Raw genomic sequence first — 56199 nt, forward strand, 5'->3', positions numbered from 1 at the left:
GGAGGCCTTGACCAGAGTTTGCGAACCACGACTGGCCTGCTCGCGTGTCAACCTCGCCAGCTCAGTCGCCGTGTCGGTGCTTTCAGCGACATAAGCGATGGCGTTCATCAACGACTTGACTGATTCGCCCATCGCCAGAGTCTTGGCTTCGATGGCCTGCTCGACCTCCACCTGACGGGTAATGTCAGTGGCGAACTTGACGACTTTGAACGGCTTGCCGTCATGATCGAAAATCGGGTTGTAGGTCGCCTGAATCCAGATGTGCTGGCCGTATTTGCTCAGCCGCATGAAGCGCCCAGAGAAGAACTCGCCCTGCCCCAACCCATGCCAGAACTCGCGGTATTCGGTGCTGCGAACGTACTCTTCTTCGCAGAATATCCGGTGATGCTTACCTTTGAGCTCCTGCATGCCATAGCCCATGGCTTTCAGGAAATTGGGGTTGGCGGTCAGAATGTTACCGGCCATGTCAAATTCGATGACTGCCTGAGCACGGTCAATCGCCGTGACCTTGCCCTTGTCCTCGACACTGCTTTCTTTTGCGTTGGTTACGTCCAGCGCAAATTTGACGATTTTATAGGCCTTGCCTTGCGCATCGAAGATCGGGTTGTAAGTCGCCTGAATCCAGATTTCCTTGCCGTCCTTGCGCAGACGCTTGTATTCGTTGGCATCGTATTCGCCACGGCCGAGTTTTTCCCACAATTCGCGGTACTGAAGGCTGCTGACGAACTCTTCCGAGCAGAACATGCGGTGGTGCTCGCCGATGACTTCGTTGAGGTCATAGCCGAACACGGCGAGGAAATTACGGTTGGCGGCCAGTACTTTGCCAGTCAGGTCGAATTCGATGACCGCCTGGGAGCGTTCGATGGCAGTGACCTTGCCAGCTTGTTCCGCTTGCCGAGCGCGGCTCTCGGTCACGTCGTTGGCAAACTTCACAACCTTGTACGGGCGACCTTCAGGGTCGAGGATGGGGTTGTACGTAGCGCTGATCCACAGTTCACGGCCATTTTTGCCGACCCGCTTGTATTCACCAGAGTCGTATTCGCCACGCTCCAGTTTGGCCCAGAACGCTCGATAGTCAGGGCTGTTCAGGTACTCCTCATCGCAAAACATGCGGTGATGCTGGCCCTGTACTTCGTCCAGGCGATAACCGAGGATCTTGAGGAAATTTTCATTGGCGTTGAGCACCCGACCGTTCAGATCGAACTCGATGACACCCTGGGAACGGTCAATCGCCGCCACCTTGCCTTCGTACTCCGCGTTGGTCTTGCGCTGCTGAGTAACGTCCGTCGCGAACTTGACGACCTTGAAGGGGTTGCCCTGCTCGTCAAACACAGGGTTGTAAGTTGCCTGCAGCCAGATTTCCTTACCGTTCTTGCCTAACCGTTTGTACTGACCCTCGTCGTAGGCACCCTTGCCCAGCTTCTCCCAGAACGAGGCGTATTCGAGGCTGACCACGTGCTCCGGGGTACAGAAAATACGGTGGTGGCGGCCCTGGATTTCGTCGAGGCGATAGCCGACACAGTCCAGAAAATTGGTATTGGCCCGCAGTATGTTGCCTTCGAGGTCAAACTCGATCATCGCTTGAGACCGATCAATGGCCGTCATAAGCGAATGGAGGTCCAACTGCACCCCGGTCTGGTCCTTAGGGGTGATTTCAGTGGTGATCGACATGGAAAATGCTCTGGTGTGTGACATCAATAAAAGGGTGTGATGAAGCATCGACGGCTGCGGGCCTGGCTTGAATGACGCGTTGACGCATCTGAACATGAGGCCTGCGGCCGCAGCCGGGTAATCGTATTTCTCAATGCTGGCAATAGCGCTATGCCATCACTCGATGATTCGGGCATTCGCTGCAACATTGAGTAGGCTCGCAACGTTCGCATGACAGCTGTATCTGTACAGACTGCCTCGCTGGCCATTAGTTCGCCACTACCAGTGATCCGACGACCTCCGGTGAGCAGCAATTATCAGGAATACACCCACACAACGAGGATGACCGCACAGGTCCAGCCGAGTGTGAGCAAGAACGAAAGCCCTGCAAGACGCGGATCCATGACCCCCCCGATCCTCATGGCTTGAAAAAGCCAATCGCTACATACGCGGCACAGAAGTCGATGGATCATCAACCAGGCGCTTTTTTTCAGGAACTGATCGCAAAAGGTGTTCGCCTGGCGTTTCAACAACCGCTCAGCGACAGGCCACGCCCCTGTAAAAGCAGTGAATCGTCACGCTTCCCCCATGCAATCGAATCGAGCCCAGCGATTGGAAGAGATCGGCTGATTGACGGGCTGCGTCTTTGACGGCCCCTGTACAGAACGATGAATATGTTGAGCTTTCTGTACAAATCCTTGACAAGTTGTACCGCTGATCGGCCGTAACGAAAATAATAAAAGCATTCTGCGCTTTACACTTATCGGAGTAGATGTCCGTTACCAACAATGGACAGGCAACACTCTTTTACTTTGATACTGGAGAGCCATCATGACCACAAGTAACAAGAACCCTGGCAACTTCGCAAACGATCGAGAAAAAGCGTCTGAAGCCGGGAAAAAAGGCGGGCAAGCATCGGGCGGCAACTTTGCCAACGACCGCGAGAAAGCATCTGAAGCAGGCCGCAAGGGTGGACAAAACAGCCACGGCGGTGGCCGTCAGTCGTCCTGACTTCCAGAGCGGTTGAGCAACTAGTTGCAGGACACTGCAGGGTGGAAAGTTCGTTCATTTCATCAGACTGCTTATTGCCTGATCAGCAGCCGAACGTAAAGCGGTCAATGATGACATGAGTGCAATACAGCCCACCCCTGCAGTGCCTGCACATACAGGCCGCCTCTATCCGCAAACGGCAAGTATCCAGGACAGACAGCGCTATCATGGAGGACTGAATACGTATCCCGACAGCAGACAGTCGGCAATGAATATCTGCTGGAGACGCAACCACATACTTTCTATGAGGTATCAAACAATGGCTCAGGATAAAAACAGTGGCATGAGCGTAAACGAAGCGGGCAAAAAAGGCGGTGAAGCCACGTCGGCCAGCCACGACAAAGAGTTCTATCAGGAAATAGGCAGCAAAGGCGGTCAAAACAGCGGTGGTAATTTCAAGAACGATCCGGAGCGCGCTGCAGAGGCCGGTAGCAAAGGTGGCCAGAACAGCGGTGGCAACTTCAAGAATGATCCAGAACGCGCAGCCGAAGCGGGAAGCAAAGGCGGTCAGAACAGCGGCGGCAACTTTGCCAATGATCGCGAAAAGGCTTCCGAAGCCGGACGCAAAGGCGGTGAAAACAGCCACGGCGGCGGACGCAAACGCTGACAAAAGCGGGCGCAGGGGGGAAGACGTTCTCCCCTGTTCCCGACAATGGTCAACGCGACTTCAGACTTGCCGTACAGCGATCATTCCCGGCAAGCCTTCCAGATTACATGCGCTGCCCGGCCGTCAGACATGAATGATTCCGGCAAGTGCATGCCTATTCTTCCGGCATCGACAACCCGTCGGAGCGCATTCGGATTGCTGGCGATTGTCCTTTGGCAAGTGAATGCATATCCGGCGGCGATCGCCGATGTCGTTATGCAACCTTCGCTTCAAGGATGCTCCCATGACCGTGCACATCATCAACTTTACCGGCCCGATCACGGCGTCCACATGCGGCCAGTTGATCGAAAAAGGCTCACAGGCGGTTCAGCAGGACGCCTCGTCCCTGACACTCAATCTGGCCACAATGGGCGGTGAATGCAGCTACGGCTTCACCATGTACAACTTCCTTCTTTCGCTCGAGATTCCGGTGCATACCCATAACCTGGGCACTGTGGAATCCATGGGCAATATCGTTTTTCTGGCGGGTCAACGTCGCACCGCCTGCCAGCACAGCAAGTTCCTGTTTCATCCATTCCATTGGCATCTGCACGGGTCGGTCGATCACTCGCGCATGTCTGAATATGCCATGAGCCTGGATTATGACTTGCACCTGTACGCACGCATTGTTGCGGAACGCACCCAGGACGCGCGCGAGGTGCTTGAAACGGAAAAATACCTGACAGCCGCACCGCGTATCCTTGACCCGGCCCAGGGACTGGCCACAGGAATGATCCATGCAATTGAATCACCTACATTGAAAAGTGCATGCATCATTCACAGCATTCACAGCATTCACTCGTGAACGGCTGACGGCCATTGGTTCGCAAGGACTATTGGCCATCGTCATCGTCACTGTCAGCCCGGTCCGCGCAAGGGAGACGCCCGGACTCGCCCCCAGCGACCCGCTCTGCCCGATCAATGCCGCGTTTCAATGCATCGTGAACGGTCCATTGGTTGCCTGGCAGGGTGGTTGTGCGTTTCATGACAGTTTCCCCACCGTCCGAATACACGCAGACCAGCAAATCAATATCGCCGTTTTCTGACTCGCGCGCGCAGACATGCGCCTTGCAACCATTCTCGAGCGTGCGTTCAAACGTTTCTTCTTTGCCCGAATTCTCAGGTGGCGTGACAGTAGTGTTATCGCTGTTAGACATAATGCCTCCTTGACCATCATGAAAGTTACTGATGTGCACACACGTTGACCTTAAAGGATCCGTACACATTTCGATAAATATGTTCGCACCCGACAAAAGGCAGAATAGCGCTTCGCTAGTTAGACCGTTCGTCAGCAGCGTAAATTTTTTATACAACCAAATCCTTCGACTTTCTTCCAACACGTTGATGGCCAGATCAGGAGTCGGCTTTAACTAAACGTGACAGGCGAAGCCGCCCAGTGCTTCACCAGGAGAACCTGATGTCGAGCATCCCACCTTCCCGGAAGCAGGTATGTAATGAGTATGCCGAAACACCCACCGCCTCGCTTGTATATGAGCGCTATATAGAAAAGAGCGGAGCGCAGTCTGGCGCTGAGCGCTTCCCTGAAGGACAGCGGTATAGCCCGAATGGTAATAACCGCGGGCCAACTCAGGTCGTGACACGTAATGCATATGGCCGTTCATGACCAAAGGTATCGGCAGGCGTTTGAATTAACCCAATGCCTGCCTCTTTGTTCAAAACGCCAACAATAACGATGGAGCGTTTGCTTGCGTATTGCCACTACTTATTGCGTCAGCACAAGAGTCAGATGGCAAACGTGCGGCGGTAACCGATTCATTGCACCTGTTTTATCCGTACAAGAGGTAGAGCGCCAATGCGAACTATCAAGCATTGCCTGATGGCATTGTCCGTCGCGTTAATGGTGTCAGGTTGTAACCTGGTGGTGTTCAATCCCAAGGGCCAGATCGCGACGGACGAGCGCAACCTGATCATATTGGCCACGGGCCTGATGCTGCTGGTGGTCATCCCGGTGATCATCATGACGTTCGTGTTTGCCTACCGGTATCGGGCCACCAATAAAACGGCACGCTATTCGCCCCGCTGGGCCAGCTCGCACAAGATCGAAGCAGTGGTATGGGGCGTTCCGCTGTTGATCATCATCATTCTCGGCTGGGTGACCTGGGTGACCACGCACGCCTTGGACCCTTACAAACCCCTCGAATCAGAAATCCCGCCGGTGAACGTCCAAGTGATCGCCATGGACTGGAAATGGCTGTTTATCTATCCGGACCTGGGCATCGCTTCGGTCAATGAACTGGCCATGCCTGTGCACACGCCGGTCGCTTTCACCGTCACTTCCGATGCGGCCATGACCTCCTTCTTTATTCCCGCTCTGGGTGGGCAGATCTACGCGATGGCCGGGATGCAGACCAAATTGCATCTTATCGCCAACGAAGCCGGCGAATACCGCGGTATTGCTGCGAACTACAACGGTCCGGGTTTTTCGGACATGCACTTCAGCACGCTCGCCACCTCACAGGCCGACTTCGACAGCTGGGTCGCCAGGGTGAAGGCCACATCCCGTCCCCTCGACCATCCCGCGTACAGGGCTTTGGCCGAGCCGACGATCGGCCACGAAATCACCCATTACTCGGCCGTGGATCCAGCGCTGTTCAAAAATATCGTCGACAAATACGAAGGCATGAACAAGGCCAAACGGACGGTTCAAAACCCCGCACTGGCCCCGGCATCTGCCGATGAAGCCGCTAACCAGAGCTCGATGTCGCAGGAGCGTTGAAATGTTTGGAAAATTGTCCTGGGATGCGATCCCGCTTCATGAACCCATCGTCATGTACACCCTGGCAGTGGTTGGCCTCATCGGCGTGGGCATGGTTGGCTCCATAACCTGGAAGGGCAGCTGGGGCTACCTGTGGCGTGAATGGTTCACGTCGGTCGATCACAAGAAAATCGGCTGCATGTACATCATCGTGGCATTGGTCATGCTACTGCGCGGATTCTCCGATGCACTCATGATGCGCGGCCAACAGGCCATGGCCTCGGACGGCAGTCCAGGCTTTCTGCCGCCGGAGCATTACGATCAGATCTTCACCGCCCATGGCGTGATCATGATTTTCTTCATGGCCATGCCGTTTGTGGTAGGCCTGATGAATGTCATCGTGCCGCTGCAGATCGGTGCCCGTGATGTGGCCTTTCCGTTCCTGAATGCGCTGAGTTTCTGGCTGTTCGTGGTGGGCGCTGCGCTGGTCAACATATCACTGGGCGTTGGTGAGTTCGCGCGCACCGGCTGGGTCGCCTACCCGCCCCTGTCCGAACTGGGGTACAGCCCCGGGGTCGGAGTCGATTACTACATATGGTCATTACAGATATCCGGGATAGGGACGCTGCTCACCGGGGTCAACTTCTTCGTGACCATTCTGAAAATGCGCACCAAAGGCATGACACTGTTCAAGATGCCGGTGTTCACCTGGACATCGCTGTGTACGTCAGTGCTGATCCTCGCCGCGTTCCCGATCCTTACCGCCACCTTGCTGATGCTTACCCTGGATCGCTATCTGGGCATGCACTTCTTCACCAGTGAAGCGGGCGGCAACCCGATGATGTATGTGAACCTGATCTGGGCCTGGGGGCATCCAGAGGTTTACATCCTGATCCTTCCCGCGTTCGGTATCTTTTCGGAGATTGCCGCGACGTTCAGCAGCAAACGCCTGTTTGGCTACAAATCGCTGGTATGGGCCACCATCGCGATTACTGTTCTGTCGTTCATCGTCTGGCTGCACCACTTCTTCACCATGGGCGCAGGGGCCAACGTCAATGCCTTCTTTGGCATCATGACGATGATCATTGCCGTGCCGACGGGCGTGAAAATCTTCACCTGGCTGTTCACGATGTACGGAGGGCGGGTGCGTTTTGAAACACCGATGTTATGGACGCTCGGCTTCATCGTCACGTTCAGTATTGGCGGTATGACCGGCGTACTGTTGGCGGTTCCAGGTGCTGACTTCCTGCTGCACAACAGCCTGTTCCTGGTCGCCCACTTCCACAACGTAATCATCGGCGGCGCCGTGTTTGGCTATATGGCCGGGCTGACCTACTGGTTCCCCAAGGCGTTCGGTTTCACGCTCAACGACAAGCTCGGACGAATCGCCTTCTGGTGCTGGGTCACCGGGTTCTACTTTGCGTTCATGCCGTCCTATGTGCTGGGTTTCATGGGCATGACGCGCCGCCTCAATCACTTCAACAACCCCGAATGGCGGCCTTGGCTGCTGCTGGAGATGGTCGGTGCGTTGATCATTTTGTGTGGTGTTGCCAGCCAGGCCTTGCAGGTGTACGTCAGCATCCGCAACCGTCACAAAAACCGCGACATGACAGGCGACCCGTGGGACGGACGCACGCTTGAATGGGCCACCGCCTCCCCGCCTCCGGTCTACAACTTTGCCGAGCAACCCGATGTCGACGACCTGGACGCCTATTGGGGCATGAAGGAACGCGGTGTGAGCACGCTCAGCCACACCGACTACAGGGCGATCCACATGCCACGCAATACACCCGCGGGCCTGGTCATCAGCCTGTTCGCGCTGATCTGCAGCTTTGCGCTGGTGTGGCATATCTGGTGGATGGCCGCATTTGGATTCGTGGCGTCTGTGGTCACTCTGGTGATACGCAGCAATAACGACGATATCGACTACTTCATCCCCGCGCACGAAGTAGCGGAAATCGAACGGTTGCGTCTCAAACAGCTTGAGGAGGCCTGAACATGGCAAATACTGTGATGGACAAGGATATCGCCCACTCCCATGAGCAGGGCCATGAAGACGCCGGTTCGATGACGGTCTTCGGGTTCTGGATCTACCTGATGACCGATTGCATCCTGTTCGCGACGCTGTTTGCAGGCTATGCAGTGCTGCGCGACAGCGTGGCGGGCGGCCCGTCGACGGTGGACATCTTCGAGCTGCCCTACGTACTGACCGAAACCATGCTGCTGTTGTTGAGCAGCATCACCTACGGCTACGCCATGCTCGCCATGAACCGGGACGACCAGGCCAGGGTCATGCGCTGGCTGGGCGCAACCTTTGTGCTCGGACTGGGCTTCATTGGCATGGAAATCAATGAATTTCATCACTTGATTCAGGAGGGTTATGGGCCGGGGCGCAGCGCATTCCTGACTGCATTCTTTACCCTGGTCGGCACGCACGGTGCCCACGTTCTGACCGGCCTGATCTGGATGGCCGTGCTGATGCTGCAGATCAAGGCGCGCGGCCTGACTGCAGTTAACGCGACCCGGCTGAGCTGCCTGAGCCTGTTCTGGCACTTCCTGGATGTTGTCTGGATTTGCGTTTTCACCGTCGTCTACATTCTGGGAGTCGTCTGACATGTACACACAAAGCCCTGTCCGCAGCTCTGCGGGTTCCAGCCATGGCAGCAGCCGCAGCTACAACATCGGTTTCATTCTGTCGGTCGTACTGACCTTGATTCCGTTTGGTCTGGCGATCTTTCCTGTCCTGTCGCGAAGTACAACGCTTTGGCTGGTGGTCATCAGTGCCGCGATACAGGTGGTGGTGCATCTGAAGTTTTTCCTGCATCTGGACACCGCTGTCGAGCAGCGCTGGAATCTGGTCGCCCTGCTCTTCTCGGCCGTCATTATCCTGCTGCTGGTCGGGCTGTCGTTATGGATCATGAGCAGCATCCACCACAACATGCTTGCGCATTGAGGTCTCGCACTGATCCCTGTGACCGACCATGAGCTTTACCCCTGAAACAGGCGTGTCGGCTGCCGTTGAACATGCGGATAACCGTCAAGCCTGTTTTACTGCCGTCGTTGAAGGAGAGTAGAAAATGAACGAAAAGACCATCAGAGAAACCGCATACCGGATCTGGGAGGAGCAAGGTAAGCCTCATGGCCAGGACTTCGAACATTGGCTTGCGGCAGAACGGGAAACGGACAGCCAGGACGGGGACGGCCTGACGGGCTCGGTCTCCAGCGGCGTCGCACCACCCACGCCGCGGGCCACTGCTGCCGCAGAGGCCCGCGCAGAATCCAGTCCCGAATCCAGTGCCGGCAAGCCCCGGCAAAAGGGCTCATCGAGCAAACCCAAAGCCAAGGCCCGAACCGCCTGATACGGCTGAATACCGCAGTTCCCGACCGCTGTTGCTGTTATGGCAACAGCGGTTTTTTGTGCTTGGGCAACCATTCGTCAGTGGCGCCGTCTGGCAAGCGGCCGCTGGTCAGACTTGCGAAATCCTGCCGTTCAAAACCCGGTCGTTAATGTGAAAGCACGGGTTTATCACAACCCTGACGACTGGAGGAATACGCATGACATCACTGTCCAATCTGCTCGATAACAAAGGCACCCCGCTCGACAAGCAGCTGTTCACCTGGAAGGACATGGCAAGCAAACCCATCTCCAAACTGGATGACGATGCGTTCACCCGCGTGCGGGTCATTCTCATGAACGGCGTGGAGTCGGATGCGCTGCGGCTTAAGCATTTCGGCGCGCGGTTCCACAGGGAACTCCGAGGACCGCTGGCACAGGTACGGCGTGCCGAACAGCACCAGATGACCACGATCAATTGGTTGTTGTCAGCGGATCATTCGCCACTTGAAACGACCATCGCCTACGAACAGACTGCCATTGAGGTCACGGCAGCCGTTGCCCAGACCGAGCCGGACCCTTATCAGGCACAGACCTACCGTTTTGGCCTGCTGGAAGATTTCGACCATCTGTACCGCTATTCGGCGATGCTCGACCGCCTTGAGGGCAAAGACGCCAACAACATTCTGCAAGGCTACACCGACATCATCCCGGGGCGACCGACCAGCGAACATCACCGTGCGCCACAAGACGATCTGCGCGACAACTACCTCAAGGATCAAGCCGGGCTGATCACCAAGATCCATGCAGCGATGATCACCGCGGCCGAGTACCAGACCCACGATTACTACATGAACATCGGCCCCACCTTCGCCGACCCGGTCGCCCGAGCGCTGTACGCCGAAATCGCTTCGGTGGAAGAGCAGCACGTCACCCAGTACGGATCGCTGCAGGACCCCAGCGAAACCTTCATCGAGAAATGGCTGATACACGAAGCCATGGAAGTTTATGCCTACGCCAGCTGCGCAGAGCAGGAAGACAACCCGCGCCTCAAAGCCCTGTGGGAACGCTTTGTCGATTATGAGCTGGGGCACCTGAACCTGGCGTGTGAGCTGTTCAAAAAGCATGAGCGACGCGATCCGGCAGAAATCATCGGCGGACAACTGCCCACCATGATGGCCTTCAAGAGCCAACGGGATTTTGTGCGTCAGACACTGGCCAAGGAAGTGGACCTGCGGGCCCATGGCGTGCAGTACGTCGACAAGCAGGACGAGAGCCGCGCCTCGCTGGACTGTCGCGCGCAGTTGAACACAGAGGGTGTCCCGGCGATGGTCGTTTCCGCAGGCTACACCTGGCAACCCGGAACCGAACTCAACCACAAGGCATGACACTCAAGGAGACCCGTGATGACCAGTCCTGAACTGAAACTTGGCTTGAACCGAACCGCTACGCAACTTTCACCCGAAGACACAGAACGGCAGATCCGGGCCGTCGCGCTACATCCAGCAGACGTACCCGGCGGCGTTGAACAACTGACCGAGGCCCGGCAACGCGCCGTCGTTGAAGCTGACACGGTAGGTTCTGTCCCGATCCCCGGCTCGCTCAAGGGGATGGTGAAAAGCTCGCTCGATAAACTGCGTGGCAAAAACCCTGAAGTGCTCACTGACAAACTGGGCGAGCGGTTGGCCTTCGAGCGCACCGGCGTACGTCTGTACGAGGCGATGATCGCCAAAGCCGTTGCTGCCCCCGAGGCTGATAACGAGCTGATCGCGACCCTGCGCCGGATTCAGAATGAAGAGCACCAGCACATGGCGTTGTTGCGCCATGCGATTGAAACGCTGGGCGCCGACCCGACCGCAATGACGCCGTGCGCCGACGTGGTTGGCGTAAAATCGCTGGGCGTGATGCAGGTACTGACCGACCCGCGGACCACCACATCCCAATGCCTGAATGCCGTTTTGACGCTGGAACTGGAAGACAATGACGCATGGGGACTTTTGATTGAACTGACGCGCAAGGCGGGACATCCAATTCTTGCCAATGGTTTTGAACACGCATTGCGCGAGGAAGAAGAGCATCTGAGCACCCTACGCAAGGTGCTGAAGGCCAATCTCCTGGCGCAAGTTGATTAGCAAGGTTGCAGTGGCGTGGTCAGAGATCGCGCCGCTGCTCATGACAAGAGCAACAGCACCATGAACATACCTGCCCGTTTCGAATTTCACTACGTACAGAATGGCGTGAAAAAAAGCGTAACGCTTTTCACACAAAGCCTGTTCAAACGATCAAATGCAGGCCTGGCGCAGCAGACGGCCTTGCCGTTGCCCCACGCCAAAAAAGGCTGCGCAGTGCAGTAGTCATGCAGCGGTGAGGCGTGGGGGCATCAGGACCCGCCTAATAACAAGGTATGGCTTGAGCGTAACCCTGCTGTTGGTTGCTCGGCCACACGCATCCGTCCGCTGCGAGCAAAATCTCTTTAGGTGGCTGCCAAGGCATGCGGCGAATTCTGAACCACGCCCCGAAACCGGGCTGTTTCGATGGGCCACGTATATTGGGGATACTGCCGCCCTCTTTTTGAACGTGCAGCTTCGATGAATTACCGTTGAGCCCATTTCTCTGCAAATTGAACGAACTTGTATTTGTTCATGCGGTTCTACAATCAATACGTCAGCCTTTCAGGAAGGCTATCGGACGTATGCGGGACGACGCATGCAGTAACGACGACCCCGGACGTGCGACTCGTTCAGGTAGCGTAACGGCCAAGTATTAACCCTCGCACCGTCACGGAGGACGGTGCGGGCAAAGCGCCTCGGAGTCACCATGAGCAGTCAATGTCGAATCGTACCGGTTGCCCTCCTGGAGCGACTCATGAGCCACAACAAGCCCGAGGGCGCTGACCACTCGGCAGCCTTGCAGGAGCTTGAGGAGCTGATCGCCGGCCCCGCCTCACTGCCTCTGGACGAAGACCTGCGCTACATCCTTGGCAGAGCGAACTTCAGTTGCATGTCCACCGCCCAGGGGCTCCGCTCCCTTGGCTATGACATTCCCGAAAAGTCCGAGGACGAACAGGCCGTGACCATCCACTGGATGCTGTCTCATTACCTGCGCGACCCGGAGCAATGGCGCGAGAATGCCTCGGAAGAATTTCATGCCGCGCCTGAAACGCTGAAACGCTCCTGATTACTGCCACGGCACATCGAACAACCGCAGCAAGCGCTACCAGACGGCGATGTGCGAGTCGGACCGGGGCTCTGTTCCGCCACACAGCACACCGCTGAGCGGATCGCGCAGGATAATCTGGCCACGACCGTACTCGATGGAATCACAGGCGATCTGAACCTGATGTCCACGCCTGAGCAGTGCCATGGCCAGATCTTTCGACGCGCCTTGCTCGATGCCGACCTTCATGTCACCCAGCCACTGCCAGCGTGGCGCATCCAGTGCGGCCTGAGGGTTGAGACCGAAGTCCACCAGGTTCATTACCATCTGCACATGACCTTGGGGCTGCATGTAGCCACCCATTACGCCAAACGGCCCCAAGGGCACGCCGTCCTTGCTGATGAAGCCGGGGATGATGGTGTGAAAGGTTTTCTTGCCCGGTGCCAGGCAGTTGGCATGGGCTGGATCCAGACTGAATTCCTGACCACGGTTCTGCAGGGCAATACCGCTGTCCGGCAGCACGACGCCGGAACCGAAACCGTGATAGTTGCTCTGGATGAACGACACCATATTGCCCTCGGCATCAGCGGTGGCCAGGTACACCGTCCCGCTCGCATGCGGATCACCAGGGGTCGGCGGCAATGCCTGGTCGGTAATCTGTTCACGGCGGTGCTTGCTGTAGCGGTCGCTGAGCAGGTCTTCGACCGCAATGCGCATGTGCAAGGGGTCGGTGATGTAATGCAGCCCGTCACTGTAGGCCAGCTTCAGCGCCTCGAGCTGGCGATGCCAGGTCTGTTCGCTGTCGCGATGGTCGAACTCGAAGCCCTCAAGTATTTTCAACGTCATGAGTGCGACCAGCCCTTGTCCGCTGGGCGGAATCTCCCAAACGTCATACCCTCGGTAATTCGCGCTGATCGGCGCGACCCATTGCGCGCGGTAATCCTGCAGATCACTGGCCCGCAGATGGCCGCCCGTTGCGCGCGAATGTGCATCGATACGCTGTGCCAGTTTGCCGCGATAAAGGCTTTCACAGCCACTCTCGGCCAGCTCTTCCAGCGTCCGGGCCTGGGAAGGGTTGCAGAACAACTCACCCGCTTGCGGTGGCCGGCCATCAATCAGGAACGTGTCAAACCAGGTCTCAAGCACCACGTCGCGGTGCGAGCTGAATTCGTTGTAGGCTGACTGCCATTGTCGAGCGACCACCGGCGACACGGGAAAGCCTTCACGGGCAAGGCTGATGGCCGGTTGCAGCAGCGTGGCAAATGGCAATTTACCGAACCGCTTCGACAACTCGGCCCACGCTGACGGGCAACCGGGCACGGTCACCGGGGTCCATCCATACAGGGGCATGGCGTCATGACCCGCCGCCTTGACCGCTTCAATACTCAACGATGCAGGCGCGTGACCATTGCCGTTCAAACCGTGCAACTGGCCTTGGGTCCAGACCAGCGCGAACGCATCGCCACCCAGGCCGCACCCGGTTGGTTCCACAACCGTCAGCGCGGCTGCGGTAGCGATAGCAGCGTCAATCGCATTGCCACCCTGACGCATGATTTCGATACCGGCCTCAGCGGCCAGCGGCTGCGAGGCAGCGACCATGCCCCGGCGCGCAAATACGCTCTGGCGCTGGGACGCGTACGGGTACTGATGGGTGGAAAATTTCAACATGGCAAAGTCTCTTGCAAAATGATCGGGTCACAGCACGCGGCTGAGAAATGCTTGGGTCCGGGGATGACTGGGCCGGCTGAAAATCTGCTCGGGCGGCCCCTGCTCGATCAGTTCGCCCTGATCAAGCACCACCACACGGTCGGCCACCTCACGGGCGAAGCCCATTTCATGGGTAACCACCACCATAGTCATGCCGTCTTCGGCCAGCTCTTTCATCACCTGCAACACTTCGCCCACTGTTTCCGGGTCCAGCGCGCTGGTGGGCTCATCGAACAACATGGCTTGAGGCTTCATCGCCAGCGCGCGGGCTATGGCCACTCGCTGCTGCTGGCCGCCCGAGAGCATCGATGGATAGTGATTGGCCTTTTCGGCCAGACCGACGCGGGCCAAAAGCGCCTTCGCCTGCTCCAGTGCCTGGCCACGAGAAACGCCAAGCACCTGAATGGGCGATTCGATGATGTTTTCCAGTGCGGTCATGTGCGGGAACAGATTGAAGCGCTGAAAAACCATGCCAATGTCACGGCGCTGTCGCGCGATGTGACGCTCCGATTCGCGGACCAGGCTGCCGTCAGAGCGCTCGCGATAGCCCATCGGTTGACCGTTGACCCGAATGCGACCGCCCTGAATGTCTTCCAGCAGATTGATGCAGCGAATGAATGTGGTCTTGCCCGACCCGGAGGCGCCAATCAGTACCACCACTTCACCCCGCCTCACGTTCAGCGAGATGCCTTTGAGGATCTGCAGTTCGCCAAACGATTTGTGAACGTCGATGGCCTCGATGATAAATTCCTGATGTTGCTGCGCCATGCTCATCGCCCCCTCAGTATGTTCATTGCGTTACGGCCGAACAGACGATTGGCGGCACGGGGTGCAGGGCGGTCGGACTGGCCGAAGCGGGCCTCCAGCCAGCGCTGGAAAAAGCCCCACAGAGTGGTCAGAAGCAGGAAGTAAATGGCGACGACCAGGTACAACTCGAAGACCCGGAAGGTCGCTGACGTCACCATCTGGGTGCTGAGCAGCAGCTCCTGCACACCGATCACACTGACCAGTGTGGTGTTTTTCAGCATCACGTTGAACTCGTTCCCCAACGGCGGAACGATGACTCGAAAGGCTTGTGGCAGCACGATGCGCCGCATCAGTTTGCCGAAGGTCATGCCCAGTGAGCGTCCGGCTTCATACTGCCCCTTGTCGACGGCGCCGATACCGGCCCGAATGATCTCGGCCATGTACGCACCTTCGTTGAGGCCCAGCGCAATGATCGCCGCCTGAATATTGCCCGGTACGATGATCCAGCCCAGGTCGACGTCTTCGAAACGAAAAATGCCGCCCGCAGCCAGTGCGGTATACAGAAACACGATCTGCACCAGCAGCGGAGTGCCGCGCATCAACCAGACATAAAAGCGTACCGGCCAGTCAAGGAGCGGATTGTGCGACAGACGCATCAGCGCAGCTGCCAGACCCAGCGCACTCCCCATCAGCATCGCCAGCACACTGATCAGGCAGGTCAGGCCGAGTCCGGTCAGGTACACGTCGCTGGGCAGCAACAGGTAGTGCCAGAAAATATCCCAGTTGAAATTCATCAGGTCAGCGCCTCATTCCAATGTGTCGCTGCTGACATGCCATTTGGCGAGCAATCGGACATAGCTGCCGTCGCTGCGCATGTCGCTGATAACCTGCTGCACGGCGGCGCTCAGTTGCGGGTCATCCTTGCGAATGCCCAGTCCGGTCAGGATCCGGCTGAACGCCGGCACGCCTTCCTCGAACAGGTCGGGAGCCAACGCGGCGTAATAGCCAGCGGTTTCCACCGTGGTGCCATACGCGTCAGCCTGGTTGATACGCAATGCCTGGAAGGCATCGGTGTCGGAGTTGTACACCACCAGTTTCATCGGCGGCTTGCCGGCGCTGGTCAGCTTCTGATTGTGGGCATCGAGCAGGGTCTTGATGGTCGAGCCGTTAAGTACCGCTATCTTGCGACCCGACAGATCGTCCAGCGTCCTGAGGTTTTTCGGATTGCCTTTGGGCACTACCACCGACTGGCTCGAATACATGTAGTTGATGATATCAATCACTTCACGCCGTTCCGGCTTGTCGAACAACTGATCGACAATCATGTCGCACTGTTTGGCAAGCAACGCCGGTAACAGTCCCGAAAACGGGAGGACCCGCCACTCCACCTTTTTGCCGTCGAGTCGGCTGGCAATTTCTAAACCGAGGTCGACCGCCAGCCCCTTGGGCTTCTGCGCCTCGTCGAAGGCAATCAGCGGTGGCGAATCCATACCGGAGCAATAAGTCAGTTTTTCTGACGTTTGCAGGCGCTCGGGCACTACAAGCGCAGCAGACGCCCACTGGGTGAACAACCCGAGGGATAACGCAGCAATGATCAGGTGGGAAGAACGCATGTCGAGAAGCTCCAGTCTGGTTAATAACGGGGCAGCACTCAGGTCAGCAAAGGTCGGCACAGGGAAACGGCGGCTGGACCGCTCTATTTTTCGTTTTGAAGAAAGCTGATCAGTGCCGGTACGGTGCCCTCGATATGCTCGCGAACCACTGACTCAGCCTGGTCGACATCACCCACGCGTATCGCGCGCAGGATCACGTCGTGCTCTTGTCGAGCGCTCAGGGGTTTTTCAACGTGTTGCAACCAGAGGCGCATGGGCGCTTCGATCAGCGAATACAGCGATGATATTTGTCGCATAAGGCGGGGCCGGCCGCTGAGGCTGCACAGGTATTCGTGAAAGTCGCGGTGGCGGCGCACCCACTGGGCACTCTCGTCGCGGTAGTCGTCCATGTCATCGAGCATGCGCTCCAGCGACGCCAACTGCCGGTCGGTGATGCGTGTCACCGCCAGGCGAATCGCCAGACCTTCCAGCACGCTGCGCATTTCGAACACCTCGCGCAGTTCTTCGATGTCCAGGCCACTGACGATCGCTCCGCGGTTGGGCCGCAGCGTCACCAGGCCTTGTGCATCGAGACGACGAAACGCTTCGCGAACCGGCATGCGGCTCATCCCGATCTCGCTGGCGATGTCCTCGGCGATCAGCCGCTGACCTTTGCGGAAGCGTCCTCCGCAAATCGCTTCAAGCAAAAAGTTGTAAGCCTCTTCCTCGGCGGTGACCGGCTGACGCTCTGCATAAGAGGGAGCAAATTGCATGAACACACCTTTTGTCATTTTGTATCCAATTATCCATATATTCACTTATGCAAAACCGTGGCCAACAATATGGGGAGGCATTCAACTTCCTGAATACCTTGGAATAAATATGAAAACCGCTGGGTATCGGAGGGTCTGAAGACGCTGGAAGTGCTACGTAATGCAGCAAGCTGCTGACCGTGGTGCGCAAAACAGTAGCGCGGGCGGCGTGCCGGAAGCGTTTGAACGCCGGCAAAATCCGCAAACATAGTGACCGCTCGACAAAAGTAACGACCGGTATTGCACCTGAACTTCCGATGCAGAAGTCCAGCCGTTCAGATGACCTCGGCCTTGCCTCTGGAAAGTGCAATCGGTTCGCTGGAAAAGCCATTCTGTGGCATGGCCTGTATTGCGATGATCTGCCAAAGGTCAACGCGACGACGAGCGGATCCGAATCGATGCCCTGCTCAACGCAAACCCGATTGGCGCTGGCGGTATGTGCTGGTGGGTGGACTGCGCAGAGCGCTCATCGCTGATATCACGAACCGCGCCGATTACCCGTGTCAGACGCCGCTGCGCGTCACGCACCGCAAGCCCACGTTCGCGACACCAGATGTAATCGCGCGTTTTGTGTTTCATGCGGTACTCGAAGACGTATTCACCACTGCCCTGCACATCAAGAATTTCACGATCGAAAACTGCCATGATTAGCGGCAAGTCGTCCGGATGCGTGACACCTACTTGCGCGTCCCAGCCGTCCGGCAGCTCATCGGCGCCGTAGCCCAGCAAGAGACGAAACTGCCGGGAAAAGCGCATGCAACTGTCGGCGTGCTGCAGGTTGCCGTCGACAACCGTGATGTCCCAGCATCCTTCGGTCAGCGTCGACTGCAGCAGCTCCCAGATCTGCGCCTGCTGCTGATGTTGGTAAAACAAACGCCCTTGCTCGCGCAATTGTGCTTCAAGGCCAAGCTCCCGCTTCTGCGCCTGTTCAAGCGCGACAGAAAGGCCATCGCGTTCCCGCTCGCCACGTTGCAACTGAACGTCCTTGTCCAGCACTCGCTGTTCGTGCTGTGCCAGTTGCTGCCGCACCTCAGCCAGCTGTCGAGCATGCCGTTCAAGGCACTGCTGCACGTGCGGATAGGCGGTCAGCAATGAGGTATCGCCCGTCTGATCTTCCAGATATCGCTGCATCTGCTCGCCCAACAGCTGTTTGTGTCTTTGCCCGTTGAAGAACATCGCCCGCCCCTTTATGCATCAACTGTGCATCGAGTTCAAACGCTGATCTGACCGCAAATCCAGAGCGCTGGCTTGTATCAGGCTGCACGAGGTTTTGTTGCTGGCTGCCACTTCTGCATGCATGGCAGTCAGAGGCACAGCGAGCGGCAGCCACAGTCAAGCTTGGCCCCGCCTGCAAGGCTACCCTCGGGGTTTCCTTTCATTCATCGAGCAGGAAACCTTTATGAGCGACATTTCGCTACTGCCCCAGGTTGAAGCCTTCCTCAGCCGCCGCCACTCGCTGTTCATTGACGGTGTATACACCGACAGTCATTCAAGCCAGACACTCGATGTCGTCAACCCCGCCACGGGTCAGGTCATTGCCCAGGTCGTCAACGCCGACGCCAAAGACATCGACATGGCCGTGCAATCGGCCAACCGAGGGTTCAGGGAGTGGTCCCGGACCGCACCGGCGATTCGCGGCCATGTGCTGTTGAAGCTGGCGGACCTGCTTGAACGCAACCGCGAAGAACTGGCGCAAATCGAAACCTGTCAGTCAGGCAAGATCATCCAGATATCGCGGGCTTTTGAGGTCGATCAGGCGGCACACTTTCTGCGTTATTACGCCGGCTGGGCAACCAAGATCAGCGGCCAGACCCTGACCCCGTCCCTGCCCTCGTTCGCAGGCGAACGCTACACCGCGTTCACCCTGCGCGAGCCAATCGGCGTGGTAGCAGGCATCGTGCCGTGGAATTTCTCGACCATGATCGCCATCTGGAAACTGGCCTCGGCGCTGGTCACCGGTTGCAGCATCATCATCAAGCCCAGCGAGTTCACTCCACTGACAATCCTGCGCATTGCCGAACTGGCGATGGAAGCAGGTCTGCCAGCCGGCGCGCTGAATGTGCTGACCGGCGACGGGCATGCAGGCAAGGGACTGATTGAGCATGCGGGCACCGACAAGGTGTCGTTTACCGGCTCTGTGCCGACAGGCATCGCTGTCGGCCAGGGCGCGATGGGTGCCGGGCTCAAGCGTGCCACCCTGGAACTGGGCGGCAAGAACGCGGCGGGATTTCTGCCGGACGTAAACCCGGATACCGCCGTCAATGGCATTATCGAAGCAGGATTTCTGCATTCGGGGCAGATCTGCGCTGCTGCCGAACGGTTTTTCGTCCATCGTTCACAGATCGACCCGATCATGGACAAACTGGCGAAGCGCCTGGGCAGCCTGAACATAGGTTCACCGCTGGATGAAAGCACCGAGTTCGGGCCTGTCACCAACCGCCAGCACCAACAGAAACTGGGAGAATTCTTCGCCAGGGCGCGTGCCGAAAACAACACCATCATTCACGGCGGCAAGTTGATCGACGGACCGGGCTGCTACGTCGAGCCAACCATCATTCTGGCCAACAGCCGAACCGACACGCTGCTTCACGAGGAAACGTTTGGCCCAATTGCCACGTTTCTGCCCTATGACAGCGAAGAAGAACTGCTTGAACTGATGAACGACTCACCCTATGGCCTGAGCGCCAGCCTGTGGACCAACGACCTGAGCAAGGCGTTGCGCATGGTGCCTGACATTGAAGCGGGCACCGTCTGGGTCAACATGCACACTATGCTCGACCCGGCAGTGCCGTTCGGCGGCAGCAAATCTTCAGGGCTGGGCCGTGAGTTCGGCAGCGCCTTTATCGAGGACTACACCGAACTCAAGTCCGTGATGATTCGCTACTGATTCGGCCTGCGACGCCTGTCAGGGATGACAGGCGTTGACCGAAGGCACTCGATTACGCCACGGTTGGGCGCGTTCCAGCTGTGCTGCCAGCGCCAGCAACGTGTTTTCGTCACCAAAACGACCCGCAAAGTGCGCGCCCATCGGTAAGCCGCGGGCACTCCAGGACAGTGGTACCGACATCGCTGGCTGACCGCTTGCGTTGAACAGCGCGGTGAAGGGCGAGTAGCTGTGGTAGAGCTCCAGGAGCTCGTCAAGGCTGGTGCAAATGTCCTCCAGAACCAGCTCACCAAGGCGCACCGGTTCACGCGTCAGGACTGGCGAAAGGATCACGTCGTAATCCTGCATGAACACCGCCAGTTGCCGCCCCAGGGCATGTATCCATTCCACCGCCGCTGTGTACTGCGCGCCGCTCACATCACCCTTGTCGCGCAGGATGATGCGTGTGCGCACTTCGAGCTCCTGCGCCTGCACATCAAAGCCGCGCATACGACCCAGCATGTCGACGTGGTTGCGCGTGCTCGCGCCAATGATCGTGAACACGTGGTCCAGAAATTCCGGCAGCACGACTGGCAGACTGACCGGGTCGACGTGATGGCCCAGCGACTCGCACAAGCGCGCGGCCTCGCGGACAGCCGTCAGGCTTTCGGGTGAGGTCGGCCATGGCCCAAGCTGCTCGACCAGCGCGATCCGCAGCGGCCTGGGATCACATTGCAGTGCATTCACATAGGGCAATGGCTGCACCGGCGCGGCGTACGGGGCACCCAGGTCCATGCCCGCCGTCGCATCCAGCAGCGCGGCGCTGTCGCGTACCGACAGGGTAATCGCATGAGGCGTACCCATACCGGCCCAGCCCTCACCCACCATCGGACCGGACGGCATCAGACCACGGCTGGGCTTGAGACCGAACACACCACAGCACGATGCTGGAACTCTCAGCGAGCCGCCACCATCGTTGCCATGGGCGAACGGCACGACGCGCGCCGCGACCAGCGCCGCCGCACCGCCGCTGGAGCCGCCGGCGCTGTGCCCGGTATTCCAGGGATTACAGGTCGCACCGAAGCGCGTGGACTCAGTGGAATATGAGGTGCCGAATTCAGGCGATGTGCTGGTGCCGACCAGCACGCACCCGGCCTTGCGCAAGCGGCTGACGATTTCCGAGTCGGCGTCGGCGCGAAACTCGCCCATCGACAGCGAACCATTGCTCATGGTCGCGCCCTGGAGCGGAGAAAAAAGGTCCTTGATGAGGGTCGGCACACCGGCGAACACACCGTCGCCTTTTTTCAGCTGCTGCGCGGCCAGCCGGGCCGACTCATACAGCCGTTCCGACACGGCATTGAGCTGGGGCTCGACCTTTTCGATACGTTGGATGACCGCTTCGAGCAGCTCGATCGGCTGTATATCGCCACGCCTGACTCGTTCGGCCAGGCCAGTCGCGTCTTCGTTGTTCACTAAATCCTGAATATCGTGCATGCAAAGGCTCCTGATTGATGCTGTTTAGGAATGACTGGATCCGGCGGCGTTGGCGCTGCTTTGGCGACGCGCGTTCAACCCGGTCAGCACCCAACCCAATGCCGCCAGCAGGCTGGCAACCGAAAGCCACTGAATAGCGTGTCGCAGATCACCGGCAAAGGCGCCTACGAAGGCCACCACCAACGGACTGACGAACTGACCGAAATACAGAAAGGCGGTGAAACCACCCAGGCCACGACCTCGGGTGCGCGCCGTCAACGCGTTCATGACCGGCGCCATGGTGTTGGGCACCAGTAACCCGGCACCAAGGCCATGCACCAGAACAGCCAGCAACACAGCGTTATAAGTCTGTGCGCGCATCAACAGCCATAGCCCCGACGCCAGCAGCATCAACAGCAACGCGTTGCAACCGACAATGCCAAAACGTTTGCGCAAAAACGGCCAGGCCAGTGAGCCGCCGAGAGTTGCCAGCAGACCGAGCCCGGCGGACAGGCCGATCATCGTGCTCGACGTGACGCCGAGGCTGACCAGCAGCACCGGGGTCTGCACGGGCAAGACAAAGACCAGCACCATGCCAAAAAGCACCAGCAGGTAGCTGAACACCAACGGCAGTGCCGCAACCTTGTCACGCCCCGGCTCATCGATCTGTCGACGGCCAGCGACAGGCTCCCACAGCACTTTCATCATGAATGGCAGCAACAGCAGCGGCAGCAGGTACAGAAAGAACGGCAGGCGCCAGGAATGCTCGCCCAATGCGCCGCCAATGACAAAGAACAGCGAGCCCACCAGGCCTGTGGTCACCACTTGCCGATTGACGTAGCGAAGCCGCTCTTCCCCCAGCCAATAATCGGCGATCAGCGTGGCGCAGCACGTCATGATGGCAGCCTCGGCACAGCCGAACAGCAACCGCACACCGACGATGGCTTGCAGGTTGTCGAGGAGCGCGGGCAACGCCCCTAGCAGCGCATACACAAGCGTCGCGATGATCAGCAAGGCTTTGCGCCCTACCCGGTCGGCAACCCAGCCGGCCAGCGGCGCAAACAGGGCAATCGCGAGCGCTGGACCGGTCATCGCCAGCGGCACCAACAGCGAAGCATGGGGTTCCAGCGGCCCGAACTCTGCACCGAGCTTGGGCAGAACCGGTGCAACCATCACCGAGCCCATGATGGTCAGGCTGCTGCCAAGTACCAGCACCAGACCTTGCCTTCGTCCAGCGCTACGCGCTGACATGGGCGGCGTTGATACAGCGTGTGTTTGAGTCATGGCGGACGCCTCAGAAACTGTGGGAAATGCGCAGGGCTGCGGTGTAGCCTTCGGCGCGATTGCGCGCATCGAACTCCTTGTAAACGTGCAGCGAAACAGGTGGAATGCCGGGCTGGAAGTAACTCACCGCTGGGCCGAGCGCCATTACGCGTGCGCGATTGCCTGTTTGCAGGCCTGGCGCGTCATCGTCGCTGAATTGCCGGTAGTAGAAACCGCCCATACCGACCGTCCACGGACCTACGTGCTGACCCACGGCAAATTCGTGCCGGTACTCGACACCGTTTTTGTAATCGGTGGCTTCGTTGCGGGTATTGATGTCGGCTTCAAAGCTGGACGAGACCTCAAAACCTGTATCGGTGATATAGGTCGCGTTGAAAATGGGTGAAAACGTCCAGTGATTGAGACCCGGCGAGATCAGCCGATTGCGGTCGTAGTCGCCGGTTGGCGCCTGAACCTGAAACTGCGCGTTGATGAACAGGTTGGGCGACAGATTCCACTGCAGAATCAGCGGCAGCACCTGAATATCAGCCAGGCGAAACGGATCGGCTTTCAGGTTCAGCGGACCGACCGGAGTCGGAACCTGTACCGATGCATCCATCTTGAAAAACGGCACGATTACGCCAAAGCCGTAGCGTGCCCCCAACACGGTCTGATCGGTCATGCGTATGTAGGCGAGGCCGAGAGACAGCACGTCGAGAGAAAAGTTGTTGTTCAGCGAGCGGCCGCTGCGATCCTTTTGCACGTTGGCGGAATAGAACGCTGTGCGCAGGCCCACCGTTCCATTCGGGGTAGTCGGCGGCATCATGCCCGCGCCGAAGTCATAAACACCGGTCGCGGTGGTTGGCGCACCGTTTTCAGTCGCTTGAGCGCCTGAACAGATACCCAGGAGCCCCAGTGCCAACAACGTGACGTGTCGCGTTTTTGAATAATTGTTTTGAATCATCACATGCCCCTCCCAAACCAGTGGTGTGGGGCCATGCTAGTGAGCGGCGACTGAGGCGGTTATCCGAATTCAGCACATTTGCGTGCGGCGCAGGGTCTGCGAAGGGCTCTCACCGAACAGGGTCCGGTAGTCAGTCGAAAAACGGCTCAAGTGCCAGAAACCCCAGCGTGCGGCGACTTCGTGCACACCATGGATCTGCTCGCTGCGGCGCAACTCCCGACGCACTGCATTGAGGCGCAGCGCACGCAGATAGGCCACTGGATTGATGCCCAGAGTTTCCTGAAAACAGTACTGCAGTTTGCGGCGGCTGGTGCCTATGTGGTTGCACAGGTCGAGGATCGACAACGGCTCTTCAAGGTGTTCCAACGCGTAATTGCGGGCCCGGTCCACCATCCGTTTACGTGCGGTGGGGTTGAGCGGTGGCGCCTGGTCAGGCGCCACCAGCTCCAGTATCTGCACCATTACGGCATCACGAATCCCGCGCTGGATGCTGTCGTGACCCAGCAACACAGCGCGTTGCTGTTCGCAACCCGCCAGGTCGTCGAACAGTGCTGCAAGCTCCGTTTGGACACGCGAGTCGGCAAGACGGTAACACTTGGGAAGATCGGTAATTTCAAAGCGGCTGCCCTGGCGCTCAAGCACATGCGCCAGCACGCCTTCATCAATTGCAACGCCCAGCAGGTCCAGATGTTGCGGTGTACTCAGATCCGGAAGGTTTTCGCCGTGCGCCACCAGCATGCTGGGCTCATGAATGGGATGACCTGCACAGTACACCGGACCATGAGCGCTCAACGGGACGCTGAAGGTGATGGCGCCCTTCCATGCCATACCGCTCTTGGTCATCGCCTGATTAGAGCGGTCGCGCACCAGTTGCATCCACTCCGAGCGGAACTCGATCAGTTCGCCCTCGAAGCGCCCCGGCGTCAATTGATCGTAACGGACCTGCCAGCCAGCCATATTTCGGGCGTGCTCATCGATATCGCTGGTGTGAAAGCACTGCAGGGACGGGACCGGCTGAATGACCTTCGCAGGGGCCGGCAGCAACACATTATTGTTATTCATCAACCCTACCTCTGGACGCATCAAGGTTACCGGGCTGAAACCACGCAAGTTCTATTCCGATCCGCAGCCACGCGGCAAATGTGTGCCGAAATCGGATAGTGGTGTGCTGCGTGCCCCTCTCAACAGAAGCGCCTGCTCTTTAGCAGGCGCTCCAACACGGCAGTTGATCAATGACGTGGCGGTTTCGGGAATGGGCCGCGAGCCTGTTCGTAAGCCTGGGCCACACGCAGCGCCAGGGCATCCTTGAAACGCGGCGCAACAATCATCATGGCCACTGGCAAACCATCGGCCAGCCCTGCAGGAATAGAGGTCGCCGGATGGCCGGTCAGGTCGAACGGTGCAGTGTTGGCCAGCATGTTCAACGCGCTGTGCACGTACTCTTCGATGGGTGCGTCCGGCGCCGTCAGTGGGGTTGCCACGAAGGGCATGGTCGGCATTACCAGCACGTCGAAATCCTTGAACGCCTCGTCGTACTGTCGGGTGAGTTCTGGCACCAGCATCCGGGCCTTGGCGTAATAAGCGCCGTGCAGATTCTTCAGGCTGTAATGCCCGGTCAGGGCGACGGCACGCACGCTGCTGGACAACGTGTCGGCATGCTCGCGTCGTTTGGCACCGAAATAGCTCATGATGTCCGGGTCGTAATAGCCATCGACGTTCATCCCGTAACCGTTGCCCTGCAACATCTGATACGCAGCGCCATCGGTGGCGATGACGTTCCACATGTCCATCGCGACACCGCTGTGCCACGGCGCGCTGGCCTCACCCACCGTCGCACCCAGGGATTCCAGTTGGGCAACCGCCGCCTTGACCAGTGCGTCCACCTGCGGCTCCGACATGCAAGGGATGGCGAAACCTTCACGCAGCAGGCCGATTTTCAAGCCTGCAACGCCCTGGTCCAGGGTTGCGACACAGTTGACCGCAGGCGGATTTTTCTGCCGTGAGTCCAGGCCATCGGCACCGGCGAGCACGTCCAGCATCACCGCGCAGTCGCGCACGGTGTTGGCCATCGGGCCGACGTGGTCAATGGTCCGCTCGATAGGGAAAGCACCGGTGTACGGCACCAGACTGTAAGTCGGCTTGTGACCGACAATGCCGCTCCACGCCGAGGGCATGCGGATCGATCCGCCCTGATCGCCGCCGATGGCCATGTCGACTTCTTCCAGCGCCACCAGCACCGCGCTGCCGCTGGACGAGCCACCGGCGTTACGGGTCATGTCCCACGGGTTTTTCACCGCACCGCTGGCCGAGGTAAAACTGGCGCCGGAAAAGCACAGGTCCTCACACACCGACTTGCCGACCACCGTCGCGCCAGCGGCCAGCAGACGCTTGACCACCGTGGCGTCTTCGGACGGCACATAGCCGTCAAGGCTCAACGAACCATTGGCCATGGGCACACCTGCGACCGACACATTATCCTTGATCACCACCGTGCGGCCCGCCAATGGACCGCTGGCAGCCCCGACGATACGAGTTTTCACGTACCAGGCGCCATGCAGGTTTTCGGTGTCTGCGGGTTTGCTGTGCTCACGCACCGGTACCGGCTGGGCAACATGGGCGGCATACAGTGCATCGATGGCTTCGTAGGAGCCCAGGGTTTCGTCGGCCAGGCTCAGAAATGATTCCAGCTGGCTGTCGGACAGCTCATAACCGTGGTCCTGAGCGGCGATTAGAAAGTCAGCTTTGACGGGGCGTTTTACGGACATGGTGTTCTCCAGATGACGGTTGAAATCACCCCGCGCGGGGCGATCACTGACTGGAGCCGGTTGTGCCGGATGCACGAACCTGGGCTCGACCCGGTGGACGCCGTTGTCCATACCGGTCGCCGCGCGGTGTTCCATACGTGCCGGATCAGGGCGTATGGCAAACGTCCGCGCAGAAGAGGATCAGGCGCACTCAAGTGCCCGACACTCGTAGCGAGTTCAGAACCTGTTCAAGAGCAGGTCTGTTGAAACAGTTCATGGGCCTTGACCAGCGCCTCGGCGATTTTCTCCACCGGCTCGCGCTTGCTCATCGCCTGATCACGCAAGGCGTTATAGGCGTCGATTTCCGACAGCCCCTTGGTCTCCATGAGAATGATTTTTGCCTGCTGCACGGTGCGCATCACGGCCATACGCCCTTCCAGACGCTTGACGTGTTTCTCCCGCTCACGGGTCTTGCGCGCCTGGCCGAGGGTGATGGCCAGCGCCGTGAGCAGCCCGAACGAACGAACGGGTGAAGGGATCACCGAACAGGCATTCAGTTGCACCAGTGCCTCGACAATGATCGGATTCTCATAGGCAATGACCGGGATGATCGGCGGCGTGGCACTGTGCAGCAGCCATGGCGTGTTGGTCGACAGGCTTTCCGGCGACACTGCCAGCACGATCACATCCGCTTCGCTGTGCAGCCGCTCCGGGATCGGCCACTGCACGCGCACCTGGCAACCAATGCGTTGCAGTTGCTCGATCAGGTTGCGTCCGTCTTCGTCATCCGGGTGCATGACCAGGACGCTGATGTCTCGCAAGTCCTTGATGCCTCCCGCGCTGTCCGTGCGCAGGCGTTTCTTGGCGGCACGCAGGGTCATGGGCGCCTCCCGGTGCGACTCGACCAGCCATTGGAGTCGGGCGCAATGGCATAGGGATCGGGTTTGAGGGCTTTCTGGCTTTCGTAGAGGATATCGAACTGCCCCTCGGCGTTGGCCCGACCGATCCGTGAGTACAGGTACGTGTGGTGGTTGTGTTCATCAATGCGGACCCGGCCTTGCGGGGCATCGAACTCCAGGCCGCGCATGGTCTGCAGCACGTCCTCGACATCGGTACTGCCTGCCCGGACAATCGCCTTGGCCAGCAGATGCACCTGAAAATAAGCCGCCTCCCAGCAGCGGTCGGTGACCTGATGCTGGCCGAACAGCTCGCGGTACGTGGCGATGCATTCGCGGTTGAGCGGCGTATCGATCGACTGGAAATAAGTGGCTGCCGAGATATGGCCCGTGCCCAGGTGCACGCCCATCTGCTGAATATCGGTTTCGCTGGTGGTAACGCTGGCAATCGGCATGACAGCCGGATCGAACCCGGCATCGGCGTAAGCCTGGTACAGATGACCCATGGTTTCGCCGACTACCGTGGAGAAGATGAACGACGGTTTCAGTTCGCGGGCCTTGACCATCAGTTTGGCGAAGTCTTCGGCACGGGCGTTTTTCAACGGCAGGTAATACTCGCCCAGCTTGGTGCCGCCGCGCTCGTACAGCAGGTCGCTCATCAGACGGTTGGTTTCGTAGGGGTAGACGTACTCCGACCCAATCATCAGCACCCGATTGCCAAAGTGGTCGAACATGTAATTGCCCAGCGGCAACGCGTTGTGATTGGGCGTTGCGCCGGTGTAAATGATATTGCGGGAATATTCGAAACCTTCGTAGTACACCGGGTAGAGCAACAGCGCGTCGTAACGCTCGACCACCGGCAAGACCGCCTTGCGGGCGGCCGAGGTGTAGCAGCCGAAGAAAAACTTCAAGTGTTCTTCACGGATCAGCGACTCGACGTGCATGGCGAACAACGCAGGCGTGGAGTCCGGGTTACGGGTAATCATCTCCAGCGGTCGCCCGTTCACGCCTCCGGCTGCGTTGATCTGTTGAATGGCGAATTGCGCGCCGCGCATCGTTGAACACTCACCCGCCGCGGTGACACCGGTGTTGGAAAACAGACCGCCTATACGGATCGACTGGTCAACCATGCCTATAAACCTTGTTCAACGTGAGATGAGACGCCCGCCAGGGGCGAGCGTCCGTAAGTCCATGCGGAAAATGGCTGAGCAAAAAACCGCAGTGTTCGGCGGTGGCTCTCAGGCGTTTGTGCCTGGGCTGGCGTGACGACAGTGTCAGGGCCAGTCGTGCGAGGGGCCTTCCACACCTGCCGAGAATGGGCGTGTGACAAGGCACCCTGCGAGGGTGTCGAGTACGGCGCATGCAGATAGCGGGCCATGCGCGAACGCCAAGGGGCCGCACATTCCAGACGCCGGTTTGCCCGGCGTACTGCCCCGCCCGACGCATCAATAAGCATCGTCAGCCAGCCTGAGAAAAAAGCAGCCGTTGTCTCACGTTTTTGGTGCACCGCAGGCATGACCGCGCCAAAGCGGCGCAGGCATTTTGATCCGTGCAATTAATGAAGGGGCACGTTGCACGTACCTCGCGAACCCACCGAAAACGGCCATCCCGACACTTGGCATCACGCTTGCTAAGTCTCTCCTGAGACATCGCGCAAGCTGTTTGCCCTACGCCCTCTTGGCAAGTAGGGAAACACCTCGCGTACGACTGGATCGGACGCAGTTGTCCCGCCAGATTCGGCACAGAAGCCTGACCTCCCGCCCATTGATTTGGCCGGGATGTCGGGCTTTTTTTATTCCTGGGAGAGATGTGAATGCACAACGACAAACGACGTTTGATCAAGCATGCGCTGTTGCTGGGCGCCATCAGCCTGCTGCCGTTTTCCCTGGTCAGCCAGGCGCAGGCTGCCGAGGCTGTGAAAGTGGGCATCATCCACTCGCTCACCGGCACCATGGCCATCAGCGAAGCGTCGGTCGTCGACGCGGAAAAACTGGCCATCGAAGAAATCAATGCCAGCGGCGGCGTCATGGGCAAGACCATCGAGCCGATCATCGAGGACGGTGCCAGTGACTGGCCAACCTTCGCCGAGAAAGCCCGCAAGCTGTTGGAAAACGATCACGTCGCGGTGACCTTCGGTGCGTTCACATCCGCCTCGCGCAAAGCCGTACTGCCGGTCTTCGAGCGCAACAAGGGCCTGCTCTATTACCCGACGTTCTACGAAGGTCTGGAGAAATCCCCGGCCATCATCTACACCGGCGCAGAAGCCTCGCAGCAAACCCTGGCGGCGGTCAGCTGGCTGATGGCGAACAAGGGCAAGAGCGTCTATCTGGTTGGCTCCGATTACATCTGGCCACGCACCACCAACAAGCTGGCCCGTGCATCAGTCACCAAACAGGGCGGCTCGATTGTCGGTGAAGACTATCTGCCGCTGGGCGCCATCGAATTCTCGTCGGTGATCAATAAAATCAAGGCTGCCAAGCCGGACATCGTGCTCTCGACCATCGTTGGCGGCTCCAACGTGGCGTTCTACAAACAGCTCAAGGCTGCCGGCATCGACAGCAGTAACCAGACGCTGATGGCACTGGCGGTCACGGAGGAAGAAGTCACCGGCATCGGTGCTGAAAACCTGACCGGTTTTCTGACCTGCATGAGCTACTTCCAGAGCCTGAAAAACCCCGTCAACGAGAAGTTCGTCCAGGCGTTCAAGGCCCGCTATGGCCAGCAGCGCGTGGTCGGCGACCCGATGGCAGCAGCCTATACCGCCGTGTATCTGTGGAAAAAAGCGGTCGAGAAAGCGGGCAGCTTCGAGGTGCCCAACGTGATTGCCGCGTCCTCCGAACTGGTCCTCGACGCACCGGAAGGCGAGATCAAGGTGCACAAGGACAACCATCACCTGTGGAAACGCGCACGCATCGGCACCCTCAATGCGCAAGGCCAGGTCGACGTGATCTATGAGTCTGCACCCATCGAGCCAAACCCTTTCCCGAAACTCTGATGACGCTTCGGGCGCGATGCGTATCGCGCCCGCCTTTTTCAACACGCAGCGACAGGTGACCCGGCCATGACTCTCGATACGCTGGTAATGCAAGTCTTCAGCGGCTTCTCGCTGTTTTCGGTGCTGGTGCTCATGGCACTCGGGCTGACAATCGTTTTCGGCCTGATGGGCGTGATCAACATGGCCCACGGCGAATTGATGGCGATGGGTTCCTACATGACCTACGTCACCTCAGTGGTCTTCCAGCGCTATTTCCCCGAGTTCATGGGCTGGTATTTCATCATCGGTATCGGAGTCGCCTTCGTGGTGACGTTCGCTTTCGGATTCCTGCTTGAGCGCTGCTTCATCCGCTTCATGTACAACCGGCCACTCGACACCCTGCTGGCCACCTGGGGACTTTCGCTGGTCTTGCAGCAACTGTTCCGCCAAGTGTTTGGCCCCAAGGAAGTCAGCGTGCCCACCGTGCAGTGGCTGCAAGGCGCCTGGAAGATCAGCGAGGGGCTGGAGCTGCCACTCAATCGAATTTTCATCATTGGCCTGACGTTTGTCATTGCCGCCGCCGTATTTCTGTTTCTGTACCGCAGCCGCTGGGGCCTGCGCATTCGCGCCGTGACCCAGAACCGCGCCATGGCCGGGGCTGCGGGGATCAACACCGCACGGGTCGACTCGGTGACCTTCGCCCTCGGGTGCGGGCTGGCTGGCATCGCAGGCAGCTCGTTCACCATGCTCGCATCCACTGGCCCCGTGAGTGGCCAGCAGTATCTGGTCGACACGTTCATCGTCGTGGTGTTTGGCGGTGTGGAAAGCCTGCTCGGCACTTTTCTCTCGGCCTTCGCCATTGGCCAGACGCAGATTTCGCTGGAATACCTCACCACCGGCTCCATGGCCAAGGCCATCACGCTGCTGGTGGTCATCGTGCTGCTGTTCTTCCGCCCCAACGGCCTGTTTGCCACGAAAGTGAGACGTTGAGATGAATGACATGACTGAAAAGCCGCCCGCGCGCAGCCAGGCCGCGACCGTGGTCACGACCGAATCGCCGAGCGTAGCCGGTCGCAACTGGCTGACCCTGATCGAGCGTTACAGCCTGATCTGGCTGTCGCTTCTGTTGCTGGTGGTGTTGCCCCTGTGCCTTGGCGATTTCCGTCTGGGTCTGGCAGGCAAATACCTGAGCCTGGCGTTCTGTGCGGTGGGCATGGTGATGATCTGGGGCTACGGCGGGATCCTCAGCCTCGGTCAGGGGGTCTTTTTCGGCCTCGGCAGTTACATGATGGCGATGTACCTGAAGCTCGAAGCCACCGCCACGGACGAAGCCGCCAGCGCGCTCGCCGCGTTCTACGGCTCGGCACTGCCCGATTTCATGATCTGGAACAGTGTCGACGCCCTGCCCTGGTGGTGGAAGCCGTTCGAATCAGCGACGTTCACGCTGGGCGCCATCCTCGTTCTTCCGGCGCTGCTGGCGTTTCTGTTCAGTTACGCCTACTTCAAGAAACGCGTCGGCGGGGTGTATTTCTCGATCATCACCCTGTCACTGGCCTCGATCATGTCGATCATGATCATCGGCCAGCAAGGCTATACCGGCGGCGTCAACGGTCTGACCGACTTCAAGACCGTGTTCGGCATGAGTCTGCAAACACCGCAGACGCCGTGGATTCTGTACCTGATCACCACCCTGCTGTTGCTCGCCTGTGTGGCCATGTGCGGTTTCATTCTGCGCAGTCGCCTCGGCAAAGTGGTGGTGGCGATTCGTGACCGCGAGGACCGTGTGCGTTTTTCCGGTTACAACACCGCGCTGTTCAAGGCGTTCATCTTTGCCATTGCTGCGCTGATTTCAGCGTTGGGCGGCGTGATGTTCATGTTGCAGGTGGGGCTGGCATCACCGTCGCTGGTGGGCATCATTCCCTCGACCGAAATCGTCATTTACGCCGCGCTGGGCGGTCGTCTTTCGCTGGTCGGGGCGGTGTACGGCACGCTGCTGATCGGCGCGGCAAAAACCTATCTTTCGGAAAACTTCGTCAGCTTCTGGCAGTACTTCATCGGCTTCCTGTTCATGGGCGTGGTGCTGTTTCTGCCCACCGGGCTCGCCGGGTTGTTACAACGCCTGAGCCGCAAGGAGATGCAGTCATGAGCGCCATGTTGCTGAGTGTGGAAGACCTGACCGTGTCATTCGATGGCTTCAAGGCCGTGGACAATCTCAACTTCTACGTCGAAGAAAACCAGGTGCATGTGGTGATCGGCCCCAACGGCGCTGGCAAGACCACGCTGCTGGACATGATCTGCGGCAAGACCCGTCCCAGCGCTGGCAGCATCCGCTTCAAGGACCTGCAACTGGCCAACATGATCGAGTATCAGATTACCCGGGCGGGCGTCGGTCGCAAGTTTCAAAACCCGTCGGTCTATGAAGACCTCACGGTGCGCGAAAACCTGGACATTTCCTCGCCGGACAAGCGCGGCCTCTTCAACTGCCTGTTCGCCGGGAAAAACGCCGCGTTGCAGGCCGAGATCGAACAGACCGCCGACATGATCTTCCTCAAGGATCAGTTGGGCCGCAAGGCAGGCCTGCTGTCCCACGGCCAGAAGCAGTGGCTGGAAATCGGCATGTTGCTGATGCAGCGACCCGAGCTGCTGTTGCTGGACGAGCCGGTCGCCGGCATGAGCGCAGGCGAGCGGGAAAAAACCGCCGGCCTGCTCAAGCTCATCGCCAAGGGCCGGGCGATGGTCATCATCGAGCACGACATGGAGTTCGTGAAATCGGTGGCCGACAAGGTCACCGTCCTCCATCAGGGCAAGACCCTGGCCTACGGTTCGATGGATCAGGTGCAGAACGATCCTCGCGTCATCGACGTCTATCTGGGGCACTGAACATGCTGAATGTCTCGCAACTCAACGTGTATTACGGCGACAGCCACGTGCTGCGCGACCTGAGCCTGGAGCTGGCACCGGGCGAGTCGCTGGCGATCATGGGCCGCAACGGCATGGGCAAGACCACGCTGCTGCGCAGTTTGGTGGGCATGCTGCCGACCCGCAGTGGCAGCATAACGCTGTCGGGCCGGGAACTGGCTGGCAGCAAGAGCTATGACCGCGTCGCCGCGGGTGTCGGCTTTGTGCCACAAGGGCGGATGATCTTTCCCTACCTCAGTGTCGAGGAAAACATCCTGACCGGCATGCAGGGGTTGCCTGCCGCGCCCATCCCGGATTACATCTTCGAATACTTCCCGGTGCTGTTCGAGATGCGCCGACGCAAGGGCGGCAACCTGTCAGGCGGCCAGCAGCAACAACTGGCCATCGCCCGGGCGCTGGTATCCAACCCCAAGGTGCTGATCCTCGATGAACCCACCGAAGGCATTCAGCCGTCGATCATCAAGGACATTGCCCGCGCGCTGAACCTGTTGAAAAAAGAGCGCGGCTTTTCGTTGATTGTCTCGGAGCAGGTGCTGTCGTTCGCCATGGCCGTGGCCGACCGTTACCTGATCATCGAAAAAGGCGAATTTGTGCACAGTGAAGTCCGCGAAACCGTCGACCGCGAGCGCATCCTGCGCTACCTCACGATCTGACCGGAGACAGTGCCATGCTGATCCTCGACCGCATCCTCGGCCAGGCGAGTGACCCTGCCCTCGCCGACCGTCTGCACGACCTGAGCCACGCGGGCCAATTAGAAACCCTGAGCCTGTCCGGCGCGGACATTCAGCGCCATCGCCTGCGTCTGACCAGCGACCAGGGAACCGACTGCGCCATTCGCCTGGAGCGGCATCAGCAGTTGCGCAATGGTTCGGTGCTGATGCTCGACAGCCAGCGCGCCATTGTCGTGCAGATGCAGGATCAGACCTGCCTCGACCTGCGACCGCGCGACACGGCAGCGGCGCTGGAGCTGGGTTATTTCGCGGGCAACATGCACTGGGCCGTGCGGTTTGCCGGAGACACCCTGCAAATTCCGCTCAACGGCCCGGAAGCCGACTACCTGGAGCGTCTGGCCCCCATGCTCACGGACGGACGAGTGCAGCGCGCATGAACACGCTGGCCAGCACGTTACTTGCGCTGCAACAGGCGGACAGCTTTTTCCCCGGCGGCGCAGTTGCCTGGTCGTGGGGCCTGGAAACGCTATGGGCCGACGGTCATCTGGGCACCCCGGCAGAAGCGTCGCTGCCGCGTCGACAGAGGACGGCTCGCCATGACCGCAGCACAGAGGTCCGTCAGTTCGTCGAAGGACAACTGCGTCACCGCTGGAACAGCTTCGATCGGGCCTTTCTGCTCGCCGCCTGGCAGGTGGCCGATGATCCGCAGGCGCTGACCAGGCTGGATGCCCGCGTTGAGGCGCTGACTCTGGCTGAAGAATTGCGCGTGGGCTCCAGGCGTGTGGGTCAGGCATTTCTGAGTGTGCATGCAGCATTGGGCACGACCGGCGCAGCGCCCTGTCAGCAGCGCATTCTGAGCGGCGAAGCGCTCGGGCATCTGCCGGTGATGCAGGGCCTGGTCTGGAGACAGCTCGGCCTGCACGATGATCATTGCCAACTGGCCGCCGCCCATGGCCTGAGCACCGGTCTGGTCAGCGCCGCCGTGCGGCTGGGCGTCATGGGCCACGTCGATGCACAGCGAGTGCTGACCGACATTCAACCGCTGATTGCGCAGTTAATGGCCGAGGGGCCACCTGACATCGATCACGTCAGCGGTTTTACGCCCATGGCCGAAATTGCCGTGATGCGACACGAAACCCAGGAACTGCGTCTGTTTGCCAATTGACCCGACCTCACACCAACGCCAACGCTGGAGCCCCGACATGCTGCTGACCCCGACCGAGCTGGAACGGCTCACCCTCTACACCGCCGCCGAGCTGTCGCGCAAACGCCGTGGCAAGGGCCTGCGGTTGAACTTTCCGGAAGCATCGGCGCTGATCGCTGACGAAATTCTCGAAGGCGCTCGCGAGGGGCGCAGTGTGGCCGAACTGATCGGTTTCGGCTCGACGATTCTCAGCACCGACGATGTGATGCCTGGAGTGGCCGACCTGTTACCCGTGCTGCAGGTCGAGGGCACGTTTCCCGACGGCACCAAGCTGGTCACCGTACATCAACCTATCCGGCCAGGGCTGCTGCCGCTGGTGGTCATGCCCACTCCGGGTGAAATCTTCTCGCCCGAGGGCGACATCCAGCTCAACAGCGGTCGGCCAACCGCCACGCTCAGGGCCGTCAACACGGGAGATCGTCCGGTGCAGATCGGCAGTCATTACCATTTTTTCGAAGTCAACAAGGCGCTGGATTTCCCCCGCGACGTGGCCTTTGGCATGCACCTCGACATCCCGGCAGGCACGGCGGTGCGCTTCGAACCGGGAGAGCTGCGCGAGGTGCAATTGGTGCAGTTCGGCGGCACTGGCGACATCCACGGCTTCAGCGGCCTGACCAATGGCAACCTGCACGACCCGGCCTGCAAGCTTGCAGCACTGGGGCGCGCGCGCGCCCAACAGTTCAAGGGAGCCTGAGCGATGGCCACGATGACCCGCAAGGAATACGCCGCCATGTACGGCCCGACCGTAGGTGACGCCGTGCGACTGGGCGATACCTCGCTGCTGGCCGAGGTCGAATTCGATCACTCGGTGCCCGGCGATGAATGCCTGCACGGCGGCGGCAAGACCCTGCGCGACGGCATGGGCCTGATGCCCGGCCACGACAGTGATGACGGTGCGCTCGACATGCTGATCTGCAATGCGCTGATCATTGACCCGGTCATCGGCATCGTCAAAGGCGATATCGGCATCAAGGAGGGCCTGATCGTCGCCATCGGCAAGGCGGGCAACCCGCAGATCATGGACGGCGTTCACCCGCAATTGATCTGCGGCGTGGCGACGACTGTGCGCGATGCCGAAGGGCTGATCGTCACACCGGGCGGCATTGATGTGCATGTGCATTTCGACTCTGCGCAGCTCTGCGATCACGCGCTGGCAGCAGGCCTTACGACATTGATCGGCGGCTCGCTCGGCCCGATCACGGTCGGCATCGACTGCGGCGGTGAATGGAATGTCGGCAAGATGCTCCAGGCCGCCGAGGCGTGGCCGATCAATTTCGGTTTTCTCGGCCGGGGCAACTCCAGCAAACCGGAATCGCTGCTCGGCCAACTGCGCGGCGGCTGTCTGGGGCTTAAAATCCATGAGGACTGGGGGGCGATGCCCGCTGTGATCGACACTTGCCTGAAGGTGGCGGACGAATACGATTTCCAGGTCCAGCTGCACACCGACACCCTCAACGAATCCGGCTTTCTGGAAGACACTCTCGCGGCCATCGGCGACCGCACCATTCACATGTATCACACCGAAGGCGCGGGCGGCGGCCATGCGCCGGACATCATCAGCGTTGCAGGCAAAGCCAATTGCATCCCCTCCTCAACCAACCCGACCAACCCCTACACGGTGAACACGTTCGACGAGCACCTGGACATGATCATGGTCTGTCATCACCTCAATCCCGATGTGCCGGAAGACGTGGCCTTCGCTGAATCACGGGTGCGACCGCAGACTATCGCCGCCGAAGACATTTTGCATGACACCGGCGCGATTTCGATTCTCGGCTCCGACAGCCAGGGCATGGGGCGCATCAACGAGGTGATATGCCGCACCTGGCAGCTCGCCTCCAAGATGAAAGACCAGCGAGGTCGCCTGCCCGAGGAGACCACCGCACTCGGCGACAACGAACGCATCAAGCGCTACATCGCCAAATACACCATCAACGCAGCGCGGGTGTTCGGAATCGACAGCTACATCGGCTCGCTGGAGCCGGGCAAACTTGCCGATCTGGTGCTGTGGCGGCCAGCCTTCTTCGGCATCAAGCCGGAACTGGTGGTCAAGGGCGGCTTCATCGTGCATGGCGTGATGGGCGATTCTGCGGCGTCGCTCTACACCTGCGAACCCCTGATCATGCGTCCGCAATGGGGTGCTTTCGGGGAAGCGAAGCAGGCGCTGTCAGTCAACTTCGTCAACCATCTTGCGGTCGAGGCGGACACCGCCGCACGGCTCGGGCTCAAGAAAGCGCTGCTGCCTGCGTTCGGCACACGCACCCTGCGCAAGTCCGACATGCTGCACAACGATGCCTGTCCGGACATCCGCGTCGATCCACAAACCTTCGATGTCTACGCCGACGGCGAGCGTCTGTATTGCGACCCCGTCAGCGAAGTACCCCTCGCGCAACGCTACATGCTGCGCTGAGCCCGAACCGACCGACTCGAACCCGACCGCCCAGGAAACCAGATGATGAGCTTGCCAACCCCCTCGCCCCTGACTGTCTCTGAACCGCTCCCTCACCCCGGCGCTGCACGGGTGGGTATTGGTGGGCCGGTCGGCTCTGGCAAGACCCGACTGCTTGAACAATTGATCCCGCGCTTCATTGCCCGCGGTACCGAGCTTGCGATCATCACCAATGATCTGGCCACCCGCGAAGACGCCGAGCGCGTGCGACGCAGTGGTCTGATCGACCCGCAACGGGTACGTGCGGTGGAAACCGGTGCGTGCCCGCACACGGCCATTCGCGAAGACCCGACGCTCAATCTGCAAATGGCGGACGAACTGGAGGTGCAGTTCGACAAACTCGATCTGATACTGATCGAATCAGGGGGCGACAACCTGGCCTCGACTTTTTCGCTCGATCTGGTGGATTACTGGATCTTCGTCATAGATGTCGCTGGCGGCGACGATATCCCGCGTAAACGAGGGCCCGGCGTGCTGAGCTGCGACCTGCTGGTGGTCAACAAGTATGATCTGGCGCCGTACGTGGGGGTTGATCTGCCACGCATGCGGCGCGAATCCGCCGAGGCGCGCAAAGGCAAGCCCGTGCTGTTCACCAATTGCAGCACCGGTGACGGCGTTGACGAGGTCGTCGACGCCATCAGTCGCGCCGTTCTGTTCGACCGTCCATGAATGCGCCACAGCCGCAATTACTCAGACGGACCGAAGCCTGCGCCCATATCGGTTTCAGCAAAGCGCCGTCTGGGATGAGCTTTGTTTCCCGGCAAAGCGTTGGTTACCCCTTTCACCTGGGTCGTACACTGAAATTACCGCAGGACCCACCCGACATGGCGGCGGTGTATCTGCAATCGTGTTCGGGCGGCCTGTTTGCCGGCGATCACCTGCATCTGCACGTTCAGGCTGGGCCGGGCGCGCAAGTGCACGTCAGCACCGGCGCGGCGACCGTTGTCCACAGCATGCTCGAACAACCGGCCAGCCAGACTGTCACGCTGATCGCCGAAACCGGTGCGCTGCTGGAATACCTGCCGATGGCCACCATCCTCTTCCCGCAAGCACGGTTGCACAGCCAGGTAAAGGTGACCCTGCACCCCGACGCTCGCGTGATGATCTGCGACGCGTTCTGCCTGCACACGCCACAGGGCGACGCAGGGCTGCCGGGTTTCTACCGGGCAGACCTTGAAGTGCGCTGCCCGGCCGGAACATTGCTGGCCGGTGACCGACTGGCGCTGACCGGCGAAGACCTGCAGCGCCATGCACCGGGCGTCAACGGGCCATTCGAAGCCCTCGCTACCTTCATGCTGATCGGACATGACCTGCCAGTCGATCAATTGAAACAGATACTGCGCGACGTGGTGTGCAACGTACCCGACAGCTATGCAGGCGTCAGCAGCCTGCCCAATGACTGTGGCGTATCCATACGGATCATGACGACCAACGCCGTGGTCCTGCGCAGCCTGTTACACCTCGCCTGGGCCAGCATCCGACTGCATTTCACCGGCGTAGCCCCCAGGGTTAGACGCAAGTGAAGCCTTGACGAGAAAAAGCCAGCAGCCGGAAAACCGGGTGCTGGCCTGGAGCCTGCCCTGGCGTCAGATCCTGATGAAGTTTTGTGCCGACAGCGCACCAAAGGGCAGCGACGCCAAGGGACCACCCACGTCGAGCGTGCCCAGGTCCGATGCGGCAAAGCCAGCGTCCTCGATGAGCTTGCGGACTTGCGTCTTTGCCGCAGCATCATCGCCAGAATAAAACGACACACGCTTGCCGCCTGACACGTCAGGCTGCGACAACACGCTTGCGTCGAGGTGATTGAACGCTTTGACGACCTGTGCACCCGGCACGTAATGACGAAACACTTCACTGGAGTGCAGTCCCCCTAGGTCCACGGCTTTGATGCCATAGGCAGCAAGCGGGTTTGCTGGATCGTTGGCATCGGACGAATCGGGGTCGATGAACTCTACCGGGTTGGTCGCATCGATCACAATGCGCCCTTCCCAGGCGGGCAAGCCGCTCAGTACTTTTTCAGCGTCCACCCAGCGCACTGCCGCAATAACGATATCGGCAGCGGCGGCCTCTTGTAGCGTGCCTGCCTTGATGGATGGACCGAGTTCCTGCACCAGCGAGGCCAGTGACTCAGGACCGCGGCTGTTGGCCAGAATCGCTGAAATGCCTTTGTTGGCGAACGCCCGTGCGATGTTTGAACCGAGTGCGCCAGAACCGATAATGCCAATACTCATGATGTTTTCCTGACTGCTTGAAGGGCTTGGAAGGAGCTGCCAGCACGCCCGAAAGCTGACAGCGGTGTCCAGGGAGCTAACGGCGAAGCCGTCTATTAAAAACTATGTCGACGTCACATCGACAATTAAAGTCAAGCCTTTGAAAGGTCAGAGCAATCACCACACCAGCGGGATGCTGAATTTCCCGAGTCGCGCCACTTCGGCTGCCATGTCCGCGACAGTGATTTTCGCCAGTTCGTCCTCCAGCGCCGCACGAGCGCGATCCAGAGTGGGACGCAAGGCTTGCAGAATATTCCCGCCCACTGCGCAATTTTCGCAAGGGGGCACTCGATGCACTGAAAACAACTCCGTGTCCTCAACTGCCACATACACATCCAGCAACCGTATCTTATCTGCGGGCCTGGCCAGTAACGCACCGCCGCCGGCCCCCAGTTGGGAACGTGTCAGACCTGCCTCGCTCAGCCGAGACAGCAATCCGCGTATGACCACAGCACCCGTGTGGGCCGAGAACGCGAGGTCCTCGGAACGTAGCGGCTTGCCGTCACTGACAGCAAGCGCCGTCAGGGTATGGACGGCAACGACAAAGCGGCTACTGGTTGGCATGGTGTGACATCCTGCTTAATACATAATGTGTCGACGACATTATTACACTCTTACTTCATCGTCAACAGTCGTGACCTTTATTTTCATCCGACCGTGCGTGGGCATTAAAAGCACAGACCGGGAGAGTGACGAACAAAAGTCCTAAGCTAATGACTGAACGGTATTTAAAAGATATTTCTTAGAACCTTATGCTCCATGGCACTGCGACTCCATTTCACTGCGTCTTACCCGACCGAAGAGCATGCCATGACCCGAACACCGCGAATCGTTGAACGAACAATCCGATCCCTGGCAGGCTTCGCAGCCGCGCTGGTCTTTTGCGCTTCGCTGCCGGTTCAGGCGCAAGAGACGTTGCGTATCGGCTATCAAAAATCCTCGACGCTGATCACTCTGCTGAAGACTCAGGGCACACTCGACAAAGCGCTCGCGCAGCAGAACATCGAGGTGACATGGCACGAGTTCCCCAGCGGGCTGCCATTGCTGGAGGCCTTGAATGTGGGCAACGTCGACATCAGCGCGGATGTGGCGGACACTGTGCCGATCTTTGCGCAGGCCGCTCAGGCCAGGCTGACTTATTTTGCTCAGGAAGCGCCCTCGCCTTCTGCCCAGGCAATCATCGTCCACCAGGGCTCGCCCTTGCGTCAGTTGTCCGACCTGAAAGGCAAGAAGGTCGCGGTCACCAAAGCCGCCGGCGCTCATTATCTGTTGATCTCTGTGCTTGCAAAGGCCGGGCTGGAATTCACCGACATTCAGCCCGCTTACTTGTCGCCTGCGGACGGCCGCGCAGCCTTCGAGAACAACAAGGTCGACGCCTGGGTGACGTGGGAACCCTTCCTGACCAGCGCCAAACGCCAATTGCCGACCCGCACCCTGGCCGACGGCAAAGGGCTGGCGAGCTACAAGCGCTATTACCTGACGGGCACTGATTACGCCAGCAAGCATCCGCAGGTGCTCAAGGTGGTGTACGACGAGTTGTACAAGACCGGCAACTGGGTGAAAGCCCACCCGCGCGAGGCCGCGCAGATACTCAGCCCGTTGTGGGGCAATCTGGGGCTGGAGACGGTCGAGGAGGCCAATGCGCATCGCAGCTATCAAATTCAGCCGGTGACGATTGATCAGTTGGGCGAGCAACAGAAGATCGCCGATGCGTTCTTTGCTGCAGGCCTGCTGCCCAAGGCGGTGGATGCCAAGGACGTCGAAGTCTGGAAGCCCTGAACAGAAACCTGGCTCTATGCTGCCAGCCGGAGCGCTTCCAGCTGGCAGACAGTGTTAACGAACCGTACGCTCGAGGGCTTTTTTCCAGTCCTGGTAGAGGCCATCCAGATTCGAGCCAGGGGTGGGCTCGAAACGCTCCCGCTGGCGCTCCAGCGCTTGCAGGCTGAGGTCAGTGGCCCAGATGCCCAGCGCCCTGCCCGCCAAGTGTGCCGCACCGAGTGCTGACACTTCCGGCGAGAGGCTGCGAATGACCGGCCGCTGCAACAGGTCAGCGAGAAACTGCATGAGCCAGCGATTGCGCGTTGCACCGCCGTCCACCCACAGCTCTTTGAGCGAGCTGCCGATGTCGGCCTGCATCGCATCGAACACATCGCGAATCTGATAACCGATCGACTCCAGCGCAGCGCGCAGAATATGCGCACCCGACGTGCCTTCGGTGAGGCCGCAGATCAGCCCTCGCGCCTCGGCCTGCCAGTGCGGCGCCCCCAGCCCGGACAGCGCAGGCACAAAGTACACCCCGCCGTTATCGGGTAACTGTGCCGCGTGGTCGGTCAGCGCATCGAGAGAATCCCCCGCCACCAGCCGCGACGCCCACTGCACTGCCGCCCCGGTGTGCACGATATTGCCTTCCATGGCGTATGTCGGAGTCACGCCTTCATGCCAGGCCAGGGTTGTGGACAACCCATGGCTGGAGGCAATCGGGCCGCCCATCGGCGTCATCAAGGACGAACCGGTGCCCAACGTCGCCTTGACCAGACCCGGCTCGAAACCGCCCTGCCCATAAAGCGCCGCATGCGAGTCGCCGACCATCGACAGCACCGGAATCCCGGCTGCCAGACGACCGAACGCTGCGGTGTGAGCAAACAGTCCGGCACTGGGTCTGATCGGGGCCAATGCCGCTTCAGGTATCGAGAACAGCGCCAGCAATTCAGGGTCCCATGCGCAGGTCTGCAAATTGAACAGCTGGGTACGCGCAGCATTGGAATAGTCGGTGGCAAACACCTCGCCCCCGCTGAGTTTCCAGAGCAGCCAGCTGTCCACCGTACCGAGGCAGATCTCGCCCGCAGCAGCACGGGCATGACCCTGGTCGAGATGATCGAGAATCCAGCGGAATTTACCGGCGGAAAACATCGGGTCCAGCGCCAGCCCGGTCTTTTCCAGAATCGTCGCCTCATGGCCCTGCGCGTGCAGCTCATTGCACAACGGCAACGAGCGTCGACATTGCCAACTGATGCAGGGTGACAGCGGCTCGCCACTGATCCGGTCCCAGGCCACCACCGACTCGCGCTGGTTACTGATCGCCAAGGCAGTAATCGGTTGCCCCACCCCGGACAGGCACTCGTCGATGGCTTGAAGCGTGCTGTGCCAGATCTGCAGTGGGTCCTGCTCCGAGTAGCCGGACTGTGGATGACTGACAGTCAGCGGGCGCGAACCGCGGGCGATGACCTGCCCCTGTGCATTGACCAGCACCGCCTTGGCGTTGCTGGTGCCTTCGTCTATCGCCAGAATCAACGGTGACGGCGTGTTTGTGGTGGGTTCATTCATGGTTTCGAGGCTCACTCAACGCAAACGCAGTGCAGCCGCCGCGATCCCGGCGGCGTCTATGCCATGCAATGCGCGCGTGGGTTCACGTGCGCCAGCCGCAGCATACTCGCCGTCACCGATACCCAACCGGATCAGTGCAATACCCAACGCACCTTCGGCAAGAACCTCGGCGACCAGACTGCCCAGCCCGCCATTGATATTGTGCTCTTCGACCGTGACCACGCCCCGCGTGCCTGACAAGGCGCTCAGCAACACATCGCGCTGCAACGGTCGGATCGACGACAGATTGATGACCTGAGCCTCAATCCCCTGTTCCGCCAATAGCGCTGCAGCGTCCACCGCTTCGTGCACCACCGACCCTAGGGCGACGATGCTGACGTCTTTGCCGGTGCGCAGAATATCTACCTGCCCGGGGACAAAACGGTAGCTGGCGTCGTGCAGCTCAGGCAATGCCTTGCCGTCGAGGCGAATGTACACCGGGCCATTGTGGCGCAACGCGTAGTCGGCAATCTGTCGGCATTCCAACGGATCGGACGGGGCAAAGATCTGCACGTTGCCGAAGCCACGCATCACGGAAATGTCGTCGAGGCTGTGGTGGGTGCTCGCCAGCGGACCGTAACTGGTCCCGGCATTGAGGCCGAACATCTTGACGTTGGCGTGGTTGTAGCAGACGTCCACCTTGATCTGCTCGTTGGCACGAGAAATCAGAAACGGCGCGGCGTTGCAGGTGGCGGCGATCTTGCCACCCAACGCCAGCCCGGCAGCGACGCTGACCAGTGATTGCTCGGCGATCCCTACGTTGATGACCCGCTCCGGATAACGCTGCATGAACGGTCCGATCTTGGCGGTGGATGTCGAGTCGCTGACCACCGGCACCACATCCAGACCCTCCTCGACGGCGGCAATGAACGCCTCCACCATGACACTGGCCAAATGTTCACTCGCCATGATTCAACTCCTCCAGTGCCGCGCTGATTTCATCACCCTTCGGTACACGGTGGTGCCACTCGGGACGACCTTCGATAAACGACACGCCCTTGCCTTTTATGGTGTGAGCGATCAGTACCTGAGGCTTGCCTTTGTGGGTCTGCATCTGCTCCAGACTCTCCACCAGTTGGCCAACATCGTTGCCGTCACACTCACTGACGGAGAAGCCAAATGCGGCCCATTTAACGTCCAGAGGGTCGAGCGGCATGATCTCTGCCGTCAGCCCGGCGAGCTGCAGTTTGTTCTTGTCAACAATCACGAACAGGTTGTCCAGGCCGTATTTGGCCGCCGCCATGGCCGCCTCCCAGTTAGAGCCTTCGGCCAGTTCGCCGTCGCCGGTCAGCACATAAATGCGCCGCGCACTGCCAGACATCTTCGCCGCCAGCGCCAGCCCTACTGCTACCGGCAAGCCATGGCCCAGTGCTCCGGTGTTGAGCTCGATGCCCGGAGTCTTCTGGCGCACCGGGTGACCCGGCAGATGGGAATTAAAATGCTGATAGGTGGGCAGCCATTCCTTGGGAATGTACCCGGCCTGAGCCAGACAACAATACAAGCCGCCCACGCCATGGCCCTTGCTCTGAATATAAATATCGCGCTGCGGGTCTTCGGTGCGCTCCGGGCCGGTGTTGAGTATCCGGAAATACAGTGTGGCCAGAATATCGGTTTCTGAAAGATCTGCGCCGGTGTGTCCTCCCGCCGGTGACTCGGCGTTCAGGGTAATCACCAGGCGCCGGATCAGGCGGGCCTGTTCTTTGATCTGCTGGGCGTCGTACTGAAAGGCGTTCATGCAGCGGCTCCTGTGGGCTGACCACGCGGGATTGAAGCGTTCAATGCTGCTTTGAATATTTATTCAGCATTGACAATATATTTCTATTTAGACGCTGTTCGGCCGACAGGTCAAGAGAGACACGCGTTGAAAAGATGAAATATTCCTACCGGTGGTCGCTGTCCCTTGAGGGCTGACAGGACGTTCGCGTCTCTGGATCGGGGGTTGCAGGCGCAACAGATCCAACGAGGCACTGCATGCAGAAAATTAAACCGCTTGACTTTATGTCGCCAGAAACGGAACCTGAATTAACAGTCAAGTATGCATAAATATTCATGATGTCTGAAGACCTCCAAAAAAAATAAATCGGGAGAACACTGTGGACGCTAAAGCCTCTGTCCATCAGGCCACCGCCAAGCCGTCCGGCCGTGCGCGATTGCTCAAACTGCTGCCCAACAACATCGGCGGCCCGTTGATCGGCCTCGCACTGCTGGTGCTGGTCTTCTCCTTCAGCTCCGAATTCTTTTTCTCACTGCGTAACGGCTTGAACATTCTTGATCAAGTGACCGTGCTGGGCATTCTTGCCATCGGCATGACGGCGGTGATCGTGATCGGCGGGATCGACCTGTCGGTGGGCTCGGTGCTGGCCTTTTCGATGATGATGCTCGGCTGGCTGTATCAGGATCAGGGCTTGCCACTGGGCCTCGCGATTCCGGTGTCGATTGCCACCGGCATGCTGGCCGGCCTGGTCTCCGGGCTGCTGATTTCCTATGCCAGGCTGCCCGCCTTTATCGCGACGCTGACCATGATGTCGGTAGCGCGCGGCCTGGCGAACATCCTTACCGAAGGTCGGCAGATCGTGGGGTACCCGGACTGGTTCACCAGCCTCGCTACCGTGCGGCATTTCGGCTTTCTCTCGGCAACCGTCGGACTGTTTCTGGTCATGCTGGTGGCGGCCTGGGTGTTCCTACGTTTTCGTGCCGGCGGCCGCAATCTTTACGCCATCGGCGGCAGCCCGGAAGTGGCGCGCCTGTCCGGCATCAAGGTTCGCGCAATCACCTTGTGGGTGTATGCCATCAGCGGCGCACTGGCCGGGATTGCCGCTGTGACCATGGCCGCCCGCCTCGACTCTTCACAACCCAGCGCAGGTCTGACCCTGGAACTGGATGCCATTGCCGCAGTAGTGATTGGCGGCGCCAGCCTCAGCGGCGGCGTCGGCAGTGTCGGTGGCACTCTGGTGGGCGTGCTGATCATCGGCGTGCTGCGCAATGGCCTGAATCTGCTGGGTGTTTCTCCCTTTATTCAACAGGTGGTCATCGGCGTGGTCATTGCCCTTGCCGTCACCATTGATACATTGCGTCGCCGTTCCAACACCGCTCGATAAGCTGTCCCGTTTTGCGTTTGATCCTTGTTGACACCACCAAAAATAAAATCAGGAGTCACCGCCATGTTCATGACCAAAAAACTGCTGCTTGCGACGGCCTTGGCCGCTGCCACCCTCACCACTGCCGGGTCGACCTGGGCGAAGGAGCTGACCATCGGGCTGGCCGTCGCCAACCTTCAGGCCGACTTCTTCAACCAGATCAAACAGTCAGTTGAAGCAGAAGGTAAAGCCAGGGGCATCAAGATCATCACTGTCGATGCGCAAGGCAACTCGTCGACCCAGGTCAGCCAGATCGAAGACCTGATCACACGCAAGATCGACGCTTTGATCTACATCCCCGCTGGTGCAACCGCCGCTGGTGTCCCGGTAAAAGCCGCCAAGGCTGCAGGCATTCCGGTCATTGCCGTTGACCGTAACGCGCCTGACGCACCGGGCGACACGTTCATTGCCAGCGACAGCGTGGCGGGCGCGCGCAGCCTGGCCGAGTACGTGGGCAAAGTAACCAACGGCAAGGGCCGTATCGCCATCCTCCAGGGCCAGTTGGGGACCACCCCTGAAAACGATCGGGCCAAGGGCTTTCAGGAAGGTCTGAAAGGCTTTCCCGACCTGAAAGTCGTGGCCGAGCAGCCTGCAGAATGGGCACAGGACAAAGGCTTTGCCGTGGCTCAGGACCTGTTGCAGCGTGACCCGAATATCACCGTATTCTTCGGCCGCGCCGACGCCATGGCACTGGGTGCCGCGCAGGCGGTGAAGGTTGCCAACCTGGCACAACCCGTCGTCATCGTCGGTTTCGACGGCGACGTGGCGGGCCTCAAGGCGGTCAACAGCGGCGTGCTGCAAGCGACCATGACCCAGCAGACCCAGAAAATGGGCCGTATGGCCGTCGCCTCGGCAGTCGATCTCAAGGAAGGCAAGGCAGTACCCAAGGAACAATTGCTGGAAACGGTACTGACCACCAAGGAAAACGTTGCGCCTTTCCTGCAACAGCATCCCTGAGTCGAGAGGTCGGTATGCAAGCAGCTCTTGATAGTAATCAGCCTCAACGCCCGCAAGCCGATTCACCGGCCGTGCTGTGCCTGCGCAACATCGGCAAGTCCTACGGCCCGGTCAAGGTGCTTGCGCAGATCAACGTCGACGTTCAGCCCGGTGAGGTGCTGGCCCTGCTCGGCGAGAACGGCGCGGGCAAATCAACTCTGTCGTCGATCATCGCAGGTCTCGTGCAGCCCGAAACGGGTGGCTCCATGACCTGGCTTGGCGAAGACTATGCGCCGGCCTCGCCGGGCGCGGCGCTGGCTGCAGGCATCGGTTTGATCCATCAAGAGATTCGCTTGCTGCCACAACTGTCGATTGCCGAAAACATCTTTGTCGGTCGCCTGCCCATGCGTCACGGGCGGGTCGACCGCGACTACATCGAGGCTCAGGCGCAAAAGCAATTGCAGCGCCTGGGTCTGAACGTCTCGGCTTCGCGCAAGGTAGAAGGCCTGAGCGTCGCCGCACAACAGCTGGTGGAAATCGCCAAGGCCCTGACCCTGAACGCGCGTTTGCTGATTCTTGACGAACCCACTGCTGCCCTGGGTGGCGAGGAAACCGAGCTGCTGTTCAAGCAGGTCGAACGCCTCAAGGCCGAAGGCGTTTCCTTCATCTACATCAGCCACCGGCTGGAAGAGATTGCCAGGATCGCCGACCGCATTCTGGTGCTGCGTGATGGTCAGCAGATCGCCCTGCACGCCACGGCACAAGTGCCTGTGCGCGAGCTGGTCGAAGACATGGTCGGGCGCAGCCTGGACCGGATCTTCCCTGCCCTGCAAGCACCACAGGAACGCGTGATGTTGCAGGTCAAGGACCTGACCTGCCGGGAGTTTGCGCTGCATGGGATCGACTTCAGCGTGCGTGCCGGTGAGGTGTTCGGCATCGCGGGAGTGGTCGGCGCAGGTCGCACCGAGCTGGTTCGGGTGATCGCTGGCGCTGCCCATGACATTCACGGGCAAATGCAGTTGGATGGACAAACACGCAAGCTGCGCTCGCCATCGGAAGCGATCCAGGCGGGTGTGGTGCTGGTGCCAGAGGACCGCAAGCAACAAGGCGTGGTGGTCGAGCATCGGATCGAAGACAACCTGGTCTACGGCAACACCGACCTGCTGCACAGCGGCAGTTGGGTGATGCCTGGGCGCCTGCGCGAGTTTGCCCAGAAAGCGGTATCTCGACTGGGCGTCAAAGGTGCACCTGAACAGCGGATTGGCAGCCTGTCGGGCGGTAATCAGCAGAAAGTCATCATCGCCAAGTGGCTGGCACGCAACCCCAAGGTGTTCATTCTCGATGAGCCGACCCGAGGCATCGACGTCGGTGCGCGGGCGGCCATTTATGAAGTGATTGCCGAGTTGGCAGCCAATGGCATGGCGGTGATCGTGGTCAGTTCCGATCTGGACGAAGTGCTCGGTCTGTCGCATCGGGTCATGGTCATGAGCCGTGGTCGGCAGATGGGCATTCTTGAGCGCGGCGAGGCCACTCCAGTGTCGGTCATGGAAATGGCCACCGCCTGAATTGCACACATAACAGTGGCACACACAATAACAAGCCAGTTCATACCGCGGAGTGACTCATGCAACTTTTTCGTCTTGATGGTCAGGTAGCGTTCGTCACCGGCGCAGGCAGCGGCATTGGCCAGGCCATTGCTGTCGGGCTGGCGCAAGCCGGCGCCGATGTCGCCTGCTTCGACTTGCCTGCCAGCCCCGGCATCAACAGCACCGTCGAACGGATCAGTGCGCTGGGCCGTCGTGCGCTGGCGCTAAGCGGCACCGTCACCGACCGTACCGCGCTGGATGCCGCCGTGGCTCGCGCCGAAGCCGAACTTGGCGAACTCAGCGTGGCGGTCAACTGCGCCGGAATCGCCAATGCACAGGCCGCAGAAGAGTTGGAGTTGCAGCGCTGGCAGACCATGCTGGACATCAACCTGACCGGTATTTTTCTCAGTTGCCAGGCGCAGGCCGCCGTGATGCTGCCGCGTGGCAAGGGAGCCATCGTCAACATTGCCTCGATGTCCGGCAGCATCGTGAACCGCGGTCTGCTGCAAGCGCATTACAACGCGTCCAAAGCCGGCGTCATCCACCTGAGCAAAAGCCTGGCCATGGAATGGGCGGACAAAGGCCTGCGCGTCAACTGCATCAGCCCCGGCTATACCGCCACGCCGATGAACTCGCGCCCAGAAGTGGCCGAACAAGTGAAGATCTTCGAACAGACCACGCCCATGGGCCGCATGGCCAGTGTCGAGGAAATGGTCGGCCCGGCGATCTTTCTGGTCACTCAGGCATCGTCCTTCTGCACCGGCGTCGACCTGTTGGTCGACGGTGGTTTTGTCTGCTGGTAAGCCAACCCCTGCACGCAAGCGGAGATTTATTCATGTCCCAACGTTTCAGTGGCAAAACCGTGGTTATCACTGGCGCATGCCGAGGCATCGGTGCCGGTATCGCCGAGCGCTTCGCGCAGGAAGGTGCCGATCTGGTGCTGGCGTCCAACGACCTTGAACGGGTGACGTTTACCGCCGAGCAACTGGCCAGCGAGTACGGGGTCAGCAGTATCGCGCTGGGGCTCGACGTCACCCGCGAAGACGATATTCAACGCCTGTACCACACCGCCCATGAACGCTTCGGCAGTATCGACGTGTCGGTTCAGAATGCCGGCATTATCACCATCGATCATTTCGACAGCATGCCCAGAGCAGACTTCGACAAGGTCCTGCAGGTCAACACCACCGGCGTCTGGCTCGGCTGCCGCGAGGCGGCGAAATACATGGTCAAACAGGGCAGCGGCAGGCTGATCAATACCTCGTCGGGCCAAGGGCGCCAGGGGTTCATCTACACCCCTCACTATGCCGCCAGCAAAATGGGCGTGATCGGCATCACCCAGAGCCTGGCGCTGGAGTTGGCCCGCCACAACATCACCGTCAACGCGTTTTGCCCCGGCATCATCGAGAGCGAAATGTGGGATTACAACGACCGGGTCTGGGGCGAGATTCTCAGCACCGATGAAAAACGTTATGCCAAAGGCGAACTGATGGCCGAATGGGTGAAGAACATTCCGTTGCGGCGCGCCGGCAAACCGTCTGACGTGGCGGGTCTGGTCGCGTTTCTGGCCTCCGATGATGCGGCCTACCTGACCGGCCAGGCCATCAATATCGACGGTGGCCTCATCATGTCGTGACCACCGTGGCGGGCACGACCTGCCACCGGTTTGCTATCCTCGCCCGCGTGTTACGTATCGATTCATTATTGGGGCCTGCATGAGCCAGATCGAAGAACAGCGGTTGATCACCAAGATCGCCAGCCTCTATTACGAAGAAGGACTCAAACAGTCCGAGATTTCCGCACAGCTTGATTTGTCCCAGTCGTTCATCAGCCGCGCCCTGCGCCGCGCCTTGCAGGAAGGCGTGGTAAAGATCACGGTAATGCGCCCGCAAGGCTTGCACCTTGAACTGGAAAGCCAACTGCAACGTTTGTATGGCGTGCGCCGGGTGATCGTGGTCGAGGCCACCGAGCCTGGTAATGAAGAAAGCATCAAACAGGCCATTGGTTCTGCTGCCGCGCATTATCTGGAAACCAGCCTCAGCCCCAAAGACCATATCGGCATCTCCTCGTGGAGCAGTACCATTCGCGCCATGGTCGGGCACATGCACGCTCAGCCAGGCAAACAGGGCGCTCAGGAAGTGGTGCAGTTGTTGGGCGGTGTAGGCAACAAAGGGGCTTTCGAAGCCACGCTGCTGACCCAGCGTCTGGCAACCCTGCTCAACTGCCCCGCCTTTCTGCTGCCCTCACAAAGCATCGAACAATCGGTGGAAAGCAAACAGCGGATCGTCGAAATGGAAGAGGTCAAAGAGGTCCTCAACCGCTTCGACAGCATCACGCTGGCGATCGTCGGCATCGGCGAACTGGAGCCGTCGCAGTTGCTGCGCAACAGTGGCAACTACTACACCGAAGACATGCTGCGTCTGCTCGCCGAGCGCGGCGCGGTGGGCGATATCTGTTTGCGCTACTTCGACGCCCAGGGCCGCCCTGTGCTGGAAGAAGACGAAGAATTCGTGGTGTCAGTGGCCTTGCCGAAACTGCGCACCATCAACCGGGTTCTTGGCCTGGCGGGCGGGACGCGCAAAGTGCAGGCCATTCGTGGCGCACTGCAAGGTGGCTATCTTGATGTGCTGGTCACCGATCTGGACACAGCACAGGCCTTGAATCAATAAGACGATTTCCGGCGGGGTCGATACGCACTGGATCGCCCCAAAGACAGGACCTCGCGCAGTGGCGAGGTCCCGCGCTCAGAGAAACGCGTCAGCTCGCACTTCCCGGTGAAGGCTCCTCGGCCTCGTCAACGGGCGGGGTGACCGGCATATCCGGATCATCCGCAACGTCATTGCGACTGGTGTCATCGCTGATGTCGCCCTCTGTGTCGCTATTTCTATCGGGATACACCTGTTTGTCGCTCCCTGGCTCGGCCGGGCCTGGATAAGGGCTTTCTGGCCCGTTGTTTTCAATAGTCATTGATATCTCCAGTCTGCGGCGCAGTACATCCGCGCTTGAAATTGAGAGACCAGCGCGGTTTCGAAAGTGCCCGTTTCTGGATGAACGGTGATAAAAAACACCTTGCTCAGACCCGACCGTTCTTGTCCGCCATGCCTGGAAACGCCTTACCGTCAGGACCGGCTTCACGGTTATCATGCTGTCGAGCATCCGAAACAGCAGCATCATGAAGACAACCGACTAGCCAGGGACAGGCACGTCCCATGACTCACTCAGCCGTGCGAACAGGATGTGCCGTCGGTGTGCTTTGCATCGCATCGTTTGTGATGGTCACCTCCGAATTCGCTCCAATCGGTGTGCTGTCGCTCATCTCGACGGACCTGGGTCGAACGCCGTCCGATATCAGCCTGACGGTGACCTTGTATGCGTGGATCGGTGCAGCCAGCGGGCTGTTGTCCCACTGGCTCAGCCGCAGGGTCTCGCGCAAGGTATTGCTCATCGTGCTGATGCTCGCACCGGCGGCGTCAAACGGCCTGGCTGCACTGTCCGGCGAATTCTCGATATTGCTGGGTGCGCGTATTCTCGGTGCCTTGGCTCACGGGGTTGTCTGGGCGACCGTAGCCGCCACAGCGGCCCATCTGGTGTCGGCCAGGCGAGTTGGGCTGGCGACATCTGTCGTCACGAGTGGCATCACCATCGCCACCGTGGCAGGCGTTCCCTTGATCAACCTGGTCGGGCAATACGACGGTTGGCGCACAGCAATTGGTATGGGCGTCATTGTCGGCAGCCAGGCGCTGGACTCGGTCGGAATTCGGGGCACGATGATGTCGGCCAGTGTCGTGATAATCCCGGCGATAGTGCTGATGGTGACCTCACAGGTTTCCATCAGGAAAAAGACTGCCGTCACCTGAGTCGCCACCGCGCATCACAATGCTCACCAACGGTTTCACCCATGTCTAAGGGTCGGTATGCAGGCTATTGATTCGGCTGTCTGCAAGCTTGAACACCACGCGTTGAGGATGGTTGACCGACACCAGGTACTCCACCGGTTGCCCGAATTGATCGAAGATCACGCCGCGATAGACCAGCGCGGCGGTGGCGGGCTCGACTTCCAGCAGGCGCGCCTCCTGGTCGTTCATGGTGGCCACGCTCAAAGTGCCCTCATCACTCTCTATTTCGATCTGATACCTGGCCAACAGCAAGGCATACAACGAGGCGCCTTCGATCAGGTCACCCGCCACCAGATCCGGCGCGCGTGCCGCAGGGATGTAGCTGGTCTCGATGCAGAACGGCTTTTGATCCACGGTGCGCAAACGTCTGATGGTCAGCAATGCATCCCCTTCCTGGATCTTCAATAATCTGGCGACGCGTGCACTGGCCTGGGTCTGTTCGAAATAGAGCAATTTGCTGCCTGGCCGGGCTCCTGCCTGCTCGACCACTTCGGCGATGCCTTTGCGCGCTACGGTGTTGAGAGGACGCTCGACGCCCGGAGCGGTGACAAAGGTTCCGCGATTGCCCCGGCGCTCCAGAACTCCGCGATCGATCAACGTCTGTAGCGCCTTTCGCAACGTCATCCGGCTGATTCCCAAATGCTCGGCCAGGTCCCGCTCTGCCGGGATGCGTTCGGTCGGGCCAAACTCTGGGCGCTCCAGCATTTCCAGCAGTGCCTGGACGGCTTGCCACGCGACCTGCTTGCGTTGAGGCGCAAGCAGCGTCACGTCTGATGGTTTTGCAGCGGTCACTTTCATGGTCTACATCCTGGAAGTTTTTTCTGTCGCACTTGTGACGCTGTAATACACCCACGGTCGTCTGCGAGCCGCTTGCTTGAACAACCACTCATGATCAGACGCCAGCAAAACGATGAAAACGCCAGATCGGACCATTAGACCACGGTGGAAATGCCTTGTATTGGTATTTTTCGTGGTATAGATTTTGGTCTAAATGGTGATCACGAACAGCAGCCCGGATCACCGTAATACGGCCTGAGGAGTTCACATGGCGATCCAGTTCAACCGGGAAGCATTTGTCGCTTCCTTGCAGCAATCCGTGCATATCGTCGATGACGCTCACCAGTTCGGCCAGGAACTGGCAACACGGATTGACCGCATTTATTTTGTCAGTTGCGGTGCTCCCAATCGCATCATGCTGGGCCTGCAATACTGGATCGAACGCTACAGCCAGACGCTGGAAGTACGCCGTTATTTTCCGGCTGACTTCATGGACATTGATCCGCCGCGACTGGACGAGCGCACGCTTGTGGTCCTGGCGTCCAAGTCTGGAACCACTCAGGAAACCATCGCTGCCGCGCGTTTTCTGCAAGACAAACCGTGTCTCACTGTCGGGGTGACGCAAACCGCTGAACTGCCCCTGGCTCAGGCCGTGCAGCATTGTTTTCTGCTGGGGCGCACCGACGAGGCTTACTTCGGCTGCTTCATGATTCTGCAGGCATTGATAGGCGGTCTGCTGGCCAAACGCGAAGGCTGGCCATTGCTGGACAAGCTCGTCCGCTCACTCAAGGCGCTACCGCAGGCGCTGGCCGACGCTGCGATCAACAACGACGAGCGTGCAACCGAAGAGGCACGGCTCTACAAAGATGACCGCCTCATGTATTTCCTCGCCTCGGGCCCGATGTTCACCACCGCCTATGTGTTCGGCGTCTGTGTGGTGATGGAAAGTCAGTGGCTCCACTGCCTGCCGGTGGAGGCGGCGGAGTTTTTCCACGGCCCGTTCGAAGCCATCGACGCAACCACCCCGCTGCTCCTGCTGGTCGGCGAAGACCCCAGCCGGGCACAGATGGAGCGCGTCGTGCGTTTTTGTCAGCGTTACACCGAGCGGGTCATGGTCTATGACTCCAAAGACTTTCCCATGGAGGGCATCGACCCGGAGATTCGCGCAATCGTGGCGCCTTACATCGTCGGCATCGCCGCCGAGCGCATCGCCGCCCATCTCGCAGTCTGGCATCAGCAGCCGCTGACCACCCGCCGCTACATGTGGAAAACGGAGTACTGAGCATGGCGGGCCTGATCGCAATAGGCGACAACACTATAGATGTGTATCTGGACCAGAACATTGAGTATCCCGGCGGCAATGCACTCAATGTCGCCGTGTTAGCTGCGCGACTCGGTGCGCGCAGCGCCTACCTTGGCTGCGTGGGCGATGACCGCCACGGCCAGTACCTGCTCGACTGCCTGCATCAGGAAACGGTCGAGGTGTCACGATGCCGGATGCTGCCCGATGCCAGCGGCTGGGCGTGCGTCGACAGCGCGGAAGGCGAGCGCGTGTTTCTCGGCAGTGATCCGGGCGTATGTCGCCGACTGCGCCTCGATGCCGAAGATCTGACCTACATCGCCAGATTCCCGTTGGCCCACAGCAGCCTGTACAGCGGCCTGGAAAGCCAGGTGGTGAAAATTCGTGATGCATGCGGCTGCCTGTCTTTCGACTTCTCGGACAACTGGGCCGAGTTCGATTGGCAGGCCGTGATCAAACAGGTCGACATCGCTTTCTTCTCGGCAGCCGACCTGTCTTCTATCCAGGCGTATGAACTGGCGAACTCCATGCGGTCACTGGGCCCTGAGGTCGTGGTGATCACTCGCGGCGCCCAGGGCGCAATCGCAGTCGATGCGCAAGGCACCCATGAGCAACCTGCGCTGCGCTGCACATTCGTTGACAGCATGGGCGCTGGCGACGGCTTTATCGCCGCGTTCCTGCTCGCATGGCAAGCGCAGCAAAACCTCGCCAACTGCCTTTTCCGGGGTGTCGACTACGCCGGTCAAGTGTGTGGGTGGGACGGCGGCTTTGGTCATGGACAACCGGTGGACAGCGAACGCGTTCGACAACTGAAACAGGCCTTGAACACTCAGGGTTGATGCGCACTGCTCCGGAGTCCTCCGGGGCAGTTTTAACCACCCTTCACAGAGACCCCGCCAATGAAAAAAAGTCTGATCGGTTTGTTGTTTCTGGCCAGCCCATTGCTGTCGTGGGGCGCCAGCGAAGAGCTGCGGTTCGGGGTTGATCCCACCTACCCGCCCTTTGAATCCAAACGGCCAGACGGCTCACTGACAGGCTTCGATATCGAATTGGGAGAAAGTCTGTGCGTTGAACTAAAGCGCCGTTGCATCTGGGTGGAGAACG

Annotated in this window: 57 protein-coding genes and 1 pseudogene (2 of these 58 running past the window's edge); 35 read left to right on the forward strand and 23 right to left on the reverse strand. The window is 59.5% G+C overall.

The annotated features are described in order from the left end of the window. Both KDX37_RS29710 and KDX37_RS07565 read right to left on the reverse strand, forming a co-directional pair. Positions 1-132 carry the beginning of a methyl-accepting chemotaxis protein gene (locus tag KDX37_RS29710; protein ID WP_406641750.1) on the reverse strand. The gene continues 462 nt to the left of window position 1, outside the view, so the window shows 132 of its 594 coding nt (coding positions 1-132); the start codon lies at positions 130-132; the stop codon falls past the left edge of the window. A gap of 33 nt (positions 133-165) precedes the next feature. Continuing rightward, positions 166-1767, reverse strand: a pseudogene (locus tag KDX37_RS07565) (PAS domain S-box protein); the annotation flags it as partial. 714 nt (positions 1768-2481) lie between these two features. On the opposite strand from KDX37_RS07565, the gene KDX37_RS07570 reads away from it, so the two are divergent. The 3 genes from KDX37_RS07570 to KDX37_RS07580 all read left to right on the forward strand — a co-directional run bounded on the left by KDX37_RS07570 (position 2482) and on the right by KDX37_RS07580 (position 4151). Further along, complete coding sequence (locus KDX37_RS07570; RefSeq protein ID WP_231652058.1) at positions 2482-2661, forward strand: con-10 family general stress protein; 180 nt, start codon at positions 2482-2484, stop codon at positions 2659-2661. A 298-nt stretch (positions 2662-2959) separates the two neighbouring features. Continuing rightward, entirely contained in the window at positions 2960-3307 is a 348-nt protein-coding gene (locus tag KDX37_RS07575) for a con-10 family general stress protein (RefSeq protein WP_231652059.1), read from the forward strand. A gap of 283 nt (positions 3308-3590) precedes the next feature. Continuing rightward, entirely contained in the window at positions 3591-4151 is a 561-nt protein-coding gene (locus KDX37_RS07580) for an ATP-dependent Clp protease proteolytic subunit (protein ID WP_231652060.1), read from the forward strand. A gap of 28 nt (positions 4152-4179) precedes the next feature. Here the strand turns inward: KDX37_RS07580 and KDX37_RS07585 are convergent, their stop codons facing one another. Further along, on the reverse strand, positions 4180-4503 hold the full coding sequence (locus tag KDX37_RS07585; RefSeq protein ID WP_231652061.1) for a hypothetical protein: 324 nt from the start codon (positions 4501-4503) through the stop codon (positions 4180-4182). A 656-nt stretch (positions 4504-5159) separates the two neighbouring features. Here KDX37_RS07585 and cyoA point away from each other — a divergent pair. The 9 genes from cyoA to KDX37_RS07630 all read left to right on the forward strand — a co-directional run bounded on the left by cyoA (position 5160) and on the right by KDX37_RS07630 (position 12573). After that, the gene (gene cyoA, locus KDX37_RS07590) at positions 5160-6083 is read left to right on the forward strand and encodes a ubiquinol oxidase subunit II (protein ID WP_231652062.1); all 924 of its coding nucleotides are present in this window, start codon (positions 5160-5162) and stop codon (positions 6081-6083) included. A 1-nt stretch (position 6084) separates the two neighbouring features. Beyond that, positions 6085-8058: a cytochrome o ubiquinol oxidase subunit I gene (cyoB, locus tag KDX37_RS07595; RefSeq protein WP_231652063.1), complete on the forward strand. Its 1974-nt coding sequence runs from the start codon at positions 6085-6087 to the stop codon at positions 8056-8058. Between the two features lie 2 nt (positions 8059-8060). Further along, positions 8061-8675, forward strand: a complete 615-nt coding sequence (gene cyoC / locus KDX37_RS07600; RefSeq protein ID WP_231652064.1) for a cytochrome o ubiquinol oxidase subunit III — start codon at positions 8061-8063, stop codon at positions 8673-8675. A 1-nt stretch (position 8676) separates the two neighbouring features. Further along, a complete protein-coding gene (gene cyoD / locus KDX37_RS07605) occupies positions 8677-9015 on the forward strand; it encodes a cytochrome o ubiquinol oxidase subunit IV (RefSeq protein WP_231652065.1) in 339 nt (112 codons plus the stop codon). 124 nt (positions 9016-9139) lie between these two features. After that, complete coding sequence (locus tag KDX37_RS07610) at positions 9140-9421, forward strand: DUF2934 domain-containing protein (RefSeq protein ID WP_231652066.1); 282 nt, start codon at positions 9140-9142, stop codon at positions 9419-9421. A 196-nt stretch (positions 9422-9617) separates the two neighbouring features. Further along, complete coding sequence (locus KDX37_RS07615; RefSeq protein ID WP_231652067.1) at positions 9618-10784, forward strand: hypothetical protein; 1167 nt, start codon at positions 9618-9620, stop codon at positions 10782-10784. A gap of 18 nt (positions 10785-10802) precedes the next feature. After that, a complete protein-coding gene (locus KDX37_RS07620) occupies positions 10803-11528 on the forward strand; it encodes a ferritin-like domain-containing protein (RefSeq protein WP_231652068.1) in 726 nt (241 codons plus the stop codon). Between the two features lie 60 nt (positions 11529-11588). Next, positions 11589-11750 (forward strand): hypothetical protein, encoded by a 162-nt coding sequence (locus KDX37_RS07625; protein ID WP_231652069.1) that lies wholly within the window; start codon positions 11589-11591, stop codon positions 11748-11750. A gap of 511 nt (positions 11751-12261) precedes the next feature. Next, positions 12262-12573, forward strand: a complete 312-nt coding sequence (locus tag KDX37_RS07630) for a hypothetical protein (protein ID WP_231652070.1) — start codon at positions 12262-12264, stop codon at positions 12571-12573. 36 nt (positions 12574-12609) lie between these two features. On the opposite strand, the gene KDX37_RS07635 is transcribed toward KDX37_RS07630, so the two are convergent. The 6 genes from KDX37_RS07635 to KDX37_RS07660 all read right to left on the reverse strand — a co-directional run bounded on the left by KDX37_RS07635 (position 12610) and on the right by KDX37_RS07660 (position 18586). Next, positions 12610-14220, reverse strand: coding sequence for a gamma-glutamyltransferase family protein (locus KDX37_RS07635; protein WP_231652071.1), 1611 nt, complete (start codon positions 14218-14220; stop codon positions 12610-12612). A 27-nt stretch (positions 14221-14247) separates the two neighbouring features. After that, positions 14248-15027, reverse strand: coding sequence for an amino acid ABC transporter ATP-binding protein (locus tag KDX37_RS07640; RefSeq protein ID WP_231652072.1), 780 nt, complete (start codon positions 15025-15027; stop codon positions 14248-14250). A 2-nt stretch (positions 15028-15029) separates the two neighbouring features. Beyond that, positions 15030-15800, reverse strand: a complete 771-nt coding sequence (locus tag KDX37_RS07645) for an amino acid ABC transporter permease (RefSeq protein WP_231652073.1) — start codon at positions 15798-15800, stop codon at positions 15030-15032. Between the two features lie 12 nt (positions 15801-15812). Next, positions 15813-16619, reverse strand: a complete 807-nt coding sequence (locus tag KDX37_RS07650; RefSeq protein WP_231652074.1) for an ABC transporter substrate-binding protein — start codon at positions 16617-16619, stop codon at positions 15813-15815. 83 nt (positions 16620-16702) lie between these two features. Further along, positions 16703-17371, reverse strand: a complete 669-nt coding sequence (locus KDX37_RS07655; RefSeq protein WP_231652075.1) for a GntR family transcriptional regulator — start codon at positions 17369-17371, stop codon at positions 16703-16705. A gap of 408 nt (positions 17372-17779) precedes the next feature. After that, positions 17780-18586, reverse strand: coding sequence for a PAS domain-containing protein (locus KDX37_RS07660; protein WP_231652076.1), 807 nt, complete (start codon positions 18584-18586; stop codon positions 17780-17782). 223 nt (positions 18587-18809) lie between these two features. Here KDX37_RS07660 and KDX37_RS07665 point away from each other — a divergent pair, with 223 nt between their 5' ends. Then, positions 18810-20297, forward strand: a complete 1488-nt coding sequence (locus KDX37_RS07665; RefSeq protein ID WP_231652077.1) for an aldehyde dehydrogenase family protein — start codon at positions 18810-18812, stop codon at positions 20295-20297. An 18-nt stretch (positions 20298-20315) separates the two neighbouring features. Here KDX37_RS07665 and KDX37_RS07670 read toward each other — a convergent pair whose 3' ends face one another. From KDX37_RS07670 to KDX37_RS07700, 7 genes are all read right to left on the reverse strand, one after another. Beyond that, positions 20316-21767, reverse strand: coding sequence for an amidase (locus KDX37_RS07670; protein WP_231652078.1), 1452 nt, complete (start codon positions 21765-21767; stop codon positions 20316-20318). A 24-nt stretch (positions 21768-21791) separates the two neighbouring features. Next, positions 21792-23030, reverse strand: a complete 1239-nt coding sequence (locus KDX37_RS07675) for an MFS transporter (protein WP_231652079.1) — start codon at positions 23028-23030, stop codon at positions 21792-21794. Positions 23031-23040: 10 nt separating this feature from the next. Continuing rightward, entirely contained in the window at positions 23041-23973 is a 933-nt protein-coding gene (locus tag KDX37_RS07680) for a SphA family protein (RefSeq protein ID WP_231652080.1), read from the reverse strand. A gap of 69 nt (positions 23974-24042) precedes the next feature. Beyond that, the gene (locus KDX37_RS07685; RefSeq protein ID WP_231652081.1) at positions 24043-25035 is read right to left on the reverse strand and encodes a helix-turn-helix domain-containing protein; all 993 of its coding nucleotides are present in this window, start codon (positions 25033-25035) and stop codon (positions 24043-24045) included. Positions 25036-25202: 167 nt separating this feature from the next. Then, positions 25203-26873: an amidase gene (locus KDX37_RS07690; protein ID WP_231652082.1), complete on the reverse strand. Its 1671-nt coding sequence runs from the start codon at positions 26871-26873 to the stop codon at positions 25203-25205. A 92-nt stretch (positions 26874-26965) separates the two neighbouring features. Next, complete coding sequence (locus KDX37_RS07695; protein ID WP_231652083.1) at positions 26966-27598, reverse strand: ANTAR domain-containing response regulator; 633 nt, start codon at positions 27596-27598, stop codon at positions 26966-26968. Continuing rightward, entirely contained in the window at positions 27595-28743 is a 1149-nt protein-coding gene (locus tag KDX37_RS07700; RefSeq protein ID WP_231652084.1) for a transporter substrate-binding domain-containing protein, read from the reverse strand. Before KDX37_RS07700 ends, KDX37_RS07695 begins: the two co-directional genes overlap by 4 nt. A 683-nt stretch (positions 28744-29426) precedes the next feature. Between KDX37_RS07700 and urtA the strand changes: the two genes are divergently transcribed. The 11 genes from urtA (at position 29427) to KDX37_RS07755 (ending at position 39353) form a co-directional block, all read left to right on the forward strand. After that, on the forward strand, positions 29427-30608 hold the full coding sequence (gene urtA, locus KDX37_RS07705) for an urea ABC transporter substrate-binding protein (RefSeq protein ID WP_231652085.1): 1182 nt from the start codon (positions 29427-29429) through the stop codon (positions 30606-30608). A gap of 66 nt (positions 30609-30674) precedes the next feature. Further along, a complete protein-coding gene (gene urtB, locus KDX37_RS07710) occupies positions 30675-31577 on the forward strand; it encodes an urea ABC transporter permease subunit UrtB (protein ID WP_231652086.1) in 903 nt (300 codons plus the stop codon). 1 nt (position 31578) lies between these two features. Beyond that, positions 31579-32733 (forward strand): urea ABC transporter permease subunit UrtC, encoded by a 1155-nt coding sequence (gene urtC, locus KDX37_RS07715; protein ID WP_231652087.1) that lies wholly within the window; start codon positions 31579-31581, stop codon positions 32731-32733. Beyond that, positions 32730-33467 carry an urea ABC transporter ATP-binding protein UrtD gene (gene urtD / locus KDX37_RS07720; protein ID WP_231652088.1) on the forward strand — a complete coding sequence of 246 codons (738 nt, stop codon included), beginning with the start codon at positions 32730-32732 and terminating at the stop codon, positions 33465-33467. The genes urtC and urtD overlap by 4 nt, the downstream gene beginning before the upstream one ends. A gap of 2 nt (positions 33468-33469) precedes the next feature. Beyond that, the gene (gene urtE, locus KDX37_RS07725) at positions 33470-34159 is read left to right on the forward strand and encodes an urea ABC transporter ATP-binding subunit UrtE (RefSeq protein WP_231652089.1); all 690 of its coding nucleotides are present in this window, start codon (positions 33470-33472) and stop codon (positions 34157-34159) included. Between the two features lie 14 nt (positions 34160-34173). Then, a complete protein-coding gene (gene ureE, locus KDX37_RS07730) occupies positions 34174-34614 on the forward strand; it encodes an urease accessory protein UreE (protein WP_231652090.1) in 441 nt (146 codons plus the stop codon). Beyond that, positions 34611-35342: an urease accessory protein UreF gene (locus KDX37_RS07735; RefSeq protein ID WP_231652091.1), complete on the forward strand. Its 732-nt coding sequence runs from the start codon at positions 34611-34613 to the stop codon at positions 35340-35342. Before ureE ends, KDX37_RS07735 begins: the two co-directional genes overlap by 4 nt. Positions 35343-35379: 37 nt before the next feature. After that, on the forward strand, positions 35380-36075 hold the full coding sequence (locus tag KDX37_RS07740; RefSeq protein WP_231652092.1) for an urease subunit beta: 696 nt from the start codon (positions 35380-35382) through the stop codon (positions 36073-36075). 3 nt (positions 36076-36078) lie between these two features. Then, positions 36079-37791: an urease subunit alpha gene (ureC, locus tag KDX37_RS07745; RefSeq protein ID WP_231652093.1), complete on the forward strand. Its 1713-nt coding sequence runs from the start codon at positions 36079-36081 to the stop codon at positions 37789-37791. A gap of 45 nt (positions 37792-37836) precedes the next feature. Next, a complete protein-coding gene (gene ureG / locus KDX37_RS07750) occupies positions 37837-38499 on the forward strand; it encodes an urease accessory protein UreG (RefSeq protein WP_231652094.1) in 663 nt (220 codons plus the stop codon). Then, entirely contained in the window at positions 38496-39353 is an 858-nt protein-coding gene (locus KDX37_RS07755; protein ID WP_231652095.1) for an urease accessory protein UreD, read from the forward strand. Before ureG ends, KDX37_RS07755 begins: the two co-directional genes overlap by 4 nt. 63 nt (positions 39354-39416) lie before the next feature. Here KDX37_RS07755 and KDX37_RS07760 read toward each other — a convergent pair whose 3' ends face one another. Both KDX37_RS07760 and KDX37_RS07765 read right to left on the reverse strand, forming a co-directional pair. Next, positions 39417-40061: an NADPH-dependent F420 reductase gene (locus tag KDX37_RS07760; protein WP_231652096.1), complete on the reverse strand. Its 645-nt coding sequence runs from the start codon at positions 40059-40061 to the stop codon at positions 39417-39419. A 156-nt stretch (positions 40062-40217) separates the two neighbouring features. Then, complete coding sequence (locus KDX37_RS07765; RefSeq protein WP_231652097.1) at positions 40218-40664, reverse strand: Rrf2 family transcriptional regulator; 447 nt, start codon at positions 40662-40664, stop codon at positions 40218-40220. A gap of 246 nt (positions 40665-40910) precedes the next feature. Here KDX37_RS07765 and KDX37_RS07770 point away from each other — a divergent pair, with 246 nt between their 5' ends. Continuing rightward, entirely contained in the window at positions 40911-41879 is a 969-nt protein-coding gene (locus tag KDX37_RS07770; protein ID WP_231652098.1) for an aliphatic sulfonate ABC transporter substrate-binding protein, read from the forward strand. 54 nt (positions 41880-41933) lie between these two features. On the opposite strand, the gene KDX37_RS07775 is transcribed toward KDX37_RS07770, so the two are convergent. From KDX37_RS07775 to KDX37_RS07785, 3 genes are read right to left on the reverse strand one after another with little or no spacing between them, the layout of a single operon-like run. Further along, the gene (locus tag KDX37_RS07775; RefSeq protein ID WP_231652099.1) at positions 41934-43424 is read right to left on the reverse strand and encodes an FGGY family carbohydrate kinase; all 1491 of its coding nucleotides are present in this window, start codon (positions 43422-43424) and stop codon (positions 41934-41936) included. Between the two features lie 15 nt (positions 43425-43439). Further along, positions 43440-44372 (reverse strand): transketolase family protein, encoded by a 933-nt coding sequence (locus KDX37_RS07780; protein ID WP_231652100.1) that lies wholly within the window; start codon positions 44370-44372, stop codon positions 43440-43442. Beyond that, complete coding sequence (locus KDX37_RS07785; RefSeq protein WP_231652101.1) at positions 44362-45198, reverse strand: transketolase; 837 nt, start codon at positions 45196-45198, stop codon at positions 44362-44364. The genes KDX37_RS07780 and KDX37_RS07785 overlap by 11 nt, the downstream gene beginning before the upstream one ends. 358 nt (positions 45199-45556) lie before the next feature. Here KDX37_RS07785 and KDX37_RS07790 point away from each other — a divergent pair, with 358 nt between their 5' ends. From KDX37_RS07790 to KDX37_RS07815, 6 genes are all read left to right on the forward strand, one after another. Continuing rightward, entirely contained in the window at positions 45557-46561 is a 1005-nt protein-coding gene (locus tag KDX37_RS07790) for an ABC transporter permease (protein WP_231652102.1), read from the forward strand. Between the two features lie 63 nt (positions 46562-46624). After that, positions 46625-47557: a sugar ABC transporter substrate-binding protein gene (locus KDX37_RS07795; protein WP_231652103.1), complete on the forward strand. Its 933-nt coding sequence runs from the start codon at positions 46625-46627 to the stop codon at positions 47555-47557. Positions 47558-47571: 14 nt separating this feature from the next. Further along, positions 47572-49101: a sugar ABC transporter ATP-binding protein gene (locus tag KDX37_RS07800; RefSeq protein ID WP_231652104.1), complete on the forward strand. Its 1530-nt coding sequence runs from the start codon at positions 47572-47574 to the stop codon at positions 49099-49101. Positions 49102-49160: 59 nt separating this feature from the next. Beyond that, positions 49161-49925 carry an SDR family oxidoreductase gene (locus KDX37_RS07805; RefSeq protein WP_231652105.1) on the forward strand — a complete coding sequence of 255 codons (765 nt, stop codon included), beginning with the start codon at positions 49161-49163 and terminating at the stop codon, positions 49923-49925. Positions 49926-49957: 32 nt separating this feature from the next. Continuing rightward, positions 49958-50758 carry an SDR family oxidoreductase gene (locus tag KDX37_RS07810; protein ID WP_231652106.1) on the forward strand — a complete coding sequence of 267 codons (801 nt, stop codon included), beginning with the start codon at positions 49958-49960 and terminating at the stop codon, positions 50756-50758. A 79-nt stretch (positions 50759-50837) separates the two neighbouring features. Next, positions 50838-51791, forward strand: coding sequence for a sugar-binding transcriptional regulator (locus KDX37_RS07815; RefSeq protein WP_231652107.1), 954 nt, complete (start codon positions 50838-50840; stop codon positions 51789-51791). 88 nt (positions 51792-51879) lie between these two features. Here KDX37_RS07815 and KDX37_RS07820 read toward each other — a convergent pair whose 3' ends face one another. Beyond that, on the reverse strand, positions 51880-52089 hold the full coding sequence (locus KDX37_RS07820; RefSeq protein ID WP_231652108.1) for a hypothetical protein: 210 nt from the start codon (positions 52087-52089) through the stop codon (positions 51880-51882). 242 nt (positions 52090-52331) lie between these two features. Between KDX37_RS07820 and KDX37_RS07825 the strand changes: the two genes are divergently transcribed. After that, a complete protein-coding gene (locus tag KDX37_RS07825) occupies positions 52332-52979 on the forward strand; it encodes an MFS transporter (RefSeq protein ID WP_231652109.1) in 648 nt (215 codons plus the stop codon). A 45-nt stretch (positions 52980-53024) separates the two neighbouring features. Here KDX37_RS07825 and KDX37_RS07830 read toward each other — a convergent pair whose 3' ends face one another. Next, on the reverse strand, positions 53025-53816 hold the full coding sequence (locus tag KDX37_RS07830; protein ID WP_231652110.1) for a GntR family transcriptional regulator: 792 nt from the start codon (positions 53814-53816) through the stop codon (positions 53025-53027). A gap of 247 nt (positions 53817-54063) precedes the next feature. Between KDX37_RS07830 and KDX37_RS07835 the strand changes: the two genes are divergently transcribed. The 3 genes in view from KDX37_RS07835 to KDX37_RS07845 are tightly spaced (at most 60 nt apart) and all read left to right on the forward strand, a layout consistent with a single transcriptional unit that may run on beyond the window. Then, complete coding sequence (locus KDX37_RS07835) at positions 54064-55077, forward strand: SIS domain-containing protein (RefSeq protein ID WP_231652111.1); 1014 nt, start codon at positions 54064-54066, stop codon at positions 55075-55077. A 2-nt stretch (positions 55078-55079) separates the two neighbouring features. After that, positions 55080-55934, forward strand: coding sequence for a PfkB family carbohydrate kinase (locus KDX37_RS07840; RefSeq protein ID WP_231652112.1), 855 nt, complete (start codon positions 55080-55082; stop codon positions 55932-55934). A gap of 60 nt (positions 55935-55994) precedes the next feature. Then, on the forward strand, positions 55995-56199 hold the beginning of the coding sequence (locus tag KDX37_RS07845) for an ABC transporter substrate-binding protein (protein WP_231652113.1). 575 nt of this gene lie beyond the right edge of the window; 205 of the gene's 780 nt are visible here — the first part of the coding sequence; its start codon is at positions 55995-55997; its stop codon lies off the right edge, out of view.

The sequence above is a fragment of the Pseudomonas californiensis genome (assembly GCF_021147775.1).
GTDB classification, from domain to species: Bacteria; Pseudomonadota; Gammaproteobacteria; order Pseudomonadales; family Pseudomonadaceae; genus Aquipseudomonas; species Aquipseudomonas californiensis.

Excerpts from the sequence above, each read along its gene's own strand:
- KDX37_RS07840 (WP_231652112.1), top strand. The coding sequence starts at position 55,080 with ATGGCGGGCCTGATCGCAATAGGCGACAACACTATAGATGTGTATCTG.
- cyoD (WP_231652065.1), top strand. The coding sequence starts at position 8,677 with ATGTACACACAAAGCCCTGTCCGCAGCTCTGCGGGTTCCAGCCATGGC.
- KDX37_RS07795 (WP_231652103.1), top strand. The coding sequence starts at position 46,625 with ATGTTCATGACCAAAAAACTGCTGCTTGCGACGGCCTTGGCCGCTGCC.
- KDX37_RS07740 (WP_231652092.1), top strand. The coding sequence starts at position 35,380 with ATGCTGCTGACCCCGACCGAGCTGGAACGGCTCACCCTCTACACCGCC.
- KDX37_RS07815 (WP_231652107.1), top strand. The coding sequence starts at position 50,838 with ATGAGCCAGATCGAAGAACAGCGGTTGATCACCAAGATCGCCAGCCTC.
- urtB (WP_231652086.1), top strand. The coding sequence starts at position 30,675 with ATGACTCTCGATACGCTGGTAATGCAAGTCTTCAGCGGCTTCTCGCTG.
- KDX37_RS07610 (WP_231652066.1), top strand. The coding sequence starts at position 9,140 with ATGAACGAAAAGACCATCAGAGAAACCGCATACCGGATCTGGGAGGAG.
- KDX37_RS07765 (WP_231652097.1), bottom strand. The coding sequence starts at position 40,664 with ATGCCAACCAGTAGCCGCTTTGTCGTTGCCGTCCATACCCTGACGGCG.
- KDX37_RS07785 (WP_231652101.1), bottom strand. The coding sequence starts at position 45,198 with ATGAACGCCTTTCAGTACGACGCCCAGCAGATCAAAGAACAGGCCCGC.
- KDX37_RS07695 (WP_231652083.1), bottom strand. The coding sequence starts at position 27,598 with ATGACCCTGCGTGCCGCCAAGAAACGCCTGCGCACGGACAGCGCGGGA.
- KDX37_RS07570 (WP_231652058.1), top strand. The coding sequence starts at position 2,482 with ATGACCACAAGTAACAAGAACCCTGGCAACTTCGCAAACGATCGAGAA.
- KDX37_RS07800 (WP_231652104.1), top strand. The coding sequence starts at position 47,572 with ATGCAAGCAGCTCTTGATAGTAATCAGCCTCAACGCCCGCAAGCCGAT.
- KDX37_RS07680 (WP_231652080.1), bottom strand. The coding sequence starts at position 23,973 with ATGATTCAAAACAATTATTCAAAAACGCGACACGTCACGTTGTTGGCA.
- KDX37_RS07700 (WP_231652084.1), bottom strand. The coding sequence starts at position 28,743 with ATGGTTGACCAGTCGATCCGTATAGGCGGTCTGTTTTCCAACACCGGT.
- KDX37_RS07760 (WP_231652096.1), bottom strand. The coding sequence starts at position 40,061 with ATGAGTATTGGCATTATCGGTTCTGGCGCACTCGGTTCAAACATCGCA.
- ureG (WP_231652094.1), top strand. The coding sequence starts at position 37,837 with ATGAGCTTGCCAACCCCCTCGCCCCTGACTGTCTCTGAACCGCTCCCT.
- urtE (WP_231652089.1), top strand. The coding sequence starts at position 33,470 with ATGCTGAATGTCTCGCAACTCAACGTGTATTACGGCGACAGCCACGTG.
- urtD (WP_231652088.1), top strand. The coding sequence starts at position 32,730 with ATGAGCGCCATGTTGCTGAGTGTGGAAGACCTGACCGTGTCATTCGAT.
- KDX37_RS07820 (WP_231652108.1), bottom strand. The coding sequence starts at position 52,089 with ATGACTATTGAAAACAACGGGCCAGAAAGCCCTTATCCAGGCCCGGCC.
- KDX37_RS07830 (WP_231652110.1), bottom strand. The coding sequence starts at position 53,816 with ATGAAAGTGACCGCTGCAAAACCATCAGACGTGACGCTGCTTGCGCCT.
- KDX37_RS07645 (WP_231652073.1), bottom strand. The coding sequence starts at position 15,800 with ATGAATTTCAACTGGGATATTTTCTGGCACTACCTGTTGCTGCCCAGC.
- KDX37_RS07585 (WP_231652061.1), bottom strand. The coding sequence starts at position 4,503 with ATGTCTAACAGCGATAACACTACTGTCACGCCACCTGAGAATTCGGGC.
- KDX37_RS07670 (WP_231652078.1), bottom strand. The coding sequence starts at position 21,767 with ATGCACGATATTCAGGATTTAGTGAACAACGAAGACGCGACTGGCCTG.
- urtA (WP_231652085.1), top strand. The coding sequence starts at position 29,427 with ATGCACAACGACAAACGACGTTTGATCAAGCATGCGCTGTTGCTGGGC.
- KDX37_RS07735 (WP_231652091.1), top strand. The coding sequence starts at position 34,611 with ATGAACACGCTGGCCAGCACGTTACTTGCGCTGCAACAGGCGGACAGC.
- KDX37_RS07810 (WP_231652106.1), top strand. The coding sequence starts at position 49,958 with ATGTCCCAACGTTTCAGTGGCAAAACCGTGGTTATCACTGGCGCATGC.
- KDX37_RS07630 (WP_231652070.1), top strand. The coding sequence starts at position 12,262 with ATGAGCCACAACAAGCCCGAGGGCGCTGACCACTCGGCAGCCTTGCAG.
- KDX37_RS07635 (WP_231652071.1), bottom strand. The coding sequence starts at position 14,220 with ATGTTGAAATTTTCCACCCATCAGTACCCGTACGCGTCCCAGCGCCAG.
- KDX37_RS07770 (WP_231652098.1), top strand. The coding sequence starts at position 40,911 with ATGACCCGAACACCGCGAATCGTTGAACGAACAATCCGATCCCTGGCA.
- KDX37_RS07665 (WP_231652077.1), top strand. The coding sequence starts at position 18,810 with ATGAGCGACATTTCGCTACTGCCCCAGGTTGAAGCCTTCCTCAGCCGC.
- KDX37_RS07575 (WP_231652059.1), top strand. The coding sequence starts at position 2,960 with ATGGCTCAGGATAAAAACAGTGGCATGAGCGTAAACGAAGCGGGCAAA.
- urtC (WP_231652087.1), top strand. The coding sequence starts at position 31,579 with ATGAATGACATGACTGAAAAGCCGCCCGCGCGCAGCCAGGCCGCGACC.
- KDX37_RS07615 (WP_231652067.1), top strand. The coding sequence starts at position 9,618 with ATGACATCACTGTCCAATCTGCTCGATAACAAAGGCACCCCGCTCGAC.
- KDX37_RS07755 (WP_231652095.1), top strand. The coding sequence starts at position 38,496 with ATGAATGCGCCACAGCCGCAATTACTCAGACGGACCGAAGCCTGCGCC.
- ureC (WP_231652093.1), top strand. The coding sequence starts at position 36,079 with ATGGCCACGATGACCCGCAAGGAATACGCCGCCATGTACGGCCCGACC.
- KDX37_RS07780 (WP_231652100.1), bottom strand. The coding sequence starts at position 44,372 with ATGGCGAGTGAACATTTGGCCAGTGTCATGGTGGAGGCGTTCATTGCC.
- KDX37_RS07655 (WP_231652075.1), bottom strand. The coding sequence starts at position 17,371 with ATGCAATTTGCTCCCTCTTATGCAGAGCGTCAGCCGGTCACCGCCGAG.
- KDX37_RS07660 (WP_231652076.1), bottom strand. The coding sequence starts at position 18,586 with ATGTTCTTCAACGGGCAAAGACACAAACAGCTGTTGGGCGAGCAGATG.
- KDX37_RS07625 (WP_231652069.1), top strand. The coding sequence starts at position 11,589 with ATGAACATACCTGCCCGTTTCGAATTTCACTACGTACAGAATGGCGTG.
- KDX37_RS07775 (WP_231652099.1), bottom strand. The coding sequence starts at position 43,424 with ATGAATGAACCCACCACAAACACGCCGTCACCGTTGATTCTGGCGATA.
- cyoC (WP_231652064.1), top strand. The coding sequence starts at position 8,061 with ATGGCAAATACTGTGATGGACAAGGATATCGCCCACTCCCATGAGCAG.
- KDX37_RS07650 (WP_231652074.1), bottom strand. The coding sequence starts at position 16,619 with ATGCGTTCTTCCCACCTGATCATTGCTGCGTTATCCCTCGGGTTGTTC.
- KDX37_RS07805 (WP_231652105.1), top strand. The coding sequence starts at position 49,161 with ATGCAACTTTTTCGTCTTGATGGTCAGGTAGCGTTCGTCACCGGCGCA.
- KDX37_RS07580 (WP_231652060.1), top strand. The coding sequence starts at position 3,591 with ATGACCGTGCACATCATCAACTTTACCGGCCCGATCACGGCGTCCACA.
- KDX37_RS07640 (WP_231652072.1), bottom strand. The coding sequence starts at position 15,027 with ATGGCGCAGCAACATCAGGAATTTATCATCGAGGCCATCGACGTTCAC.
- KDX37_RS07675 (WP_231652079.1), bottom strand. The coding sequence starts at position 23,030 with ATGACTCAAACACACGCTGTATCAACGCCGCCCATGTCAGCGCGTAGC.
- KDX37_RS07620 (WP_231652068.1), top strand. The coding sequence starts at position 10,803 with ATGACCAGTCCTGAACTGAAACTTGGCTTGAACCGAACCGCTACGCAA.
- ureE (WP_231652090.1), top strand. The coding sequence starts at position 34,174 with ATGCTGATCCTCGACCGCATCCTCGGCCAGGCGAGTGACCCTGCCCTC.
- cyoA (WP_231652062.1), top strand. The coding sequence starts at position 5,160 with ATGCGAACTATCAAGCATTGCCTGATGGCATTGTCCGTCGCGTTAATG.
- KDX37_RS07690 (WP_231652082.1), bottom strand. The coding sequence starts at position 26,873 with ATGGAACACCGCGCGGCGACCGGTATGGACAACGGCGTCCACCGGGTC.
- KDX37_RS07825 (WP_231652109.1), top strand. The coding sequence starts at position 52,332 with ATGACTCACTCAGCCGTGCGAACAGGATGTGCCGTCGGTGTGCTTTGC.
- KDX37_RS07835 (WP_231652111.1), top strand. The coding sequence starts at position 54,064 with ATGGCGATCCAGTTCAACCGGGAAGCATTTGTCGCTTCCTTGCAGCAA.
- KDX37_RS07685 (WP_231652081.1), bottom strand. The coding sequence starts at position 25,035 with ATGAATAACAATAATGTGTTGCTGCCGGCCCCTGCGAAGGTCATTCAG.
- cyoB (WP_231652063.1), top strand. The coding sequence starts at position 6,085 with ATGTTTGGAAAATTGTCCTGGGATGCGATCCCGCTTCATGAACCCATC.